Annotated in this window: 46 protein-coding genes, 1 tRNA gene and 1 pseudogene; 18 read left to right on the top strand and 30 right to left on the bottom strand. The window is 70.3% G+C overall.

Annotated features, from left to right (window positions below; all coding sequences use genetic code 11):
• Positions 1–177 precede the first annotated feature (177 nt).
• Entirely contained in the window at positions 178–513 is a 336-nt protein-coding gene (locus ACZ63H_RS18725; RefSeq protein ID WP_467943787.1) for a hypothetical protein, read from the bottom strand.
• A 406-nt stretch (positions 514–919) separates the two neighbouring features.
• Between ACZ63H_RS18725 and ACZ63H_RS18720 the strand changes: the two genes are divergently transcribed.
• The gene (locus ACZ63H_RS18720; RefSeq protein ID WP_467943789.1) at positions 920–1,864 is read left to right on the top strand and encodes a helix-turn-helix transcriptional regulator; all 945 of its coding nucleotides are present in this window, start codon (positions 920–922) and stop codon (positions 1,862–1,864) included.
• A gap of 14 nt (positions 1,865–1,878) precedes the next feature.
• Here the strand turns inward: ACZ63H_RS18720 and ACZ63H_RS18715 are convergent, their stop codons facing one another.
• Positions 1,879–2,922: a helix-turn-helix transcriptional regulator gene (locus tag ACZ63H_RS18715; RefSeq protein ID WP_469866318.1), complete on the bottom strand. Its 1,044-nt coding sequence runs from the start codon at positions 2,920–2,922 to the stop codon at positions 1,879–1,881.
• A 220-nt stretch (positions 2,923–3,142) separates the two neighbouring features.
• Positions 3,143–4,249 carry a sugar ABC transporter substrate-binding protein gene (locus ACZ63H_RS18710; protein ID WP_469866316.1) on the bottom strand — a complete coding sequence of 369 codons (1,107 nt, stop codon included), beginning with the start codon at positions 4,247–4,249 and terminating at the stop codon, positions 3,143–3,145.
• A 292-nt stretch (positions 4,250–4,541) separates the two neighbouring features.
• On the opposite strand from ACZ63H_RS18710, the gene ACZ63H_RS18705 reads away from it, so the two are divergent.
• Positions 4,542–5,987 carry a PA14 domain-containing protein gene (locus ACZ63H_RS18705; protein ID WP_469866314.1) on the top strand — a complete coding sequence of 482 codons (1,446 nt, stop codon included), beginning with the start codon at positions 4,542–4,544 and terminating at the stop codon, positions 5,985–5,987.
• 49 nt (positions 5,988–6,036) lie between these two features.
• On the opposite strand, the gene ACZ63H_RS18700 is transcribed toward ACZ63H_RS18705, so the two are convergent.
• From ACZ63H_RS18700 to ACZ63H_RS18680, 5 genes are all read right to left on the bottom strand, one after another.
• Positions 6,037–6,504: a heat shock protein transcriptional repressor HspR gene (locus ACZ63H_RS18700; RefSeq protein WP_030790825.1), complete on the bottom strand. Its 468-nt coding sequence runs from the start codon at positions 6,502–6,504 to the stop codon at positions 6,037–6,039.
• A 5-nt stretch (positions 6,505–6,509) separates the two neighbouring features.
• A complete protein-coding gene (dnaJ, locus tag ACZ63H_RS18695; RefSeq protein ID WP_469866312.1) occupies positions 6,510–7,676 on the bottom strand; it encodes a molecular chaperone DnaJ in 1,167 nt (388 codons plus the stop codon).
• Positions 7,677–7,706: 30 nt separating this feature from the next.
• Positions 7,707–8,375, bottom strand: a complete 669-nt coding sequence (gene grpE, locus ACZ63H_RS18690; RefSeq protein ID WP_469866310.1) for a nucleotide exchange factor GrpE — start codon at positions 8,373–8,375, stop codon at positions 7,707–7,709.
• Entirely contained in the window at positions 8,372–10,207 is a 1,836-nt protein-coding gene (dnaK, locus tag ACZ63H_RS18685) for a molecular chaperone DnaK (protein WP_318202241.1), read from the bottom strand. The genes grpE and dnaK overlap by 4 nt, the downstream gene beginning before the upstream one ends.
• Before the next feature lie 94 nt (positions 10,208–10,301).
• Positions 10,302–11,327, bottom strand: a complete 1,026-nt coding sequence (locus tag ACZ63H_RS18680) for an MraY family glycosyltransferase (RefSeq protein ID WP_469866308.1) — start codon at positions 11,325–11,327, stop codon at positions 10,302–10,304.
• A gap of 200 nt (positions 11,328–11,527) precedes the next feature.
• Here ACZ63H_RS18680 and ACZ63H_RS18675 point away from each other — a divergent pair, with 200 nt between their 5' ends.
• Positions 11,528–13,795, top strand: coding sequence for a (Fe-S)-binding protein (locus tag ACZ63H_RS18675; protein ID WP_469866306.1), 2,268 nt, complete (start codon positions 11,528–11,530; stop codon positions 13,793–13,795).
• 78 nt (positions 13,796–13,873) lie between these two features.
• On the opposite strand, the gene ACZ63H_RS18670 is transcribed toward ACZ63H_RS18675, so the two are convergent.
• Positions 13,874–14,212 (bottom strand): antibiotic biosynthesis monooxygenase family protein, encoded by a 339-nt coding sequence (locus ACZ63H_RS18670; protein ID WP_469866304.1) that lies wholly within the window; start codon positions 14,210–14,212, stop codon positions 13,874–13,876.
• Between the two features lie 86 nt (positions 14,213–14,298).
• Between ACZ63H_RS18670 and ACZ63H_RS18665 the strand changes: the two genes are divergently transcribed.
• Positions 14,299–15,384, top strand: coding sequence for a Yip1 family protein (locus tag ACZ63H_RS18665; protein ID WP_469866302.1), 1,086 nt, complete (start codon positions 14,299–14,301; stop codon positions 15,382–15,384).
• A gap of 70 nt (positions 15,385–15,454) precedes the next feature.
• Here the strand turns inward: ACZ63H_RS18665 and ACZ63H_RS18660 are convergent, their stop codons facing one another.
• The 3 genes from ACZ63H_RS18660 to ACZ63H_RS18650 form a co-directional block, all read right to left on the bottom strand.
• Positions 15,455–15,958: a phosphoribosyltransferase gene (locus ACZ63H_RS18660; RefSeq protein ID WP_358690812.1), complete on the bottom strand. Its 504-nt coding sequence runs from the start codon at positions 15,956–15,958 to the stop codon at positions 15,455–15,457.
• Positions 15,959–15,971: 13 nt separating this feature from the next.
• Complete coding sequence (gene dcd, locus ACZ63H_RS18655; protein ID WP_318202246.1) at positions 15,972–16,547, bottom strand: dCTP deaminase; 576 nt, start codon at positions 16,545–16,547, stop codon at positions 15,972–15,974.
• A gap of 97 nt (positions 16,548–16,644) precedes the next feature.
• Positions 16,645–16,803 carry a hypothetical protein gene (locus ACZ63H_RS18650; protein ID WP_181797373.1) on the bottom strand — a complete coding sequence of 53 codons (159 nt, stop codon included), beginning with the start codon at positions 16,801–16,803 and terminating at the stop codon, positions 16,645–16,647.
• A gap of 247 nt (positions 16,804–17,050) precedes the next feature.
• On the opposite strand from ACZ63H_RS18650, the gene ACZ63H_RS18645 reads away from it, so the two are divergent.
• Positions 17,051–17,124 (top strand) — tRNA-Gly (locus tag ACZ63H_RS18645).
• 126 nt (positions 17,125–17,250) lie between these two features.
• Here the strand turns inward: ACZ63H_RS18645 and ACZ63H_RS18640 are convergent.
• Positions 17,251–17,817, bottom strand: coding sequence for a flavoprotein (locus ACZ63H_RS18640; protein WP_469866300.1), 567 nt, complete (start codon positions 17,815–17,817; stop codon positions 17,251–17,253).
• The gene (locus tag ACZ63H_RS18635; protein ID WP_469866298.1) at positions 17,814–19,127 is read right to left on the bottom strand and encodes a helix-turn-helix domain-containing protein; all 1,314 of its coding nucleotides are present in this window, start codon (positions 19,125–19,127) and stop codon (positions 17,814–17,816) included. Before ACZ63H_RS18635 ends, ACZ63H_RS18640 begins: the two co-directional genes overlap by 4 nt.
• A gap of 175 nt (positions 19,128–19,302) precedes the next feature.
• Here ACZ63H_RS18635 and ACZ63H_RS18630 point away from each other — a divergent pair, with 175 nt between their 5' ends.
• Together ACZ63H_RS18630 and ACZ63H_RS18625 are read left to right on the top strand one after the other, a co-directional pair.
• Positions 19,303–19,890, top strand: a complete 588-nt coding sequence (locus ACZ63H_RS18630) for an ATP-binding protein (protein WP_469866296.1) — start codon at positions 19,303–19,305, stop codon at positions 19,888–19,890.
• Positions 19,884–20,267, top strand: a complete 384-nt coding sequence (locus tag ACZ63H_RS18625; protein ID WP_469866294.1) for a hypothetical protein — start codon at positions 19,884–19,886, stop codon at positions 20,265–20,267. Before ACZ63H_RS18630 ends, ACZ63H_RS18625 begins: the two co-directional genes overlap by 7 nt.
• Positions 20,268–20,569: 302 nt before the next feature.
• Here ACZ63H_RS18625 and ACZ63H_RS18620 read toward each other — a convergent pair whose 3' ends face one another.
• The 5 genes and pseudogenes from ACZ63H_RS18620 to ACZ63H_RS18600 all read right to left on the bottom strand — a co-directional run bounded on the left by ACZ63H_RS18620 (position 20,570) and on the right by ACZ63H_RS18600 (position 26,333).
• Complete coding sequence (locus ACZ63H_RS18620; RefSeq protein ID WP_469866292.1) at positions 20,570–21,592, bottom strand: hypothetical protein; 1,023 nt, start codon at positions 21,590–21,592, stop codon at positions 20,570–20,572.
• A 258-nt stretch (positions 21,593–21,850) separates the two neighbouring features.
• Positions 21,851–22,039, bottom strand: a pseudogene (locus tag ACZ63H_RS18615) (site-specific integrase); the annotation flags it as partial.
• Between the two features lie 308 nt (positions 22,040–22,347).
• Entirely contained in the window at positions 22,348–22,878 is a 531-nt protein-coding gene (locus tag ACZ63H_RS18610; protein WP_469866417.1) for a hypothetical protein, read from the bottom strand.
• A gap of 311 nt (positions 22,879–23,189) precedes the next feature.
• The gene (locus ACZ63H_RS18605) at positions 23,190–24,737 is read right to left on the bottom strand and encodes an AAA family ATPase (protein ID WP_469866290.1); all 1,548 of its coding nucleotides are present in this window, start codon (positions 24,735–24,737) and stop codon (positions 23,190–23,192) included.
• Positions 24,738–26,036: 1,299 nt separating this feature from the next.
• Positions 26,037–26,333, bottom strand: a complete 297-nt coding sequence (locus ACZ63H_RS18600; RefSeq protein ID WP_469866288.1) for a hypothetical protein — start codon at positions 26,331–26,333, stop codon at positions 26,037–26,039.
• 860 nt (positions 26,334–27,193) lie between these two features.
• On the opposite strand from ACZ63H_RS18600, the gene ACZ63H_RS18595 reads away from it, so the two are divergent.
• Complete coding sequence (locus tag ACZ63H_RS18595) at positions 27,194–28,333, top strand: metallopeptidase domain-containing protein (RefSeq protein ID WP_469866286.1); 1,140 nt, start codon at positions 27,194–27,196, stop codon at positions 28,331–28,333.
• 80 nt (positions 28,334–28,413) lie between these two features.
• On the opposite strand, the gene ACZ63H_RS18590 is transcribed toward ACZ63H_RS18595, so the two are convergent.
• The 6 genes from ACZ63H_RS18590 to ACZ63H_RS18565 form a co-directional block, all read right to left on the bottom strand.
• Entirely contained in the window at positions 28,414–29,073 is a 660-nt protein-coding gene (locus tag ACZ63H_RS18590) for a hypothetical protein (RefSeq protein WP_469866284.1), read from the bottom strand.
• A 136-nt stretch (positions 29,074–29,209) separates the two neighbouring features.
• The gene (locus ACZ63H_RS18585) at positions 29,210–29,680 is read right to left on the bottom strand and encodes a hypothetical protein (RefSeq protein ID WP_469866282.1); all 471 of its coding nucleotides are present in this window, start codon (positions 29,678–29,680) and stop codon (positions 29,210–29,212) included.
• Positions 29,681–29,789: 109 nt separating this feature from the next.
• Positions 29,790–30,467 carry a hypothetical protein gene (locus tag ACZ63H_RS18580; protein WP_469866280.1) on the bottom strand — a complete coding sequence of 226 codons (678 nt, stop codon included), beginning with the start codon at positions 30,465–30,467 and terminating at the stop codon, positions 29,790–29,792.
• Positions 30,464–32,116 (bottom strand): polyprenyl synthetase family protein, encoded by a 1,653-nt coding sequence (locus tag ACZ63H_RS18575; RefSeq protein ID WP_469866278.1) that lies wholly within the window; start codon positions 32,114–32,116, stop codon positions 30,464–30,466. Before ACZ63H_RS18575 ends, ACZ63H_RS18580 begins: the two co-directional genes overlap by 4 nt.
• On the bottom strand, positions 32,109–33,194 hold the full coding sequence (locus ACZ63H_RS18570; RefSeq protein WP_469866276.1) for a hypothetical protein: 1,086 nt from the start codon (positions 33,192–33,194) through the stop codon (positions 32,109–32,111). The genes ACZ63H_RS18575 and ACZ63H_RS18570 overlap by 8 nt, the downstream gene beginning before the upstream one ends.
• Before the next feature lie 171 nt (positions 33,195–33,365).
• A complete protein-coding gene (locus ACZ63H_RS18565; protein WP_469866274.1) occupies positions 33,366–35,123 on the bottom strand; it encodes an NHL domain-containing protein in 1,758 nt (585 codons plus the stop codon).
• A 623-nt stretch (positions 35,124–35,746) separates the two neighbouring features.
• On the opposite strand from ACZ63H_RS18565, the gene ACZ63H_RS18560 reads away from it, so the two are divergent.
• The 3 genes from ACZ63H_RS18560 to ACZ63H_RS18550 all read left to right on the top strand — a co-directional run bounded on the left by ACZ63H_RS18560 (position 35,747) and on the right by ACZ63H_RS18550 (position 40,558).
• Entirely contained in the window at positions 35,747–36,400 is a 654-nt protein-coding gene (locus tag ACZ63H_RS18560) for a hypothetical protein (protein ID WP_469866272.1), read from the top strand.
• 20 nt (positions 36,401–36,420) lie between these two features.
• On the top strand, positions 36,421–37,287 hold the full coding sequence (locus ACZ63H_RS18555) for a choice-of-anchor K domain-containing protein (protein WP_469866270.1): 867 nt from the start codon (positions 36,421–36,423) through the stop codon (positions 37,285–37,287).
• A gap of 208 nt (positions 37,288–37,495) precedes the next feature.
• On the top strand, positions 37,496–40,558 hold the full coding sequence (locus tag ACZ63H_RS18550; RefSeq protein ID WP_469866268.1) for an FG-GAP-like repeat-containing protein: 3,063 nt from the start codon (positions 37,496–37,498) through the stop codon (positions 40,556–40,558).
• Between the two features lie 40 nt (positions 40,559–40,598).
• On the opposite strand, the gene ACZ63H_RS18545 is transcribed toward ACZ63H_RS18550, so the two are convergent.
• The 4 genes from ACZ63H_RS18545 to ACZ63H_RS18530 all read right to left on the bottom strand — a co-directional run bounded on the left by ACZ63H_RS18545 (position 40,599) and on the right by ACZ63H_RS18530 (position 49,080).
• Positions 40,599–41,042: a DUF7144 family membrane protein gene (locus ACZ63H_RS18545; RefSeq protein ID WP_469866266.1), complete on the bottom strand. Its 444-nt coding sequence runs from the start codon at positions 41,040–41,042 to the stop codon at positions 40,599–40,601.
• Positions 41,043–41,253: 211 nt separating this feature from the next.
• Positions 41,254–41,742, bottom strand: coding sequence for a hypothetical protein (locus ACZ63H_RS18540; protein ID WP_469866264.1), 489 nt, complete (start codon positions 41,740–41,742; stop codon positions 41,254–41,256).
• Between the two features lie 321 nt (positions 41,743–42,063).
• Positions 42,064–46,959 carry a DNA repair ATPase gene (locus ACZ63H_RS18535; protein WP_469866262.1) on the bottom strand — a complete coding sequence of 1,632 codons (4,896 nt, stop codon included), beginning with the start codon at positions 46,957–46,959 and terminating at the stop codon, positions 42,064–42,066.
• Positions 46,960–47,046: 87 nt separating this feature from the next.
• Entirely contained in the window at positions 47,047–49,080 is a 2,034-nt protein-coding gene (locus ACZ63H_RS18530) for a flotillin family protein (protein ID WP_469866257.1), read from the bottom strand.
• Positions 49,081–49,340: 260 nt separating this feature from the next.
• Here ACZ63H_RS18530 and ACZ63H_RS18525 point away from each other — a divergent pair, with 260 nt between their 5' ends.
• Positions 49,341–50,399 carry a PucR family transcriptional regulator gene (locus ACZ63H_RS18525; RefSeq protein ID WP_469866255.1) on the top strand — a complete coding sequence of 353 codons (1,059 nt, stop codon included), beginning with the start codon at positions 49,341–49,343 and terminating at the stop codon, positions 50,397–50,399.
• A gap of 61 nt (positions 50,400–50,460) precedes the next feature.
• Here the strand turns inward: ACZ63H_RS18525 and ACZ63H_RS18520 are convergent, their stop codons facing one another.
• The gene (locus tag ACZ63H_RS18520; RefSeq protein ID WP_469866253.1) at positions 50,461–50,745 is read right to left on the bottom strand and encodes an STAS domain-containing protein; all 285 of its coding nucleotides are present in this window, start codon (positions 50,743–50,745) and stop codon (positions 50,461–50,463) included.
• 234 nt (positions 50,746–50,979) lie between these two features.
• Between ACZ63H_RS18520 and ACZ63H_RS18515 the strand changes: the two genes are divergently transcribed.
• From ACZ63H_RS18515 to ACZ63H_RS18490, 6 genes are all read left to right on the top strand, one after another.
• Entirely contained in the window at positions 50,980–51,327 is a 348-nt protein-coding gene (locus ACZ63H_RS18515; RefSeq protein WP_469866251.1) for a helix-turn-helix transcriptional regulator, read from the top strand.
• A 319-nt stretch (positions 51,328–51,646) separates the two neighbouring features.
• Positions 51,647–52,000: a hypothetical protein gene (locus tag ACZ63H_RS18510; RefSeq protein WP_469866249.1), complete on the top strand. Its 354-nt coding sequence runs from the start codon at positions 51,647–51,649 to the stop codon at positions 51,998–52,000.
• Between the two features lie 411 nt (positions 52,001–52,411).
• On the top strand, positions 52,412–52,615 hold the full coding sequence (locus ACZ63H_RS18505; RefSeq protein WP_020113641.1) for a cold-shock protein: 204 nt from the start codon (positions 52,412–52,414) through the stop codon (positions 52,613–52,615).
• Between the two features lie 179 nt (positions 52,616–52,794).
• Positions 52,795–54,324: a DEAD/DEAH box helicase gene (locus tag ACZ63H_RS18500; RefSeq protein WP_469866247.1), complete on the top strand. Its 1,530-nt coding sequence runs from the start codon at positions 52,795–52,797 to the stop codon at positions 54,322–54,324.
• A 105-nt stretch (positions 54,325–54,429) separates the two neighbouring features.
• Positions 54,430–54,777 carry a CBS domain-containing protein gene (locus tag ACZ63H_RS18495; protein ID WP_469866245.1) on the top strand — a complete coding sequence of 116 codons (348 nt, stop codon included), beginning with the start codon at positions 54,430–54,432 and terminating at the stop codon, positions 54,775–54,777.
• 59 nt (positions 54,778–54,836) lie between these two features.
• A complete protein-coding gene (locus tag ACZ63H_RS18490; protein WP_469866243.1) occupies positions 54,837–55,121 on the top strand; it encodes an SCO5918 family protein in 285 nt (94 codons plus the stop codon).
• The last annotated feature ends 136 nt before the right edge of the window (positions 55,122–55,257 follow it).

Raw genomic sequence — 55,257 nt, 5'->3', positions numbered from 1 at the left:
CCCGCTCCCCCCCCCCGCTCGCACTCCCCCCCCCTCCCTCTTCCCCCCCCCCCCCCCCCCCCCCCCCCCCCCCCCCCCCCCCCCCCCCCCCCCCCCCCCCCCCCCCCCCCCCCCCCCCCCCCCCCCCCCGCTGCGGGGGGAAGCACCTGAGCGATCTTTTACGACGGGGGAATCGCGTCAGGCACTGCGGGGGGTGGCCGAGATGGTCCTCAGGTCGGACTCCACCGGCTCCGGCAGCCGATGGTCCCGCTGGTCCAGGTTCACAAAGATCATTCCGTACCGGATGGCACACCGCACGGGCTGGGGGGCGCCGCGCGGCCTGCGCAGGCACCGGTACGCCCGCACGTCGCCGTCCTCGTCCCGGGTGACGACGACCGGTTCGCCGAACACGGTCACCATCAGCGAGTCACCGCTGTGGGGGATGGCGGTGACCAGGTCGATGAAGTGCCAGCCGGACCGGTAGGCGGTGGCCATTTCGCGACGGAAGGAGCGGTCGTCGGGTGGAGTGGTCATGACCGCACGACCCAGCTGCTGTCCGCCGGCGGGACCCACGAGCTGTCGCCCGGGACATCGGACGCCACGATCACCCAGCTGCTGTCACCGGCACCGACGCCGGCAGCGGCCTGTACGCGCCAACTGCTGTCCTGTGCGACAGCACCCTCCGCCCCCGCGTGACCGGCCAGCGCACCGAAGGCCAAGGCGGCGGAGAAGGCGGCGACAAGCGCCGAGCGAAGCATTGTCTTATGCATAGTCGGCTTCGTCCTCATGTGAAGGTCACCTCTCCCCCGTCCGGATACGACGATGGCCCATTCCGGCACGTCATGGCCACACAAACGATGCATCATGTTCCTGCACGTTCAGGACCCTGGGGGGTGGAGATTTGGCGATAAACGAGATTAAGCGGACACATCCCCACGGTCTGACCGACCTGTGCGAGGAGGGGAGCCGGCTCTACGGGAACGCTCTCCGGACGGGCCGCATAGCCCGCGCGGACGTGGAACCCGCGCCCTGCCTGATGGAGTTCGCCCTCCTCCACCCCGACCCCGACGACCCGAACTGGCTGCGCCCGGTGCCGCCGACGATCGCCCTGGCACAGCGGCTGAACCCGATCGAGCAGGAGATCACCCAGCGCCGCCGGGAGTCCATCGAACTCGCCGACGCTTTCGAGCCTTTCATGAGCATCAGTGCCCAGCCCACGGCGACCACCCACTCGATCACCGTGCTGGAGGGCCTGGACCGGATCAACGCGGCACTGGATCTGGCCACCTCCCAGTGCCAGACCGAGATGCTCACGGTCCAGCCGAGCCGTAAACGTCTCGAACACACCCTCGCCAAGGCCCTGGAGCGCGACCGCCCGCTGATCGAGCGGGGCTGCCGCATCCGCACCCTCTACCAGCACCCCGCCCGCTACAGCCCCGAGACGCTCGCCTACGTCGCCCAGTTCGCCGACGGCAAGGTCGAATACCGGACGATCGACGAACTGGCCGAGCGGCTGATCATCTGCGACGAGACGGTGGCCTTCATCCCCACCCGGGACGACGGCGAGGTCGCGCTCGAACTGAGGCACCCCGGACTCGTCCGCTATCTGATCAAGGTCTTCGAGTTCATGTGGGCCCGCGCGGTCCCGCTGAGCGCCGGCGCCCCCTACGAGACCGCCTCCGACGGCATCACCGAGGTCCAGCACTCCATAGCCAAGCTGCTCGTCGAGGGGCACGTGGACGAGGCCATCGCCCGCCGCCTCGGCATGAACGTACGCACCTGCCGGGCGCACATAGCGAAGCTGGCCCACGCCCTCGGCAGCGGCAGCCGCGCCCAGCTCGGCTATCTCATCGCCCAGTCCGGCATCCTGGACCGGGACCACTGAGGCCGTCCGCCCGCTCAGCGCGCGGCCGGGGGCTCGGGGTCGGCCCCGGCGAGCGCCCCGGCCGGCCGGGGCGGGCGGTGGCCGTCCAGTCCCACCTGGGCGATGCGCACACCGAGCTGGGTCCGGCTGGCCGCGCCCAGGGTCTCCGACAGCCGGGCGATGTGCGCCCGGCAGGTGCGCACGCTGATGCCCAGCCGCTCGGCGATCACCGCGTCCTGGTGGCCCTCCGCCAGCAGCTCGGCGATGGACTGCTCCCGGTGCGAGATCCCCTCGATGCCGGTGTCGGGCAGCGGCGCGGTCAGCGGGATGGCGAGCCGCCACAGCCGCTCGAAGACCGTCACCAGGTACTCCACCAGCGCCGGATGGCGCAGTTCCAGCGCCATCGTGCGGTCGGTGTTGGCGGGGATGAAGGCCACCGTGCGGTCGAAGAGGATGAGCCGGTCGATGACCTCGTCCAGGGTGCGGGCCTCCACCGTGTCGCCCATCAGCTCCAGGTAGTTCAGCAACCCCTGCCCGTGCCGCGCCACATGCGTGTAGAGGTCGCGCATGCGCACGCCCCGGCCGCGCAGCGCCAGCGCCCGGTGCAGGCCCTCGGTGAGCTCCGCCTCCCGCCGGATGCCGCCGGGCTGCACGGTGAGCACCTCGGTGGTGCACGCCTCGGTCGCCTCGTCCATCGCCGCCTGGATGCGGGCGAGTCCGTCCAGGACCCGGATGGCGCTGCCCTCCGCCGGTGCCGACAGGGCGTCGCGCTGCCGGCCCAGGCCCGCGTACCACTCGAACGCGGCCACGGCCGAGCCCACCCGCCGCTGGCTCGCGCTGACCTCGTCGTAGACGCCGCGCAGCAGCCGGGTCATGACCTCCTGCGGGGAGGTGGGAACCAGCCAGTCCATGTCGTCGGGATCGGGGTGCAGCAGGGCCAGTTCCAGCAGACAGGGCACGGGCTCGGCGTCCGTGCGCGGCACCCGTCCCCGGCGCACGGCACGGGAGTACACCCGATCGCCGGCCTCACACAGCCGGTCGGCACCGTGAGGGTGCTCCTCCGTCCCGCGCCCGGCCATCGCCCATTTCACCCCCGGTGTGCTGCCACTTCCGCAGCGCAACTATGCGCGGCGCCGACCGGGTCCGCAACACGGCTGCCCGGGCGGCGGCGCCCAGGTGCTCCCGCTTCGCCCGAGTTCGGGTGCCGTCCGGCCCTTCACATCGCACCGGGTCGCCGGCGGTGGCGCGGGCCCGGCTCCGCCGCGGCGGGACCGGGCGCCGGACCGGGGCCCGCGGCGGCTACTTCAGCCCGATGGCCGCGCAGTCCGCCTTGTACTTGGCGGTGCAGATGTCGTCGGCCGTGTAGATGCCGTCCGCGAGGACGGTGTCCTTGATGCTGCCCTTGGTCAGCGCGCTGACCTGCACCAGCCTGGCCGGGATGTCCTTGGCGGTGGGGCTGTCCACGCGGTCCCGGGTGAGGGCGTCGAACTGGATGTCCTTGCCCTGGAGCTTGGTGACGGCGATCTGCGCGGCGGCCTCGGCCTCGTCCGGGTAGGACTTGTAGACGCTCATGTACTGCTCGCCGGCCACGATCCGCTGCACCGCGTCCAGGTCGGCGTCCTGACCGGTGACCGGGGGCAGGTCGGTGACGCCCGCCGCCTTCAGGGCCTTGATGACACCGCCCGCCATGCCGTCGTTCGCGGAGTAGACACCGGCGATGTTGCCCTTGCCCAGCGCGGCGATCGCCTTGGCCATGTTCGCCTCGGCGTTCTCCGGCTTCCAGTCCGTGGTGTCGTAGCTCGCGGCGATCGTCACCTTGCCGTTCAGCTCGGAGAGCGCGCCCTCCTTGAACTGCTTGGCGTTGGGGTCGGTGGGCGAGCCGTTCATCATGACGATCTTGTCGGAGGTGTCCGCGGCCGACCCGAGGGCCTCCATCAGGGTCCGGCCCTGCACCTCGCCGACGAGTTCGTTGTCGAAGGAGACGTAGGCGTCGATCGGGCCCTCGGCGAGCCGGTCGTAGGCGATGACCGGGATGCCCGCGTCCTTGGCCTTCTTCACCTGGCCGGCGATGGCGTGCGCGTCCACCGCGTCCAGCAGGATGACGTCGGCCCGGGCGTCGATCAGGTTCTGCATCTGCTCGGCCTGCCGGGCGGCGCTCGCGTCGGCGTTGGCGTACTCGACCTTGCCCTTGTTCCGGGTGAGTTCGGCGACCTTGCGCTTGATGATGGGGTAGTCGAACTTGTCGTAGCGGGTGTTCGCCTTCTCCGGCAGCAGCAGGCCCACGGTGATGTCGTCACCCTTGGTCGGGCTCGCGCTCGCGCCGTCCCCCGTCGCGTTCAGCACGCCGCAGCCGGCAAGCGAGAGAGTCATCGTGGAGGCGGCCACGGACATGGCGATACGACGCATTCGGGGGCTCACTTCAGGTGTGGTACGGAGGGGTGGTGCGCTACGACCCGGGTGTCTGAAAAGACAACGCGGCACGCCCGCCCGGCGTCAAGAAAAATCACTTAACGAGTGCGCAACACCACGCTCAGCAGCAATTGTGAAGGTTGCGCGAAACCCCCTGCAAAGCACTGTTACCTCCCCTGCACACCAAGGAAGTTCACAGGTGATGGAGATCTGTACAACCAACCCGGTTCACCGCGAGTCGTGACCATCGGCGGCCCCGGGCCGCCCTCCGACTCGATCAGAGGAACGAATGAACCCAGCCAGACGCGCGACCGCCACGGCCGTCGTGCTCGCCGCAGCCGGCGCCCTGCTGAGCGCCGTCGCCCCGTCCGCGTCCGCCGCCGTGAGCTGCGCCTCCCCCGTGTACCAGCGGCAGTTCTTCGCGAACACCACCTTCAAGGGCACCCCGAAGAAGACCGACTGCGACAGCGCCGTCGCCGAGAAGTGGGGCACCGGCGCCCCGGCCGCGGGCCTGCCCAAGGACAACTTCGGCGTCCGCTGGACCGTGACCCGCGACTTCGGCTCCGGCGGGCCCTTCGCCCTGCCGGTCACCGCCCAGGACGGCATCCGGGTGTACCTGGACGGCAGCCGCAAGGTCGACCTGTGGAAGAACGTCTCCACGACCCAGAAGAAGACCGTCAACGTCACGATCCCCTCCGGCAAGCACACGCTCCGCGTGGACTTCGTCAACTGGACCGGCGCCGCGGACGTCTCCTTCGCCTACACCCCCCGCACCACGGCCGACGTGGACAAGGTCAAGCCCCTGGTGCCGTCCGGGGCCTCGGTGTCGTACGACCCCGCGACCGGCCGGGCCAAGGTGAGCTGGTCGAAGAACAAGGAGATGGACCTCGCCGGTTACCGCCTCTACCGGCGGCTGCAGGGCCGCCCGTTCGAGGCCGCGCCGCTGGCGACGACCACCGCCACCAGCTACACCGACACCACCCTCCCGGTGACCGGCGAGACCTTCTACTACGAGGTCCGCGCCTACGACAAGGCCCGCAACGAGTCCGCGGGCACGGCCGACAAGCCCGTCACCACCGCCGACCGCACCGCGCCCGGCGCGCCGGCCGGCCTGGAGATCACCGACGCCTCCGAGCAAGGCGGCCTGCGCGTCGGCTGGAGCCAGGTGACCGGCGCGGCCTCCTACCGGGTCTACCGGGCGACGAGCGCGACCGGCACCTACACCCGCGTCGGTGACACCGCGGAACGGTCCTACCGGGACGCCACGGCCGCGGTGGGCACCACCTACTACTACCGGGTGTCCGCGATGGACGCGGCGGGCAACGAGTCCGCCCGGTCCGCCGCCGTCACCGGCGAGCGCCGGGACGACACCCCGCCGCCGCCGGTCACCGGGCTGAAGGCCACCCCGACCGACTACGGCTTCGAGCTCACCTGGGACAAGAACCCGGCGCCCGACCTGCTGCGGTACTCCGTCTACGTGGGCGAGGTCCTCAGCGACGGCGAGGAGAGCGTCTGCTCCGCCTCCGAGACCGCCTGGCTGATGCCCGACGTCACCTCCTACCGGCACACCACGGTCCCCGACGGCGATCAGCGCTGCTTCTTCGTCGATGCCGTCGACTCGTCCGGGAACTCCCGCTACAGGCAGACCGGCGAGGCCGACGTGGTGGTCGCCACCGAGCTGGGCACGCCGGAGGACGAGGGCGCCGAGCCCCCGGCCGGCGGCGCCGGAGCGTAGAAGAAGGGGCCCGGGTGAACCCGGGCCCCTCCACGTGCGGTACGCGCCGTCAGTCCTGCTGCTGCCGCTTGGGCCGCCACACCACCAGCGCGCTGGTCTGCTGGACCTCCTGGTACGGCACCAGGTCGCGCCGGTAGGAGGCGTGCACCGCGGCCTCGCGCTGCCGCATCGCCGCCGCCGCGCCGTCCAGGGCCGCCTCCAGCTCCGCGACCCGGGACTGGAGCGCGGCGACCTGGTTCTCCAGCTCGATGATCCGCTTGATGCCGGCCAGGTTGATGCCCTCGTCCTGCGACAACTGCTGCACCTGGCGGAGCAGTTCGATGTCCCGCGCCGAGTAGCGCCGGCCCCGGCCCGCGGTGCGGTCCGGGGAGACCAGGCCCAGCCGGTCGTACTGGCGCAGCGTCTGCGGGTGGAGTCCGGAGAGCTGGGCCGCCACCGAGATGACGTAGACCGGGGTCTCATCGGTCAGTTCGTACGGTGAGAAACCACCGCGCTGGCGGGGACGACGGCCATCCATCACTCTCAAGCTCCCTTCGCGGCCTCGAACAGCTCCGCCCGCGGGTCCTCGCCCGCGGTCGCCTCGCGATACGCCTCCAGTGCGTCACGAGCCTTCCCCGACAGGTCCGTGGGGACACGCACCTCCACGGTGACCAGCAGATCGCCGCGGGTGCCGTCCTTGCGGACCGCGCCCTTGCCCCGGGCCCGCATCGTACGGCCGTTCGGGGTGCCGGGGGGCAGTTTCAGGGTGACGGGCGGACCGCCGAGGGTCGGCACCCGCACCTCTCCGCCGAGGGCCGCCTCGGGATACGTCACCGGCACGGTGACGGTGAGGTTGTCGCCCTTGCGCCCGAACACCGGGTGCTCCCCGACGTGGACGACCACGTACAGGTCGCCGGCCGGGCCGCCCCGCTCGCCGGGCGCGCCCTTGCCGCGCAGCCGGATGCGCTGGCCGTCGGTCACCCCCGCGGGGATGCGGACCTGCATGGTCCGCGACGACTTGGCGCGTCCGCTGCCCTTGCACTCCTCGCAGGGCTGCTCGGCGATCAGGCCACGGCCCTTGCAGTCGGGGCAGGGGTCGGTGAGCGAGAAGCCGCCGCCGGAGCCCCGCGCGACCTGTCCGGTGCCGACGCAGGTCGGGCACACGCGCGGCGTGCCGTTCTTGTCGCCGGTGCCCGAGCATGCCTTGCAGGGCGCCTGGGAGGACATCCGCAGGGGCACCGTGGCGCCCTCGATGGCCTCCGTGAAGCTCAGCGTCACCTCGGACTCGACGTCCTGGCCGCGCCGGGGCTGGGTCCGCGGGCCCGCGGTGCCGCCGCGGTTGAACAGGCCCCCGAAGACGTCACCGATGCCGCCGCCGAAGCCTCCGCCCTGGGCGGCGCCCCCGAAGAGGTCGCCCAGGTCGAAGTTGAAGGAGCCGCCGGCCGCGCCCGGCCCGGGGCGGAAGCCGCCGCTGCCGAAGAGCGCGCGCGCCTCGTCGTACTCCTTGCGCTTCTTGGGGTCGCCGAGGACGTCGTTCGCCTCGGAGATCTCCTTGAAGCGCTCCTCGGCCTTGGCGTTGCCCTTGTTGGCGTCCGGGTGGAACTCGCGGGCGAGCTTGCGGTACGCCTTCTTGATCTCGGCGTCGGTGGCGTCCTTGGGGACGCCGAGGACCTTGTAGTAGTCCTTCTCGATGAAGTCCTTGGTGCTCATCCCCGACGTCCCTCCTTCCCCTCTGTCACGTCAGCCCTCGTCCGGGCCACCGTTCTCCTTGTCGCCGTCCGCCGCCGTGTCCTCCTCGGCACCCTCGGCCTGGTCCGCCTTGACGGTCTGCGCGCCCGGCTGCGGCTCGGCCACGGCCACCCGCGCGGGGCGGATGGTGCGCTCGCCGATGCGATACCCGGGCTGCAGGATCGCCACGCAGGTCGTCTCGGTGACGTCCGGCGCGTAGGAGTGCATCAGGGCCTCGTGGATCGTCGGGTCGAAGGGCTCGCCCTCCTTGCCGAACTGCTGCAGGCCCATCTTGGCCGCGACGGTCTCCAGCGACTCGGCCACCGACTTGAAGCCGCCGACCAGTTCGCCGTGTTCCCGTGCCCGGCCGATGTCGTCGAGCACCGGGAGCAGCTCGGTCAGGAGGTTCGCCACGGCGATCTCCTTGACCGCGGCCCGGTCGCGCTCGACGCGGCGGCGGTAGTTCTGGTACTCGGCCTGGAGGCGCTGGAGGTCCGCCGTGCGCTCGCTGAGCGCCGTGCGCACCTGGTCCAGCTGGGCGACCAGACCGGCGTTCTCTGCGGGTCCGTCCCCGGCCGGGGCCGCCCCCTCCTCGGGGGCGGCCTTCGGCTCGGCGTCGTCGGAGGTGGCGCCGGAGGGGACGTCGGGCTTCTCCTCGAAGCCCGGGGTCTCCTCCGTCACGCGGCACCGTCCTTGCGCTCGTCGTCCACGATCTCGGCGTCCACGACGTCGTCGTCCTTGGCGTCACCGGCGGGGGCACCGCCGGCGGCCTGGGCGCCCTGGGCGTCGGCGTACAGGGCCTGGCCCAGCTTCTGCGAGACGGCCGCGACCTTCTCGGTGGCGGTGCGGATCTCGGCGGTGTCCTCGCCCTTGAGCTTCTCCTTCAGCTCGGCGACGGCGGACTCCACCTCGGTCTTGACCTCGCCGGGGACCTTGTCCTCGTTGTCCTTGAGGAACTTCTCGGTCTGGTAGACGAGCTGCTCGCCCTGGTTGCGGGTCTCGGCGGCCTCGCGGCGCTTGTGGTCCTCCTCCGCGTAGCGCTCGGCCTCCTCGCGCATGCGGTCGACCTCGTCCTTCGGGAGCGAGGAGCCGCCGGTGACGGTCATCTTCTGCTCCTTGCCGGTGCCGAGGTCCTTCGCCGTGACGTGCATGATGCCGTTGGCGTCGATGTCGAAGGAGACCTCGATCTGCGGGACGCCGCGGGGCGCCGGCGGCAGACCGGTCAGCTCGAACATGCCGAGCTTCTTGTTGTACGCGGCGATCTCGCGCTCGCCCTGGTAGACCTGGATCTGCACCGACGGCTGGTTGTCCTCGGCCGTGGTGAAGATCTCCGAGCGCTTGGTCGGGATCGTGGTGTTGCGCTCGATCAGCTTGGTCATGATGCCGCCCTTGGTCTCGATGCCGAGGGACAGCGGGGTGACGTCGAGCAGCAGGACGTCCTTGACCTCGCCCTTGAGGACACCGGCCTGGAGCGAGGCGCCGATGGCGACGACCTCGTCCGGGTTCACACCCTTGTTGGCCTCCTTGCCGCCGGTCAGCTCCTTGACCAGTTCGGCGACGGCGGGCATACGGGTGGAGCCACCGACGAGCACGACGTGGTCGATCTCGTTGATGGAGATGCCGGCGTCCTTGATGACGTTGTGGAACGGCGTCTTGCAGCGCTCCAGCAGGTCGGCCGTCAGCTGCTGGAACTGGGCGCGGGTGAGCTTCTCGTCCAGGTGCAGCGGGCCCTCGGCGGACGCCGTGATGTACGGCAGGTTGATCGAGGTCTCGGTGGAGGAGGACAGCTCGATCTTGGCCTTCTCGGCGGCCTCGCGGAGGCGCTGGAGGGCCATCTTGTCCTTGGACAGGTCCACGCCGTGACCGGACTGGAACTGCTTGACCAGGTAGTCGACGACGCGCTGGTCCCAGTCGTCACCACCGAGGTGGTTGTCACCGTTGGTGGCCTTCACCTCGACGACGCCGTCGCCGATCTCCAGCAGGGACACGTCGAAGGTGCCGCCGCCGAGGTCGAAGACGAGGATCGTCTGGTCGTCCTTGTCGAGGCCGTAGGCGAGGGCCGCGGCGGTCGGCTCGTTGACGATGCGCAGGACGTTCAGACCGGCGATCTCGCCGGCCTCCTTCGTCGCCTGGCGCTCGGAGTCGTTGAAGTAGGCCGGGACGGTGATGACCGCGTCCGTGACCTTCTCGCCCAGGTAGGCCTCGGCGTCCCGCTTCAGCTTCTGCAGGATGAACGCGGAGATCTGCTGCGGGTTGAAGTCCTTCCCGTCGAGCGCGATCTTCCAGTCGGTGCCCATGTGGCGCTTGACGGACCGGATGGTCCGGTCGACGTTGGTGACCGCCTGGCGCTTGGCCACCTCGCCGACGAGCACCTCGCCGTTCTTCGCGAAGGCGACGACGGACGGCGTGGTCCTGGCACCCTCGGCGTTGGTGATGACGGTGGGCTCGCCGCCCTCCAGAACGCTGACGACGGAGTTAGTCGTGCCCAGGTCGATGCCGACCGCACGTGCCATGGTTGATTCCTCCAGCTGACTTGAGTGGAACAGGCTCAAGTGTGCACGAGGAGGAGCGCGGGGTCAACAGACCTGAGTCAGTCGGACTCAACTCTTATCCGCTCCTTACGCGCAAGTGCCCGCTGACCCGCGTCGATGCCGGCCGCCTCGGCTGCGGGACAGGCACCCGAAGGAGTACGAGGGGGATCACGACGACGACGACCGCGCCGGCCACCCAGAGCGCGGCCCCCTTCCCGGTCCACCCCGCGTGCACCAGTACCCCGACGAGCACCGAGGAGAACGAGGCGGCCCCGAGCAGCACGACCGACCCCTGCGGGGTGAGCCCGAGCCGGCGCAGCCGGTGCGCGAGGTGGTCCGGGCCGCGCCGCAGCAGCGGGCGCCGGGCGGTGGTCCGGGCGAGGACGACCAGCAGGGCGTCGGCGACGGCGACGGCGGCCAGGCAGAACACCACGGCCGCGCTCGGCCCGAGCGCGTACCCCGCGCGCGTGAAGACGACGGCGGAGGACAGCACGAACCCGGTGAACAGCGAGCCGCAGGCGCCGAGACCGACCCGCGCCGGGTGCCAGTTGTGCATCAGGAAGCCGGTGAGGGCGGCGGCGACCACGCTCAGCAGCACCGCGAGACCGTCCATCACCTCGGCGGCGGCGCAGGCGCCCACCCCGAAGGCGGTGATCACCCCGACCGTCCCGGCCAGCCCGTCGGCGTGGTCCAGCCCGCGGAAGGCGAGGGTGGTGCACACGATCCAGCCGACGGCCAGCACCCCGCCCGGCAGGCCCGTGTCGTCGTAGGGCACCACCCAGACCGCCGCCACGGCCGTGCCGGCGACGAGCACCCGGGCGCGCAGCCGCCACACGTCGGCCACCAGGCCCAGGGCGGCGATCGCGGCGGCCGCCGTCAGCAGCTGCCCGACGCCCTCCCCGAGCGGGGCCACCCGGCTCCACTGCCCCACCCCGGCGACCAGGCAGGTGACGGCCACGACGGCGAGCCCGCCGAGCAGCGGGAGGGGACGCTGGCGGCGCCGGTCGCAGATCCCGGCCCGCAGGGCGGGCGCCCGCAGCGCCGCGGCGAGCACGGCGGTCAGCAGGAGGGCGGCAGTGGCGGCGGTGATCCCGTAGAGCACGGCTCTAAGGTAGGGGCGAAAGTATCAATTCGGTACGAATAACACGATCCGATTGCCTGGCGGCGATCCATATCACCCCGCGCTCTGCTGCATCCCGAAGGAAGATGGGGGTAGTCTCAGACGGACTACATAAGTTACCGCTTAGTAATGTTCGTCAGCCCAGACAGCTCGTTCCGACCGAGGCCGCTTCAGGAGCCCCAATGCAACTCGCCGCGATCATCGTGTCGCTGGTCCTGATCGTGGTCGGCGTGGCACTGTTCGGCCGCGCCCTCCTCCAGATCTACAACCACATGCGGCTGGGCCAGCCGGTACCGGCCGGCACGCGGACCGACGATCCCGCACAGCGCACCATGACCGTGGTCCGGGAGTTCCTCGGCCACACCCGCATGAACCGCTGGGGCATCGTCGGCGTGGCGCACTGGTTCGTCGCCGTCGGCTTCTTCACGCTGCTGCTGACGATCGTCAACGCGTTCGGGCAGCTGTTCGAGGCGGACTGGATCCTGCCGGTCCTCGGCGACTGGGCACCGTACAACGTCTACGTCGAGTTCATCGGCACGATGACCGTCGTCGGCATCCTCGTGCTGATCGTGATCCGCCAGCTGAGCCACCCGCGCGACCCGGGCCGCAAGTCCCGCTTCGCCGGCTCGAACTTCGGCCAGGCGTACTTCGTCGAGACCGTCATCCTCATCGTCGGCGTCTGCATCTTCATGCTGCACGCCCTCGAAGGCGCCCAGCACCACGTCGACGGCTACGAGGCCTCGTTCTTCATCTCGTACCCGGTCGTCGCCTGGCTGCGGGACATGGACCTCTCCACGCTCCAGAACCTCACCTACTTCTTCGCCGGACTGAAGATCGCGACCAGCTTCATCTGGATGATCACGGTCTCCCTGAAGACCGACATGGGCGTGGCCTGGCACCGCTTCCTGGCGTTCCCGAACATCTGGTTCAAGCGCAACGCCGACGGCTCCACCGCGCTCGGCGCGCTCCAGCCGATGACCTCCGGCGGCAAGCCGATCGACTTCGAGGACCCGGGCGAGGACGACGTCTTCGGCGTCTCCCAGGTCGAGCAGTTCTCCTGGAAGGGCCTGCTGGACTTCTCCACCTGCACCGAGTGCGGCCGCTGCCAGTCGCAGTGCCCCGCCTGGAACACCGGCAAGCCGCTCTCCCCCAAGCTGCTGATCATGTCGCTGCGGGACCACGCGCACGCCAAGGCGCCGTACCTGCTCGCGGGCGGCGGCAAGACCATGGAGGGCGAGGAGAAGGCGTCCGAGGAGCAGCTGAAGGACGTCCCCGCCGCCGCCCTGGCCGAGGCCGAGCGCCCGCTGATCGGCACCGCCGAGGAGAACGGCGTCATCGACCCGGACGTGCTGTGGTCCTGCACCACCTGCGGCGCCTGCGTCGAGCAGTGCCCGGTGGACATCGAGCACGTCGACCACATCGTGGACATGCGCCGCTACCAGGTGATGATCGAGAGCGCCTTCCCCTCCGAGGCGGGCACGATGCTCAAGAACCTGGAGAAGAAGGGCAACCCCTGGGGCCTGGCGAAGAAGCAGCGCCTGGAGTGGACCAAGGAGGTCGACTTCGAGGTCCCCGTCGTCGGCAAGGACATCGAGGACCTCACCGAGGTCGAGTACCTGTACTGGGTCGGCTGCGCCGGCGCCCTGGAGGACCGCGCGAAGAAGACCACCAAGGCCTTCGCCGAGCTGCTGCACATCGCGGGCGTGAAGTTCGCGATCATGGGCGGCGACGAGAAGTGCACCGGTGACTCCGCCCGCCGCCTCGGCAACGAGCCCCTGTTCCAGCAGCTCGGCATGGAGAACGTCGCCGCGCTGAACATGGCGTTCGGCGAGGACGACGAGGACCCGGCGACGAAGAAGCCGAAGTCCGCGAAGAAGATCGTCGCGACCTGCCCGCACTGCCTGAACACCATCGGCAACGAGTACCCGCAGCTCGGCGGCGACTACGAGGTCATCCACCACACCCAGCTGCTCCAGCACCTGGTGGACGAGGGCAAGCTGATCCCCGTCACCCCGGTCGAGGGCATCATCACCTACCACGACCCCTGCTACCTGGGCCGCCACAACAAGATCTACACGCCCCCGCGCGAGATCATCGGCAAGGTCCCGGGCCTCAGGAACGAGGAGATGCACCGCCACAAGGAGCGCGGCTTCTGCTGCGGCGCCGGCGGCGCGCGGATGTGGATGGAGGAGCGGATCGGCAAGCGCATCAACAACGAGCGCGTCGACGAGGCCCTCTCCCTCAACCCCGACATCGTCTCCACCGCCTGCCCGTTCTGCCTGGTCATGCTCACCGACTCGGTGAACGGCAAGAAGAACGACGGCAAGGCCAAGGAGTCCATCCAGGTCGTGGACGTCGCGCAGCTGCTGCTCGACTCCGTCAAGACGCCGGCCGACCCGGCGGGCGAGGCGGAGACCGAGACCGCCCCGGAGCCGGAGCCGGTGAAGTAACCCGCTCCCCGCACACGACGGCGCCCCCTGCTTCGCACAGGCAGGGGGCGCCGTCGTGTCTGCGCGGGACCGTCCGGCTCAGGCGCCCTTGGGGGCGGCCTGCTGGACCACGTCGAAGGACCACAGGGTCGAACCGGAGGCCGCGGGCTTCGGGCGCTCGCCGCCTTCCCCGCCGCCCTCGCCGCCGCCGTGGTGCGCGGCCTTCATCGGCCCCTCCATCCAGGCCTGGAAGGACTCCTCGTCCCGCCAGCGGGTGTAGACGAGGTACTGGTCGGTGCCCTCCACGGGCCGCAGCAGCTCGAACCACTCGAAGCCGTCGGAGTTCTCCACCGCGTGGGCCCGCGAGGCGAACCGCTTCTCCAGCACCTCCCGCTGCTCGGCGGGAACGGTCAGCACGTTGATCTTCACTACGCTCATGGACCCATCCTGGACCATGGAGCCCCGCCGAACGCCGCGGAACCCCGAGGGAATTCGGGGTGCGGTGCCGGACGGCCCCCTAGGGGATGTCACAGGTCGGCCGCAAAGCCGCGCGAGGACCACAGGCCCCGTCACGCGGCCCGCCCGGACCAGGTACGTTCGATGACGTGGCTGGATTCAGGATCGGACGCGGGGGCCGGGACGACCGTACCCCCCAAGGACAGCAGGCGCCCCAAGGACCGTCGTACGGGCGCGGGCACGGCCCCGCGCAGCCCGGGGGACCGTCGTACGGGCAGCCGCCGTACGGCCGCCCGGGCCCGTCGGGACCGGCGGGTCCCTCGCACGGCTACCCGTCGGCGCCGCAGCCGCCGTACCCACACCAGGGGCAGCAGCCGCCGTACCCGCACCAGGGGCAGTCCTACGGCTACCCGGGCCCCGCGGACGACGGCCCCGAGTACTTCGGCGACGGCGGCCACCCGGGCGGCGGCCACGGCGGACACGGCGGGCACGACCCCTACGCCGCCGACCAGCCGGGCCACACCCAGGCGTTCTCCGTCGACGAGGCCGCGAGCTACACCCAGGGGGCGACCTACCAGGCCGGCTCGGCCCCCGCACCGGCCGCCCCGATCGGCCCGCCGCTGCACTGGAAGGAACTGCTGAAGGGGATCGTCCTCGCCCCGAACGACACCTTCCTGCGCATGCGGGACTACACGATGTGGATCCCCGCCCTCATCGTGACCTTCCTCTACGGCCTGCTCGCCGTCTTCGGCTTCGACGGCGCCCGCCATGACGCGATCAGCGCGACGCTGTCCAACGCGGTGCCGATCGTGCTGGTGACGGCGGTCGTGATGGTGCTGGGCCTGTTCGTCCTGGGCGCGGTCACCCACACCCTGGCCCGCCAACTCGGCGGCGACGGCGCCTGGCAGCCCACGGTGGGCCTGTCCATGCTGATCACGGCCCTCACCGACGCGCCCCGGCTGATCGTCGCCATGTTCTTCGGCGGCGACGCCGGCTTCGTCCAGATCCTCGGCTGGGCCACCTGGATCGGCGCCGGCGCCCTGCTGACCCTGATGGTCTCCCGCTCCCACGACCTGCCCTGGCCGAGGGCGCTGGGGGCGTCGGCGATCCAGCTCATCGCACTGCTGTCGATCGTGAAGCTCGGCACGTTCTGAGCGTCCGCGCACGCGCACGCGAAAGGGCCCCCGGCGACGGGGGCCCTTTCGCATGCGTACGCAACCGGGCTCAGGCGTCGAGGACCTGCCCGGCCCGCTTCACGACGGGCGGCTCGACGCTCCAGGGGAAGTTGATCCAGTCGTCGGTCCGCTTCCACACGTACTCGCACTTCACGAGGGAGTGGGACTTCTCGTAGATCACCGCGGAGCGCACCTCGGCGACGGTGTCCAGGCAGAAGTCGCGGACCAGCTTCAGCGTCTTGCCGGTGTCGGCGACGTCGTCGGTGATCAGCACCTTCTTGTCGGAGAAGTCGATCACGTTCGGGACGGGGGCGAGCATCACCGGCATCTCGAGCGTGGTCCCCACACCCGTGTAGAACTCCACGTTCACCAGGTGGATGTTCTTGCAGTCGAGGGCGTAGGCGAGTCCGCCGGCGACGAAGACACCGCCGCGGGCGATGCTCAGCACGATGTCGGGCTCGTACCCGTCGTCGGCGATAGTCTGCGCCAGCTCCCGGATCGCGGATCCGAAGAGGTCGTAGGTCAGGTTCTCCCGCACTTCTGCGCTGCTCATGCTGTACTGGCCCTCACACCTGGGTCCGATGGAAATTGAGGAAGGACCGCGAGGCGGTCGGCCCGCGCTGCCCCTGGTACCGGGAGCCGTAGCGCTCACTGCCGTACGGGGACTCGGCGGGCGAGGTCAGCCGGAACATGCACAGCTGCCCGATCTTCATGCCCGGCCACAGCTTGATGGGGAGCGTGGCGAGGTTGGACAGCTCAAGGGTGACGTGTCCGCTGAAGCCGGGGTCGATGAACCCGGCGGTGGAGTGCGTGACCAGCCCGAGCCGGCCGAGCGAACTCTTGCCCTCCAGACGGGAGGCGAGGTCGTCGGGCAGCGTGATGACCTCGTAGGTGGAGGCGAGCACGAACTCCCCGGGGTGCAGGATGAACGGCTCGTCCCCCTCGGGCTCGACCAGCCGCGTCAGGTCCGCCTGCTCGACGGAGGGGTCGATGTGCGGGTAGCGGTGGTTCTCGAACACCCGGAAGTAGCGGTCCAGTCGCACGTCGATGCTCGACGGCTGGACCATGGATTCGTCGTAGGGATCGATCCGTACCCGCCCGGCGTCGATCTCGGCCCGGATGTCCTTGTCTGAGAGAAGCACGTAGCGAGGATACGCAAGGCGCGCGGAACCATCGCAATCACGACGGCGCCGCGCGCTCCCTGTCACGCTCCGGCTACGGCCGGTACCACTTCGCCGCCTACCGCTTCTCCAGGACGACGGGCACCGCGCTCCGCAGCCGGGCGCACCGCGGACACCGCACGAGCCGGCCGGGGCCGAGCCGCTCGGCCTGCTGCATCGGGAACGAAGCGGTGCTGAAGACGTGCCCGTCCGCACAGCGGACGACGGTGCGTTGCATCAAGTCCCTCAAGTCCCTTCCCCAAGAGCCGCGTCCGGCGTTCTGCCCGGACGCCAAAAGCCACATTACGGGATCAAAGAGACGACGCTCCAGGCGGCACTCCGGCCCCCACGGTACGCCCCAACTCACCGCCCCCCGCAGCCGGATCCCACCCGGACCCGCGACCCCGGCCCACCACGCTTCCGCGATGATGTAGAGTGAGCGAGCGTCGGACAAGGGATTCCCCGAACTCCATGTCCGTACATACGCGGGTGTAGTTTAATGGTAGAACATCAGCTTCCCAAGCTGAGAGCGCGAGTTCGATTCTCGTCACCCGCTCCATGCTGAAGGCCCAGGTCAGAGACCTGGGCCTTGTTGTTGTGCGGCGTGATAGGCGGGCTCGTGCCACAGGCGTGCCAGTTCCGCACCACAAGGGGCCCGCAGGGTGGCCTCCGCCCGTGGCGAAGGTCACCGACCGACCGACGACCGGGTACGAAGCCGCGGTTCCAGGAGGTCGAGGGCCTCCTCCCAGCGGAAGCTGTCGGCGCCGCCGCCTGCCTTGGGCTGGTGGGGCTTGTAGGAGCCGATCAGGATGCCCATCTCCCGGAGCTGGTCCAGGCTTCGCTGATAGGCGGGGTGAGCCGCTTGGGCGGCGTTCAGGTAGGGAAGGACAGCCGTGGGAACGCCCATCCCGTACGCCTCGCAGAGGATCGCGAGGGCGAGGGTGTCGGATATGCCTGCCGCCCATTTGTTGACCGTGTTGAAGCTGGCCGGGGCGACGGCGATGGCGTCCGCCGGAGGGAGTGGGCGGGGATCGCCGGGTGCGCGCCAAGCGGAGCGGATCGGATAGCCCGTCTGTTCCTCGATCGCTGCGGTGTCGAGGAATCCCAGGCCCTGGGGGGTGGCGACAACGCCCACGTCCCAGTGGCGCTCCTGCGCGGCTGTGATCAGCCTGTCGACATCGGCGGCGACACCGCACGCGCAGACCACGACGTACAGGAAGGGCCTCTTGTCCGAAGCGCTCGGTTCGTTCACGCGGTGACTCCCAGGCGGCGGCTGAATCGGTGCAGTTCCGGCAGGGTACGGCGGCGATCGCGGGCGGCCATGCCGGCGACCAGCTCACGCACGGCAGGACGGCGGACGTCCTGGGCGGCGCAGGTCTCGGCGATGCGCAGGGCCTGGTAGCCGTCGGCGAGCCGCCCCTGCTGGCTGTAGGCGCGGGCCGTGTCGATCCACAGGGAGGCCCGGCGTTCGGGGACAGGTAGGGGGCGGCGCATGAGCGGGCGGGCCGTCCGCAGGGCGCGGTCGGCGTCGCCGAAGGCCACCAGGGCGCTGACCTCGTGCAGGGCGACGTTGGTGGGGCTGAAGCTGGCCCAGGCATCCGGCCGGTCGAGCGCGACGTAGCGCGCCACTTCCTTCGCCTCCGTGAGCAGTTCCCGTGCCGCGCCACGGTCTCCACCGCTGCCGGCCGAGGTGACACCACGCAGTAACAGCAGTCCGAGGGCCGCGAGGTACTGCGGAGACCGGCGGTCGTAGGACCCTGTGAGCCGCTCGGCGGTGTGCCGGACCAGGCTGACAGCCTGAGTCGGGTGCTTCGCGCGCGCCAGGACGTGGGCCTGCACGCGGACGCTCGATGCCAGGACCACCGGGTCGCCGCAACGCTCGGCCTCGGTCATGGCCCGACCGACGGCGAGCCAGGCGTTGCCCTGGTCGTTCTGCTTGAGCAGCAGACTGGTCAGGGTCTGATACGCGGTGGCCAGCAACCCCGAGAGGTCGGTGCTGTCCGCCGTATCGCCGGACGCCTGCCGCAGGTCCGCGATCAGGCCCGGCAGCGCTTGCTCCAGCCCCGCGTAGTCACAGAGGTGGAAGAGCCGGCGCGCTGCGCCGACGCGCAGACGGAGGCGGTTCGTGTCCAGCGGGGCACCGGTGCCCTCCGGACCGGTTCCCGGCAACAGCGCTCGCACGAGCCCGGTACGCGCGTCAGAGGAGTCGCAGGCGGAAGAGTCACTGTCGAGAGGGCCGGGGGAAGCAGTAAGCCCGGCGGTACTCACGGCCATGCTCGCGGCGATGAAGGTACGGCGCTGCATATCTTCTGCTCCCGGGTCGGCGATGGAGGCTTCCTGAGCGACGGCGAGACCCACCTCCCGCGCGGGGATGCGGAGTTCGGCCGCGACCGCACGCAGCACTCCCATGTTGTCCGTGCCACGCCCGCTCTCCAGTCGGCTCACCTTGGACTGGTGGTATCCCAACGAGGCGGCGACGTCCTTTTGCGAGCGGCCCTGTAGCACCCGGGCACGGCGAATCACCTCGCCGATCCGTCTCGACTCACTGTGCGCTGCGGCCATCTGTCACGGATCCTTCCGCCGTTGACCCCGCCTGCTCAACGAGCGTAGGTCAGCCGTGCCTCGCCGAGATGCGGAACCTGCATACCTGATGCAGCGCCCGCGCCAGGGCAGGCCGCTGATCGCGCCGGACTGCTTGCCTGAAACGGCCGCACACGTTCCAGAAGGGCCGCCGTTGATGGACACGCACAAGTTCGCCCTGCCGGTACCCGCCAGCCCGATCGCCGTCACCGATGCGCGGCACCGAGCGGTGCGCGCGATAGGGCGTTGGAGCGGAGAGTGGGACGCCGAGGTACCGCAGAGGGCCGAACTCGTACTCAGCGAACTGCTCACCAACGCCGTACGGCACGCCGGCTCCAGTCACATCCTCCTGACCCTCCACTCCCGGGCGGACGTGTTGAGGATCGAGGTCCACGACACCAGTGCGTCCCTGCCGAAGGTCGTTCTCCCGGACACGTACAGCGAGAACGGCAGGGGCATGCTCCTCGTCTCCGCACTCGCCGACCGCTACGGGACCGAGCGCAACCACAGGGGCAAATGCTGCTGGGCCGAGATCGACCTGCCCTCCACATCCGGTCGGCGGCTCAGCACCGCCTTCTCCCACGACCCGTCGGGCGACCAACCCCTGCCACAACCCCACCACGGACACCACTCACCTCACGGCCGCGACCACTCCGCACCCAGCCATACGTCCGAAGCACCTCACCACCAAGCGGCGCCTTCACAAGTGCCGGCCGACATCCACCCGGGAGACTTCCGATGCTGAAGACGGCACCGAGACGGGGCTTCTGGTGTGAGTGCTGGACGCAGAGCCTGACCGATCAGGGCGCACCGGTACTGGTGGCATCCTTCGACGCCTACTCCGCCCCGCAGGCAGACCGCTGGGTAGCGGTCGCCCTCCAGACGATCTCCCCGGCCCTGGACGCGGACGCCTACACGGAAGCGTGGGAGTGGATGTACGACGGCCGCATCGACACGAGACGAGCCCTGCTGCGGGCCGAACCGTGCACGGTGTCACTGACCCACGCCAGCACCCGCATCACATGGACGATCCGCCCCGTGCTCTTCCTACCCTTCGCACACCGCCAGACCACCGACCTCCCGTCATGCACACACGACTTCATGCCCCGCGCGGGAGGGTGAGTTACAACTTTCTCTACGAGTCCCAAGGCCCGCACACGGCGCGGGCGCGCGCCGCCTCTGCGGCGCGGCCTGCCTCCTGTCTCCGCCCCGGCTGGCCGCGCCCGGCGGCTGCGGGCATGAAGTGGGAGACACACCCTCTGTGGCTGGGGCGGTCGGCTCTGCGGCTTTAGGCAGCCACTTTGGGGCGAGCCTCTAAGATCATGGCCCCAACGTCGTGCTTTACCGGGCAGGTCCACAGACTGCCCGACTCGCCGGAAGCTTACGGGGCCATGATCACTCGCCCCAAAGCCGCTCCGCCGACCTCACAGTTCGAAGCGCCGGCTTTCTTCGCGGAACTTCCGAGCGAGTTCGTCCCCCGCCAGGCCCCAGTCCCTGCTTTCGTGAATCACGTGAGGTATATCCTGCAAATCAACACCCCATCGCTCTTCCGCCACCTCGATGGTGCTTACCAGACGACCAGTAACCATTTCGGGCACCTCTGTCAGGGCTGGCCCGGCAAGATGGAGGCTATCTCTAGCATATTGCAAAGCAGATGGCGCGTAACGCATATCGAGCAACCGCATCAATTCAGCCGACAAGCTCCCCAGGCTGATTTCGCGGCGAAGCACGCCGCAGAAGTCCAGAAAAACTCGCCCTTTCAGGGTAGCGCCCGCCAAAGTCGCCCCGCCGCCAAATTGCCTCAGCAGGCCGCACCCCGCGAGCCTAATCAGGCGTTCCCTCACCGCCCCCTGCGAGACCTCAAGTTTCTCAGCCAAGTCACGAGTGCTGGAGAACTCTTCAGAGGCCGTTGAGATGACATACAAGAGAGCGAGGTGCAAGCCTGCCAGGCCACTAGTGCGCCCGAAGAATCTGACGTCTTCGGCGGTCAGATTTCCGAAGACAACGTTCATCAGGATGTCTCTACTTACCTGCTCTTCAAGTAGCTCGGCGATGAGATTGCGCTGACTCTCATCATCGGCATCGAAACCTTCAGGAATCCAAAAAACACGCAGTCGATGCGACCGCGCAAGATCGCGGCCCGACCTGAAGTCTTTTACTGCTTCCGAGAGCAGTCGCCGAGCCTTGATTGTATCCCTCGCCACGTACGCGCAGATATCAGCTTCCGCATCTAGCAGCATAGTGCGGACATCTTTGTCTACCCCGGCCGTGTGATTCCACAGAGTTTGCCCTACAAGGGGCCGTGACCAGTCGCGCCGAAGTTCGCAAGCGAAGTCAAACTTTCGACGTTCAGCTTCCACGTATGCGTAGAGGGTAGTGCGCGACAATCTCTCTAAAACTTCTGCCGTGCACTCAGATAGGAATTGATGCTCCGCCGATTCTGCCACCCCAGTATGGTAACTAAAGCGACCCGGCCATGGGAGCGTAACGCGGCAACTCCACGTGTTATGACCGTGGGAGCTAGCTCGTCGACCAGCAGAACAATCGATCAGCAGGCCGACACGAGGGAGCGCCCTCCCGGGCCGTCCTCGGGCCGTGGAAGGGCGCTCAATGGTGACCGACGTCGACAGGTGCCGACAGCTCGGCAGCAGGTCAGGGCGTTGATCGGTTAGGCGGCCGCAGGTCACGGCCGCCGGTGATCAGTTGTGCTCCTGCAGTGCTTCTGCCGCTGGATCGCGCAGCGGCACGTCACGGAGCTTGCCACCCTTCGGGGGCGCGAACACGGCCTTGCTCAGGCTCAGCTTGAGCTGCTGCACAACGTGCAGGGTGCCGCTGTCAAAGTCGAAGCCATCGACGGACAGGCCGAGGATCTGACCTTGCCGCAGGCCGCATCCGGGTGCGTTCAGAGGGAAGCTTCTCTCCAGGGCCGCCGTAGAACCATCAGTGAGCCGCTGCCGTAGCGTCTCGTAGACCTTGGTTGTCTTCGGTCCCATCCGCGGAGCGCTCCCCTTCAGAAGTGATGCGCACCGGGGTAGCGGGACGGACGCGTCGCGTCTTTGTGTGCTCAGTCCCCGCCTATCTGCAGATACGGACCAAATTCCGGCGGACACCACTGCTTCGAGGGAGAGAAGCAGCGCCTGCTTGGCCGAGCGCCTGTATGGCGGACGTGACGCAACGCGAGGGTGCTGCTCCCTTTTTAAGATTACGCCGCGAAACCGCCCTCGCAAAACCATTTGTCCTTAGCCAAGGCTGTATACATTGCCGTTTGCCAACTATTCACATGTGCTCGCCGCCGACTAGTTGCCTCTTGTGCTAGGTGCTCTCTTACGCCGTCTGCTCCACTCCTCTCGAAAATGCACTCCAAAGAGTATCGAATGTTGCCGAGTTCCTGCGCGGCTTGGGAAGCGTACAACGACGCTAGCTGGAACAGCGAGAAATGCTTCCGGGCTCGAACCTTAGTCACCTCCTCCCAACTAGTTGGTGGGTTGACACGGAAAACGAGTGCGGGAGGGCTAGTGTGCACGACACTGGCGCAGAGCCATGGATCGTTTTCGACGTCATCGAAGTATGGGTGAATAGGTTCGTCACCCTCAGTTGTTGGTGCGACATCTCCCTTGATTTTGTTGCAATCTGAGCAGGCTGGAACCAAATTAAGGGGCGTGACAGCCAAGGCCGGATACAGAGTCTTAGGAAGATGATGATCAATAGTGGATACGGTTCGTTGGCCGCACATAGGGCAGCGACCTTGCGGCGCTGACAGCATCAGGTCGTCATATATGAATCGCCCAACGGACTTCTTCTGGGCCATTCGATAGTTGTACAGGGCTGCCATTTCGGCCGTAGTGATATTTGCTGGCAAAAAATCTTCCTTGCTCAACGCATATAGCTTTTTGTCCTCCGCTGAGCGCGCGTATGAGTCGGCTGCCGCTGTGACTTCTTCTAGTGCGCTCTCGAATCGTTCTTTTAGTTCCTGGCTCCTAATTCTCTTGATGCACGTAGAGTAGCTGGATCGGGCCGTATGCTTAGGGCGCTCAATCTTCCACATCACGCACCCGCCTCTGCGTCGCGCGCTGCAATAAGACCGCGCATAATGCCCCGGGCTTCGCTGCCGAGTTGCCCACCGAAGCGCTCGATGATCTCCTGGTAGGTGCCGCCTTCTTTCAGGGCTTCACCCAGAAGGCGGTGGAAACCTGAGTGGGTAACCTCCAAGCCGAACACTTCCCGGGTTAGAACGCCTACGTTCTCGCCAAATGTCTCGATATCAGGCCGCTCTGCGACCAGCTCAAACCCTGACCTGCGCAGCTTGTACGCGCAACTCCGCGGAATTTCTTGAAGAATTACTGGAGAGTGTGTGGCGATAATCGCCACGCCATTTCGATTCCTGAGCAGGTCGGACAGGGCCCGAGTAAAGGCGCTGAGTAGAGGCGGGTGTAGGTGAGCTTCCGGTTCATCGAGCAATACGAGAGATCGCTCTTCGACGCTTTCGACAAGGCGTGTGATGGTAAGCAGGACGATCTTGTGGCCTGAACTGAGGTTTCGAAAAAGCATAAGAGCTCGTCCTGAGAGCTCATCCTCGTTAGATGCTGAGTCGGCCAACTCCGCTACGCCAGCATCATTGAAGATTGGGTCAGCCTCAAGCATTTGCAGAGCACGGCGCCACCGAGCAAGACGTGCTCCTTGCACGCATACTCTTACGCTCATGCTGAATTCGCGGGCGATCGCGCGATGATCTTTAGGGGGAAGTGGCTTATCAGTATTGCTTGGGCGAATTTTCTTCAAGCCGATGTACGTGTATTGCAGTCCGGCCGCCTTGTTCTGTGGTGAACTTATTGGCTCGAAGGGGTCAAATGCACTGAACGTAACGGATACGAGGTTTGCAAAGCGACCGACTGGCGAGCCGAGTGTCCCAAACTGGAAGGTTCCTACTTCCTCCTCGGTGGCGTTGTCGTCTGCCAATGCGCGGCTCATATTGTAGAGGAAGTGCGTTTTACCGACTCCGTTGCGGCCAATCAGCACATGGACATTGGTGGGTGGATTCGAGTTCGGTTTTACCTCGAACTCCAGAGAAGCCGGCGTGCTGTCTGATCGTGGACTCGGGGGCAGCGTGTAAGTAAACGTGTATCGAGTAAGTCGAGGGCCATTGGTGGCAAGTCGGCGAAACTGCCCCTCGACTGTGGCGCGCGCGACTGAGCGGAGCAGGGATGTACCGGTCACATCCTCGCTTAGAGCCCGCGTGAAAAGCGCCTGATCTAGCGCTATGTCGTGCAGTGCGCTAAGAATTTCATCCCGAATGTCAGTGTTGAGCTTTCGGAGATTCTGATAGTAGCTGTCGTCCTGACCCAGGGAGAAGACGTTGCTGGGCGCCTCTTCGAATTCATTGGGTAGGTCTGGGCTGCGCTGCCCTTCAAGCATGCCGAACTGGCCGATTTTCACATGGCCGATTTCGTGAAGGCTGCCTCTGTTGTCGCGAACGAAGAGGTGATGCAGAGTGCTGTACTTAAACCAGTCATCCCAATTATCTTTGACTAGGTAAGCGTGCGGTCCTTCCCCTTCCGGCGGCTGAAACCCGGCTGGCAATACGGTAAAGAGCACAGGTCTTCCTATTGGCTAGTTCGGCGGTTAGTCCACCGCGGGTGGTCTACTCATCGCTTCCGCACCCCCCTTGTGCGGTGTGCCTCGTAGTGCAGCAAAAGATGGCGTTGCTGATGATGACAGGTATTGGAGACTCCGAAAAGGGGGCCGTTTTGCCGCCTCATGCGAGCTGACTAGCCTCGTAGATCTTGCGCAGGGGGAGACCTGCGCCGGCTCGTTGTATTGCGCTCGGTCCAGCCGGCTCACTGGGCCCCACCGCAGTCGTGTGCCCGCCGCGTGCTGCGGGGCAGGTGTGGGGCAACCCAGTGCAATGAGGGCATCGACGCTGGTCAGTGACCTCCCTTGCGGGGTCTGTAGCACTGCCGACTCGGGCGGCTGTGGTCTCCGTATCCAAGCGGTGTGGTGGCCTCGTGAGGTCAGTGCCACCGCGTGCTGAAGCCTTGCGGCTGCACCACAACCGCACCAGATATAGCGGGGAACAACGGGGAATCATGGTGAGAGCAAGCGGCGCCGATGCGGCCGCCGCTCAGCGATCAGGGGCTCCGTCGTTACGGGGCCGGCCGTCGTAGGTTGCTCTGGTCGACGGTGCAAGCTAGTAGCGTGGCTGAAGCCGGTGAGGGTGCAGCGAGGCGTACGCGTACGCGGTCGGCCGACGCACCCGCCGTGGTGGCTGGCTGTCCTCGGCTGAGGTTCGTGCCATAACCGTGCCAGATACAAGGGTCAGCCACGGTCAACACCGGTGTCCCGCGGTCGAGTAGCCGCCCGCTTCCTCGGCCAGCGAAGTCGCAGCTCAGTCCGCAGATCACCCAGCCTCTCTCCTAAAGCGGGTGTTGCAGGATCGAATCCTGCCGGGGCACCAGTTCAGAAGGGGCCCACCTCCGAAATGGCGATGGCGAGCATGAAGGCCCCGTAGAGCGGGTCCTTGCGGGAAGCCGCGAGGAAGTCAAGGCCGCGAGGTACTGGGACAGCTACCGGTTCGGTGAGCAGATGGCAACGGACTACGCGAAGCGCTTCCTCGACACCAACTTCACGTACTGCACGACCGGTGGGGAGGTGGCCGCACGGCAGGACATGTGCACCCGCCGCCGGCTCCGACACCGGGTACCCGACTCCGTGGGGCAGTGGGAGTGCGCAGACACATCCCCTAGCGGCCTGGATGGCCACGAGCCCGACGCATGGAACAAGGGTTGCATCACTGGCATGGCTCTCGGCGTGCCGGACGTCGCGACATACGGGGCCGATCCTCAGAAGTGAGCCTCAGAACAATCTTGTTGGCTGGCCAGGTCGGGCATCGGACGGCTACGGCAGGGCGTCCCCTGTCGGCTCTTCTTGGCAGGCGTTCCGGAGACGCTCGTCCATTTCAGCCGTCAGTTCAGTCAGCCGCGCGTACAGCGCCTGTTCTTGCTTGGACAGGTTTCCGGACTTCATCCTCGCCAACAACTCCTCCGTGGCATCGGACAGGACACCCAGGCAGATGTGAGCCGCCTCGTTGAAGCCGCGATCGTACATACTGAAGTAATAAGCGCGTACACTGTCCTCGGCCCCCTCCCGTACCGCATGGCTGAGCTTGCGCAACGTCTGCTTGCCCCTCGACATGCTGCCCCTCCCCTTCCCCGTGCTCGACACCGAGTTACTGAAGGTACCGCCCGGCTGGCCCAGTTGGCGATCACAACCGCTTACGCCCGGTTAGCGGTTGCCTACCTCCGCTGCGGGGCCTTCGCCGGGCGACGCTGATGCGCCGTGACCACCATCGGGCTCTGGGCCGCCAGCGCGAACGTTGCGGACCATCAGCGCAGGTGAGAGGCGTCACAGACCAAGGCGGCACCCTCACCCAGGTTGCTTCGGGACGAAGAGGTCATCACGCTCGCTAGGTGCGACCCATCGCATCCGCCGTCGAGACTTACTCTGATTGACGGCGGACAGCGTGGCTTAGGTCGGTAGGGGTACAACGAGGCACACGCGCGCCGGCGCGGTCGGCTGACCCACCGCCGCGGCGGACTGTCGTCGGCTGAGGCTCAGACGCTCCTGGGCCCAACTCCGCCAAGGGACGTTCGAAGGGAAGGCACCGTGCCATTCGCGTGCCAGATCCTGCGGGGAATCACGGGGAACAGCGGCAACTCGCCCCGGGTGCGACCAGGACTCCAGCACCACTCCGCCGCAGATCAGCGCAGCAACCACCGGCAAGAAACTCAAGCTTCCCAAGCCGAGAGCGCGAATCCGCGCCGGAGCGCCTCCCGTTCCACTCCATGGGATGAGTTTGGCCCTGTTGCCCCGGCCTGTCCCGCTGTGGTCGGGATGGTCGTTCCATGAGTGAGACGCGAGTACTGCGTGAGGGGTCTCCGGCGGGGGTCGGGACGGGCGGCAGGGGGCGGTTGCCGGGGAAGGGTCGTGGGATCCCGTGCCTCCGGGTCGCCCGGACGCGACGCCCGCTCCCCTTACCGGTCCTGTGGGTTCTCGTGGTGCTGCTCGCGCTGACCGCGGCCGCCGTCCCCGCCCAGCGTGCCCGCGCCGCCAACGGGAGCACCTCGCCGTGTGCGCTTCAGGGGCAGGGGACCACGGTCAACGAGGGGCAGAACACCGACTACACCCAGTTCCTGGATCCCCTGGGGGTCAAGAACGTCGGTGTGGTCTACGTGGACTTCCCCGACGTGTCCGGCGCCGGCGGCGTCGCGGACTACTACAACCTCCTGGCCCCGGCCGCCGACTGGATGTGGAACGCCTCGTACGGCAGGACCGGGCTGAGCATGCGGCCGGTCGTGAACCGCTGGATCCGGATGCCGTCGGCCTCCGACGCCTACGGCACCTCCAGTCCCACCTACCAGCAGCACACCCGGTACGTGACCGACGCACTGCGCGCGGCGGCCGGCGCCGGCGCCGATCTGGCCGGGTACGACCTGTTCTACATCGTCTCCACCGCCCACTCCCGGGTCACCGGCTCCCACACGTGGTACTGGACACCCACCCAGCCGATCGTCATCAAGGGCACGACGATCCGTTGGGCGGTGACGTTCGGCACCGACATGTGGCACTGGGGTCACAAGGTGGCCGCCCACGAGACCGCTCATGTCTTCGGAGCGCCGGACCTGTACGCCTTCAGCGGTGATCTGCACCGGTACGTCGGCGGCTGGGACGTGATGGGCCACATCGCCGGAGCCGCACCGCAGTACTTCGGCTGGCACTCCTGGAAGTTCGGCTGGACGCGGGACGACCAGACCGTGTGCGTGTGGCAGAACCGGACCCAGAACACCGCCACGTTGAACGGTGTGGAGTACGTCGGCGGCACCAAGCTGCTGGTGGTCAGGACCGGCGCCACCACCGCCTACGTCGCCGAGGCCCGCAGGAAGGCCCACAACGACTCCGCGGCCTGCTCCTCGGGCGTCGTCATCTACAAGGTCGACAGCTCCGTCGTGAACGGCCAGGGGCCGATCCGGGTGGTGCCCAATCCCGACGCCGCGGCGCCACCGGCAGGCTGCGGCACGCTGGACATGGCCACCTGGCAGCCCGGCCAGACCTTCTACGACCGGGGCGCCAACGTCCAGTTCACCGTCCGGTCCGCCGACGCCCACAACAGCGTGGTGAACGCCATCAAGTGGTGACCATCAGGAGTCTCCCGCGTCGGCCGGCGAGCCGCACGGCGTGTGCGGTACGCCGGCCGGCGCGTCACCTCGTCGATCCGTCACCCGAGGATCGAGGACGAGTCGCAGCCGAGGCCGGCGCGGCTGGCGACGGTGAAGGAGATGCTTCCGGTGTTCTCCCAGATGTTGTTGATGTCGGCGAACAGCCACCGCGTGGTCAGGCTGTGGTCGGCCGACGAGAGGGTGGCCGTCCGGCCCTCCGTCCCGGGCCTGATCCGGAACGTCACCACGGTGTCCCCCAGCTTCTGGGGCGGGGTCTCCTGGGCACTCAGTGTCGTCCCGGAGAAGCTGCCCGGCCCCGTCACCGACACCACGTCGGCCACCGCCATGACCGAGGCCAGGTTGACCCGGTGGATGTGGTACTGCGCTCCCACGGGATTGCGTGTGGTGTCCGGGCGCCACCTGAACGTGAACGTCGACCCCGGTGCGATCCGGCCGCCGAACGGGTTCGGCGACGACGACTCGTTGATCACGCCCTCGCCCAACCGGGTGCCGAAGACGTTGCGCCAGTAGAAGCGGGGGTTGAGCCACGCGTTCCCCGGCTGAACGCACTGCGGGTCCCGTGCGGCCGTGGCCCGTTCCGCCGCGGGCCGGGCCTGCGCCGTGGCGGCGTTCGCGGGCAGTGACGACGCCAGCAGCATCGCCGCGGCCAGCGCGCCGAGGGCCCATGGGCGGCGCTTCCCCCGTCGCGGCCGCGACACCGAAGGGGCAGCGCGCCGGACGCGGCCCGGCAGAGGGTCTTCTGCTCCGTACATCTCCAGCCTTTCTCTTGCGCGTGACCCGTCGGTGGCTCCGGGTCAAGTCGGCGGGGCCACCGACGGGCCGGTTCGCCGGGGGTCAGTCCTCGTCGGGGTCGAGGACGCGGCCCTTGAGCTTGATCGGATTGGCGGCGCCCACCTTGAGCTGGCCGTCGGTGTAGCGGCCCGGGGTCGCGCCGTCGACGGCGGTGACCTGGGCGCCGTAGCCGATGCACTCCTGGTTGGTGGACAGGTACGGGTTGTGGGTGAAGGTCAGGGTGCGGCCCCGGTCGCCGAGGGTGCCCTGGGTGGTTTCCAGGTTGCCCTTCGCCTGGAGCGTGTTGACGTCGTGGTACGCCCAGGACAGCCACCCGGTGAACACGAAGCCGGTGGGCGCCTTCAGGGTGAAGGTGATGTCTCCGGGGTTGACCGGGTCGGGGACGGTGCTGAGGATGCCGAAGCTGAGGTGGGCGGGGACTCCGCCCGGGGCGTCCTCGACGATGCCCTGCTGGAGGATGTACAGCTTGTTCTCGGAACCCGGCTGGACGGGGGCCTGCGTCTGCGTGGCCATGCGTATCCCTTCTGTGGATGGGTGCGTCCGCGTGAGCGGATCCGCCGGTGGCGGGCTTGGGGACCGGGCCCGCTCATGGACCGTCGGGAGGGGGGACGGGCGTCATGAGTCAGGCGGATGGCGCGGGGTCGGTCGGTGCGTGGTCGGCCAGGAGCGGGCCGAGGACGGACAGGGCGCCGAGGGCGATGTCCTCGTAGAGGTAGAAGCCCGCCTCCAGCGGCGGCAGCTCGGTGACGGTGTCGTCCGCGACGGGGTCCGGATCGGCGGCGTACCCCGCGCCGTCGTCGGGGGCGGCGCGCGGCCCGAGCAGATCGGTGATGTCCTGCGCGGCACCCAGGAGGGTGCTGCGGGCGGTGCCGGCCAGCAGGCGCAGGGGCAGGTCGAGGGCGGCGGTCGTGCGCTGGCCGGGAACCGCCTTCGTCGCCTGCGGCGCCTCCTCGGTGGCCGCGGCGGCGATCAGCTGAACGGGGAGCGTGCAGGCGGCGACGATCCGCTCGGTGGGCATCGGGGGCGGGGGGTCGCCGTCGACCATGAGGTCCTCCCACTCCATCAGGTCGAACAGGAACTGGCCGCCCTTGTACAGGGGCCAGGGCCGCACGGTGTCGAGCAGGAGGCGGGCGCGTTCGGGGGTGTCGCGGCGCACCGCCACGCCGTGCCGGGCCAGGGTGCACAAGCACTGGCGCAGGCTGCCGTTGACGTGGCCGAGGAAGGCGAAGGCCCGGTGGTCGGTGGGGGTCAGCGGGCCGGCGGCGGTGGGGTCGGCCGGCGGGGGCGGGGTGGTGGTCACAGGGGCCTCGAGGTGACGTAGTGGGCGATCTGCCGCAGCACGGCTTTGCCTTCGTTCTCGGGGATGAACCGGAGGTCTTCCTCGAAGCGGGCGATGCCTTCGGCGGCGAGCCGGTCGGCGAGGTCGGTGGCGTACTCGATGGAGCCGTGCCGGCGCATGGCGGCGAGGAGTTCCTCGGCGTGCTGCTGGGTCTTGTCGGTACGGCGCTGCCGCAGGATGTCGAAGAGGCGGGGGCGCTCGTGGGCGTACGCGGTGCGGAAGAGGTGGATCAGCATCACCGTGCGCTTGCCTTCGAGCAGGTCGCCGAGAGGCTCCTTGCCGTAGAGGGCCTCCTCGCCGACCAGGTTCAGGATGTCGTCCTGGATCTGGAAGGCGATGCCGATCAGGCGGAACGCCTCGTCGAACCGGCTCAGCACGGCGGGGTCCGTGACGCCCGCGCAGACGGCGCCGATGCGGCACGGGCTGATGCAGGTGTACCAGCCGGTCTTCTTGGTGCTCATGGTGAAGTAGGCGTCGTCGGTCCCGGGGACGATCTCGTGGCGGATCCAGCCCAGCTCCATGGCCTGCCCCTCGATGGACTCCCGGCACATGTGCACCGCCTCGTGGATGAGGCCGAGGGTGCGGACGAGGCCGAGGGTTTCGAGGTTGGACAGGACGGCGTCGACGGCGAGCAGGTTCATCCCGTCGCCGACGTTGACGGCCAGGCCCAGGCCGTGTTCCTCGTGCATGGTCGGCAGACCCCGCCGGTGGGTGGACTCGTCGGCGATGTCGTCGTGGACGAGGAAGCCGTTGTGGAACAGTTCCAGCGCGGCGGCGGCGCGTACGGCGTCGTCGGGGCGACCGCCGAAAGCGGCGCAGGCGGCGATGGTCAGGGTGGGCCGCAGGCCCTTGCCCTGGCGGGCGGGGTAGGAGCGCATGAGGTCGTACAGCTCGGCGCGCGGTTCGCGGTCCGGCAGCAGCCGTTCGATCTCCTCGTTGGTGCGGGCCCGGCACCGGAGCATGGTCTCCATCAGGTCCGCGTCCCGGACGGTGTCCTCCAGCGACCAGGCGGTGCTGGTGCGGCCGTCCCACAGCAGGCGCGGCGCGGTGACGGTGGTGTCGCCGATCAGCGCGGGCGGTGCGGGCGCGTTCTCGGGGGAGCGCCGGGCGAGGAAGTCCAGTGCCGTCCAGTCGACCGGGTCGGCGGACGGTTCCCGGGCGGCGGGCGGCGCGCTGCCCCACAGCTGGGGGGCCTGTTCGCGGTAGGCCCCCCACAGTTCCTGCATGCTGCGCAGGCCCGCCGCGCGCTGGGACAGCAGGGTGAACGCCCGCCACACGGCGAGGGTGTCGTCGCGGGAGCCGCGGACGTCGAGGCTGTCGGGCAGGACCTGGTCGACGGGCGGGCGCTGGAGGTCGAACAGCAGGTTCATGGCCCGGTTGTCGAAGGCGACCTCGACATCGGGGTCGGGGCAGCGGTCCCGGTCCACCACGATGCGGCTGTGCCGTGCGGTGAGGGTGGCGTGGCTGCCGTCGTTGAAGTGCAGGCCCAGCCGGATGCCGCGCAGGTGGCCGGCCGCGGCGGCGAGGATCGCCGGCGCCCGGTCGGACAGGGCGGTGACGGTCTCGTCCAGCAGCCGGGCACCGGTGAACGCGGGGACGGTCTCAGTCATGGGCACCCCCGGCGAACTCCACGATGCCCCCGGTGTGGAAGCCGATACGGCGTCCGCCGACCCGGCCCTCCACGGTGCACGGGCCGAGGGTCTCGTGCACGCTGAACGGGTGCAGGCTGGTCTCGGAGGGGTTGCAGATCCGGCCCGCCGTGTGCGAGCGGAAGTCGAGGACCAGCCGGTCGTCGCCGAGCCGTGCGGTGATCAGCAGCCGGCCGGGCACCGCGGCCATCGGCGGGGTGCCCAGCAGGCCCGCCAGCGGCGGCACCACAGCCACCCGGTCACGGTCCAGGCTGCCGCTCACCGCGACCCGGAGGTCGCGCCGCGGGAAGTGGCGGATCATGCGCCCGTCGCGCCACAGCATCACCGATCCGTTGGCCGCGTCCGCGGGGTACGCGGGCTGGATCAGGGTGAAGACGACCGCCGAGGGCGGGGCGTGGTCGACGGGGCCCGAGGGGTCGTTCACGAATCCGAACACCCAGCCGCCGAGGGTGGGCCAGGACCACCGGCCGCGTACCCGCTCGTGGTAGCCGAGCAGGTCCGTCCGGACCGCCGTGCCGTCGCCGTGCCGCAGGGTTCCGGTGCCCAGGACGCCGGGCTCCGACTGCCACCGCAGATGCTCGTCGTCACCGAAGGGCGCGCACTGCGAGGTGCACGGCCTGCTGGTCCGGGTCAGCCGCACGTCCGCCGCCGGAGCCGCCGAGCGGGCGGCCACCCGGAACGCGCCGGGCTCTCCGTGCGGGTGCGACAACCGGAAGGCCGACCAGGGCACTTCCGGCTGCTCGGCGTTGAACTGCGTCGCGCTCCAGCCGTGTCCCTCCCCGTAGAGGAGCAGGATCGCCATGTGCTGTCCCTCGGCCGCCGTGCCCGTGCCGCTGCGGCGCCCGGTGGCGGGGGCGCCCGGATCCGCGAGGACCGAGCCGGTGGAGGAGCCCAGGGCGGAGAGGTTCGCGATGAGCGCCTGCCGCCCGCACCGCGACAGGAACGCGTAGTGCAGCCACTTGCGGTCGAGTGGGTGGACGAGCGGGGCATGCGGGAAGGGGCCCTGCGGGCCGAGCCTCGGGAGGGCGGGCGTGAACACGTTTCGAACGCTAACGGAGGGTCATCGGACACCTGCAACTCGTGACCACCACGAGGGTGAATCGGGCGCACAGAAACGATCACCTCGGCATTCATGGTTTGGGAACGCAAAGAGCCGCCCATGGCGGGTGGTCCGCCACGGACGGCTCCGGATTTCGGGTTTGCGCCCCCGTCAGTCGTCGTCGTCTCCGAGAACGCTCGCCTTCAGGCGCACTTCGGGCCGGCCCGCGATCACGGCCCGCCCGTCGGTGTACCGGCCCGGCTCGGCGTCGTTCAGGGCGCGGACGCCGAGCGTGTAGACCAGGGCCGCCGCCGGATGGCCGGGGGTGTTCAGGCGGGGCTCGTCCGTGACGACCAGCGACCGGCCGCCGTCCCCGACCGATCCCGTCGGGTGCCCGCCGGGGACGACCGTGCGATCCGCGCGGTAATACGCGCAGGTCACCCGGCCGTCGAAGGCGAATCCCGTCGGAGCCGTGAAGTGGTGCTCCACCCGTCCCGGGGCCCAGGGGTCGGTGGAGGAGATCCGTACGTGGATCAACTCGCTCTGTCCGCGCCGGATCTCCAGGCCGACCTCCTGCCGGACCTCCAGCCGGGCGGACGCGGCACCGGCGTCACCGGCGTCACCGGCGTCACCGACCGGCGGGCCGTCGGCTTCCCGGTCCGGTTCCGGTTTCCGGCCTGGTTCCGGTTCTCGCTCGGGCTCGGGCTCGGGCTCCGGCTCGGGCTCCGGTTTCCGCTCGGCTTCCGGCTCCGGCTCGCGCTCGGCTTCTCGCTGCGGCTCCGGTTCCCCGTCCGACGGCGGCTCCTCGTCCCGTACCGGCTCCTCGTCCCGTGCCGGCTCCGTGTCCGCGGAGGGTGCGTTGGCGAGGGGCACGGCCGCGATCCGGTGGTGGAAGTTGTCCGCCACGAGCAGGCGCCCGGCCGGATCCACGGCGAGACCACACGGGTAAGCCAGCCCGGCGTGTACGACGGCGTCGGCCGGGGCGCCGGACGCCGTAGTCCCGCAGGGCGCCGGTTCCGGCATCCCCGCGACGATACGGGCCTCTCCGCCGGCCAACCGCCACACCCGGTGCCCGGTCTGGTCGGCGACGTAGAGCACGCCCTCGCCGTCGACCGCCACCGCGCACGGCGCGCCCCAGTCGACCACCGTGGCGCCGTCGTCCCCGCCCGGCGGTCCCGCCAGTACCCGGAGCGTCCCGTCCGAGCCGAGCAGCAGCAGCCGCCGGCCCTCCGGGTCGGCGATGTACAGCCGGCCGTCCGCGTCGACCGCCAGGCCGGCGGGCAGGAACGCCCCGCCCGCGTCGGCCGCACCGGAGCCACCGGAGCCACCGGACCACCTTGATGCCGCGACGGCCGTGCTGATGACCCCGTTGTCGATCTTGCGTACCCGGGGAGTGCCCGCTTCCCCGACGTACAGCCGGCCGGCCCCGTCGACGGCCACGGCGCACGGGGAGTCAAGCCGGGCGCTGCCGGCCGGGCCGCCGTCACCGTCCCCCTCGCCCTCGCCGCGCGAGCCGTCTCCCGCGACGGTGTCGACGACACCCGAGGGGTCGATCCGGCGGATCCGGTGGTTCATCTCGTCGGCGACGAACAGGACCCCGTCCGGGGCGACCGCCAGCGCGGACGGGAAGCCGAGGCGGGCGCGTACCGCTTCGCCGCCGTCGCCGGTGAAGCCCCGCAGCCCGTCCCCGGCGATCGTCGTCAGGGTTCCGGTGCCGTCGATCCGGCGGATCCGGTGGTTCGCGTGGTCGGCGACGAAGACCGCGCCCGCTCCCACGGCCACGTCCGCGGGGAAGGCCAGCCGTCCGTCCGGCGCGGGCCCGCCGTCCCCGGAGAACCCGGCCGTGCCGTTGCCCGCGACGGTGCTCGGCAGGCCCTCCGCGTCCGGTGGATCCGGCGGACGCCGCAGCGCCGTGGATCCGGCCGTCACGCCGCCACCACCCGGCGCGGGCGCGGCCGGGCCCCGACGGCGTCCGACACCTCACACGCCCACGGCCTCGTTTCCCGCATCCACGTCTCCCTCCGCGCTGTCGTTGGCATTTCCCCTGCATACCGGTCGGAGGGGCGTCGCAGGGGCAGCCACCGCGTCGGCCACTCGCACGAGGGAGGGCCCGGGTGGGGCGGACGGCGAGGCAATCCGCACGGGAGGAGGGCCCGGCGGGCGCCGACGGCTGTGGTGGGGAGCGGATCGGTGCGCTCCCTCCGCTTCCTGTGCGCCGTTTCGCGCCTCAACTGAACTCGAACAAGTGACGCGGAATCGATTCGGCATTCCAAACGGGGGAACGGCGGCATAGCACCGGTCTGTCCGGGCTAACGATGGACCCGGATGGAGGTCCGGTGCGTGCCGCGATGCCCGCGCGGACGTCCCGCTCGAAGCCACGGGCGGCGTCCCGCGTTCCGTCTTACGGGCGCGGCCCTCATGACGACCGCGATCGGTGCACCGTGCGGCGTGCGGCACCGCGCTCCGGCCGCGCCCCGCCGGCCGGGGCGACCGCACCAGGACGCCTCCCTTTCCCTCGCACGCTTCGATCACAGCCCCAGGAGGACTCGGAGATGAGCACCGACGTGCAGGCCAAGAAGGAAGCCTACAAACGGGGGGAGGAACAGGGGCGGGCCGATGCGCTCGCCGGGAAGCCCTACGCCGACCCGCCGCGCGACGGCTCGCGCGGAGAGCGGGACCAGTACGCGAACGGCTACGACTGGGGTTACGAGCAGGGCCGGGCCCAGAACGGGCAGGACCAGCCCCCGAACGGGCAGGGCCAGGCCCAGAAGCTCGACCTCGTGGTCTGGCAGGAGGGCGGGGTGGAGGACGCTCCCGGCGGGCTCGGCACCACCATCAACATCTGCGTCCGCACGCCGAACTGGAGCGAGACGGTCGACGCCGGCGAGCGCGAGCACGTCTTCACCGCCCCCACCGGATTCCGCTGGAACGGCACGGTGGGCGCCCAGTACAAGCGCATGAACCAGACCACGGGCGGCAACCTGCCTCCCGTCCAGGCCACCGTCGGCGACAACGGCCGCACCCTGTCCTTCACCTACCACGTGCACCTGAACACCGGCAGCGAGGACAAGGACTGCATCGTCTACACCTGCGGCCTCGAAGCCGTCGACGGTGCCAGGGCCGGCCGCCACACCGACGGCGTCGCCCGGATCGGCACCGCACCGCCGGCCAAGCTCAAGGCCGAGGTCATCGAGGACGAGGACTGAGAGGGCGGGACCCAGACACCATGACCACCGTCGTCACCTCCGGCGTCTTCTCCTCCACCAACCCCGCCATCTCACCGGTCAACGGCCTGGGCACCGACTACGTCCAGTGGGGCAGCGCCGGCAGCCAGAGCGGCTACCAGTTCCGCGGTGAGGCCGCGGACGTCCAGCTCGACGGCACCGAGTTCGTCGTCGGCACCTTCATCCACCGCAACAAGCCCACGAACGTCAGCCCCAGCCGGTTCGACGTCCAGCTCACCATCAACGTCATGTTCGAGGACGGCAGCACGACCGACCTCACCTTCGGCTTCCACCACAACGAGACGCCCAACAGCACCGGCACCAGCCCGGCGGACGACGACCTGGTCGACCTGCAGACCTTCGTCCATCCCCAGCCCGTCACGATCGACGGCAAGCAGTACCGGGCGGTGCTGAGCGGATTCGAGCGCAACGGCCAGATCGTCCGGCAGTTCCGCAGCCCGGAAGGCGGCATCAACTTCGCCGACGTGGTGTGCATGTTCACGCTCGACGAGCCCGACGTGATCATCTCCGGCCTGCGCTATCAGGGTACGAGCGCCGGTCAGGCGGACGAGTACGTCGAGATCCTCAACAAGGGCGGTGGACCGCAGGACCTGACCGGCTGGAAGGTGGAGGCCAAGCCCACCGGCCGCGCGTTCCCCTTCCCGCCGGGGACGGTCATCCAGCCCGGCCAGCGCTACCGCGTCTACACCAACGAGAACCACCCGGAGTACGGCGGCTTCTCCTTCGGCTCCGCCGACGAGGTCTGGCGGGACCAGGGCGGCATCGCCCGCCTGGTCGCGGACGACGGCTTCGTCGTCGACCAGTCCCCCTACCTGGACAAGGGGTTCAACAAGACCGGCACTCCGTGAGCCGGACCCGTCGGCCCTCCGATGACAGGTGAGGGGAAGGACACCTCACCTGTCACACGGAACCGGCTCGTACGCGCGGGTGCCGCATCGTCCGTATCCGGACCGGCCGACCGGCTCGGCTCGGCCGCCTGTTCCCAACTGATGCTAGGATCCGCCGACTTGTTCGGGGGTTCGGGGGGTGGGGCCCTCCGTCGGGGAGGGGTAGCAAGTGACTGGTCGTGCCTTCGTGCGTGGCTCCCTTGTCACGTTCATCGGGCTCGCGCTCTCGGTGTCCGCCGTGCCGCCGGCGGTGCCGGCGTACGCGGATACCGCGACGGAGATCGTCGTTCCGGCCGCCATGCGCGCGACTCCGCGCACGGCGTACGTGCAGAGCGCGGGGGCTTCCGGCTTTCTCGAGTTCCGCTCCACCGCCGAGGCTCACGGCCTCTGGTGGACCGGTTACGACGGCAGCCGCAAGCCGGTGGAAGGCGGGGAGCGACTCCAGCCGGGCACCGCGGGTGTGTACGGCACCGGTTCGGACGTCGTCGCCCTTCGTCCCTCCCAGAGCAGTGGCGGGCAGGTCCTGCTCCGGGACATGGGAACCGGTACGACACAGACCGTGGCCGTCCCGGCGGGCCAGAGCTATCTCCAGACGTACGGACACACCGTCCTGACCGGCACGTCGACAGGCGGGGAACGCACCCGGCTGTTCCTGCTGCGCGACGAGGACGGCAGCACGGTGCAAAGGCCCGTCACCGGGCTCCCGGACGGGGTGGTCTTCCCCTACCTGCCCAGGGGTTCCGCCTCCGGCATCCTCGTCAGCTACCGCGGTCCCGACCGGGTGCTCCAGTACGCGTGGGTGGACGCGGAGACCGGTGCCGCCACGACCCTGCCGCCGCCGGTGGCGAGCACGGACACCGTGGTGGGACCCGACTACCTGGCCGGCTGGTACGACACGTCCCGGGTGCGGGTGTACGCCCAGGGTGCCTACGACGCGCCCACGCACGAGGTGGCGTTCCCCCGCACCTCGTCGAACAGGATCCTCGGTGTCGTCGGTGACGCGCTCGTCGTCGCGCGGCAGGACGGCTCCTCCGTCTGGAGCGTGTCCGCGCTGCCCTTCGACGGCTCCGCGGAACTGCCCCTGCTCAAGCGGGCGGATCCCGCCGCCGCCATGGCCCCCGACGGCGGCCTGGTCCTCGCCGGCGGGGAGTCCTCCCTCGACTACGGCATCGCCAGGATCCAGGCGGGCCCCGACGGTCTGCCCCGGGTCCACCGGATCGTGGACCTTCCGCCCGTGCCCTTCGGGATCGAGTCGCTCGATCTGAGCGGCGGCGAGCTGATGACCTACGAGTCCGGCGACGGGGCGACGCACCTGTACAGCCGCTCGCTGACCGCACCGGAGGCGCTGACGGCGGGCACGCGCACGGACCGGGGGGCGACCCGGAGGTGCGGGATCACGGCCGGGGACTACGGGGACTGTCCCCGTCTGATGGGAACGGGCGACGGCCGGGCGGTCGTGACGAACACGGACGGGGGGATGTCCGTCCTGGACCGGGGACAGCCCCTTCCCGGCACCCCGGTGACCTCCGGTCTCCAGGACGGCGACGGCCTCGTGGACGTCGCGGGCCGGTACGCGGCCTGGCGTGGGCCCACGCCCGCGGGAAAGGGCCTGGCGGTGGCGGATCTGGACACGCGGAAGGTCGTGCTCACCCGTACGGGCGCGGCCGACGTCGGCCCCTCCGCCCTGTGGGGCGAGACGCTGTGGGCGACGACCCAGAACGGCACCGTCACGGCCACGGAGGTGCGTTCGGGCACCGCGATCACGTCGTTCCGGGCGGTCGGCAGCGGCTGCTCGGTCGGTGGCTTCCAGGCGGTGGGACGCTGGGTGTACTGGTCCGGCTCGTGCGAGCTCGCCCAGGGCAGCGTGGACCGGGCCGTCGTGTACGACACCCGCAAGAAGGCGCTCATCGCCGTGCCCGCCGGCCGGGAGACGCGCCTGGGCGACGGCTTCCTGGTCACGCGTGACCCCGCCTCCGCAGCGCTGACCCTCACGGACGTCACGAGCGGCTCCGCGGTGAGCCGGACCCTGGCGGCCAAGGCCGGGAAGTGGGACGTCGATCCGTACACCGGCCTGGTCGGCTACGTGGACCCGGCCTCCCAGGACGTCCACGTCCTGCGAAGCGGCGTCCCCGCCACGGACATCGCGGTCCTGGGAGCGAGGACGGAACCCTCGGTCGGCCTGGTGGACCCGTCGTCCTCGTGGGACGGCACGTGGTGGCTCTCGAAGCCGGCCGCCTCGTGGACGCTGGCGTTCAGGAACAAGGCGACCGGGGCGACCGTGCGCACCCTGTCCGGCGGCGCCGCGCAGGGTGCGGTCCGTGCGTCCTGGAACGGCAGGACGCCGGCGGGCGCGTACGTGCCGAACGGCACGTACGGCTGGACGCTGACCGTGACCCCGGCCGACGGGCACGGCGCGCCGGCGACGGCGTCCGGCACGCTGAAGCTGACCGGTGGTGCCGCGGTGAGACGCGACCACGTCGGCTCCGACGGCATCGGCGACCTGCTCACGCTCGACGCCAAGGGTGCGCTCGCCTTCCATCGGGGCGACGGCACCGGGAAGTTCTCGGCGAAGACCTCGGCTGCGGGATGGCCGGCCTCGATCACGGCGGTGCCGTTCGGGGACCTGAACGGTGACCGTTGCAACGACGTGCTCGTGCGGGTCGGCGGCGGTGCGCTGCGGGGGTACCGCCCGGGGTGCGGAAAAGCCCTGACGACGTCCACGCCGTACACCACACTGGGAACGTCGGGCTGGAACCAGTACGACGTGCTGACCTCACCGGGCGATGTCACCGGTGACGGCCGGGCGGACCTGGTCGCCCGCCAGGCGTCCACCGGGGACATCTACCTGTACAAGGCCACGGGCGGCGGAAAGCTCACGGCACGGGCGAAGATCTTCTCCAAGTGGTCCGGCTACAAGGGGATCACCGGCGTCGGCGACCTCAACGGTGACGGATACGGGGACCTGCTGGCGCAGGACACGTCGAACAGGCTGTGGCGGTACACGGGAACGGCGACCGGCGGCTTCAGGGCGCGGGTCAAGGTGGCCGACAACTGGGGGGCCTCCTACAACGTCGTGGTGGGCGTCGGCGACATCACCGGGGACGGGAGGGCGGACCTCGTCTCCCGCGACACCTCCGGCAAGCTGTGGCGCCACAACGGCGACGGCAAGGGCTCCTTCGGTCCTCGCACCGCGATCGCCACCGGGTGGAAGGGTTACAAGGCCCTGTACTGACCGCCCGTGCCGCGCTGTCCGGACCGGTGCCGCCTGCGGGTCATCGCCGGGTGGGCTCCGGCTGGTGGGAGGCGAGGGCCCAGATCACGAACACGTCGATGGCCATGACGATGATCGACCACAGCGGCTGGTACGGCAGGAACAGGAACTGCGCGATCAGGCTCAGCGACGCGAGCGCGATGCCGACGGCGCGGGCCCAGGCGGCCCGGGAGAGGATGCCGCAGCCCGTGATGGCGGCGATGACGCCGAGGATCAGCAGGATCCACCCCCATCCGGTGAGGTTGATCTTGTAGACGTAGTCGCCGATCCGGGCGTAGACGTCGTCCCGGGCGATCGCGGAGATGCCCTGGAGGATCGCCAGGATGCCGTTGACGAGCAGCAGCACGCCGGCGAAGGTGGCGCCTCCGATGGCCAAGGCGCTGCGTCCGGAGGGGGGCGCGCCGTAACCGCCGGACGGCTCTCCCGGGTGAGGTTGTGCGGTCATGGTCGCACTCCGTTCTCCCTCGGCGGGCGGCGACCGGGCTGCCCGCTCACGTGCTTCGACCTTCCGCTCCCCGGCGGCTGCCGGCCACAAGGGCTGAGCCGTTCGGGTGACGGGTACTCCCGCCGGCGGGAGCCCGGCTCGGCCAGTCGCGGTTACCGGAGATACTCATGATCGTCCCTTGCTGCGCGTACCGCGGACCGCGTGCCGCGGGTCAACCAGGCGGCCTGGCCGCGGTCCGCTCCGCCTTCGTGCTTCCGGAACCGACTTCCGGCACCCTGAGCGCGAACCAGCCGACCCGCGCCCCCAACAGCCAGACCACACCCAGATAGAGCCCCGGGCCGACTTCGCGTATCTCGTCGCGCACACCGCGAGCCACCAGTGAGATGCGGGAGTAGTCGATGACGATGCAGTCCTGTTCGTCCATCAGACTCGGCCCGGTGTAGACCTGAGCCACGAGGGCGAGCACGTCGAACGCGGTCATCCGGTTACTGAGATATCCCGCGCGGTCGAACACCTTCCCCCGCCACAGGGCCGTGCGCACCAGCCGGGCGAGCAGCTCCGCCACCCATCGGCCGCCCCACGGGAAGATTCCCGTGCCCTCCAGCGGGCCGTGCGGGATCTCGCCGGGCGGACTGGTGCGGAACAGCTCCACCAAGCCGCCGTCCCCCATCCGGAGCAGGTCCTTCTCGGTGAGTGCCACGATCGGTCCTCCGGCATTCACTCCGCACGCCACCCGGCACGTCACCCGCGCCTGGACGCGGTCCCGACCGGGCGTGTCACCGGCTTGCCCGGTTTCCGGTCGGGCGTTTCGAACATGGGTAAGGGGGATGGAGTCGGACCCACCTCCGATTGTCGACGCTCCCGGTGAGCACCGCCACCGCTGCCGGGACGGACAGCGACCGTCCGCGCTCCGGTACACCGGGTGCCGGCTTCCTTCCGCCGCAGGTCACTCGTGTGTCGCCGATCGTGGCCGGCGTCACGATGACGGAGGCCACGGCCACGGGTGGGGGGAAGTACGCCCTCACGGCTCCCTCCGCTCGGCCGCGTGCCGGGCGTCCGGGCCGGTGAGCCGTGGGTGCGGGCCGGTCGCGCGGGTGATGGCCGTCTCTACGGCGGTGATCCGGTCCGCGAGCAGCCCGAGTGCCGCGACGGCCCGGGTGAGGGGGTCGTCCCCGGGGCCGCCGAGGGTCCGCGTACGGACGTACGCCGCCTTCACCTCGGCCCAGCGGGCCGCCTGGCCGGGGGTGAGGGTGCCGCGCAGTTCCGCCAGTTTCAGCAGGTTGGCCTCGGCGTCCGTGGTCAGGGTCTGGGCCTCGGCCGTGTAGTGGTCGTCGATCACGGCGGCCAGCTCGGTATCGTCCATGACCGGCTGGATGCGCTGGGCGATCTTGTTCATGTTGCGGTAGGAGCCCTGGAGCCGGAAGGGCGGTTCGGTACGGGCCGCGTCCGACTGGGCCGCCGAGGCGATGTAGGCCGCGTTGACCGCCAGCACCGTTTCCCGGGCGGTCAGCAGGTGCCGCAGCACGGTCAGGACCCGCTCCAGTTCGGCGGGCGGGTAGGCGTGGGAGAGCCGGTCGGCACGGGCCGTCGGGTCGTCCTGGGCGAGGCGGACCAGCAGGTCGAGGTCGGTGCGGTCGCGGCCGGCGAGCGGGGCCAGGACCGGGTTGGCGGTGAGCGCGTTCTCCACGAAGCTCATCTCGAAGGCGTCCTGTCTGCCGGTCAGGACATCGCCGAGGTTCCAGACGTCGGCGCGGTTGGCGAGCATGTCCGGCACCTGGAAGCGGCTCCCGGACTCGGTGTAGGGGTTGCCGGCCATGCAGACCGCGAACCGCTTGCCGCGCAGGTCGTAGGTGCGCGGTTCGCCGTCGCGGACGCCGTCGACGCGGCGGGTGGCGTCGCACAGCGGGATGAACTTCTGGAGCAGCTCGGGCGAGGTGTGCTGGATGTCGTCCAGGTGGAGGAGGGTGTTGTTGCCCGCCTCCAGCGCGAAGTTGATCTTTTCGACCTCCTGGCGCGCGGTGGCGTTCGGGGCCTCGGCCGGGTCGAGGGAGGTGACGGCATGGCCCAGTGCCGGACCGCTGACCTTGACGAGCATCAGGCCGAGGCGCTCGGCGACGTACTCCATGAGGGTCGTCTTGCCGTATCCGGGCGGGGAGAGGAGGAGCAGCAGTCCGCCGGTGTCGGTGCGCTTGGTGTCGCCGGTGGTACCCAGTTGCCTGGCCAGGCTGTCGCCGATGAGCGGCAGGTAGACCTCGTCGACGAGCCGGTTGCGGACGAAGGCGGACATGACGCGCGGGCGGTGGTCGTCCAGGCGCAGACGGTCGCGTTCGGCGGTGACGAGGGCGGCGCGCCGCCGCTGGTAGGCGCGGTGGGCGGGGACGTCCCGCGCGGCGAACCGGGCGGTGCGGGCGAGGAACTCGTCCAGGCGCAGGGGCAGGCGGCCCGCGGTGATGCGCGGGTGGCTGCCCAGCAGACCCGCGGCCGTCGCCGTGAGGGGGGCGTCGCCGTCGTAGCGCGGCAGATCGGGGCAGAGTTCGGCCGCCACGGCCTCGGCCACGTCGCCTGCGGTGAGGTCCGTGCCGGTGGCCGTCGCGTACGAGGACAGCCACGTTTCGACGAGCTGCCGGCGTACGCCCGGGTCGTCCAGCGCGGTCAGGTCGTCGGCGTAGGCGCTCCCGCCGGCGGCGCGGTGGAACTTGTCCAGCAGGGTGCGGGCGCCCGCGCTCAGGACGAACCCGTCGGGACCGGTGGTCAGCTCCTCGACGAGGTAGGAGGCGGCGGCCTCCGCGTACTCACCGCCGATCCGCTGTGCGAGTTCCCGCTCCAGTTCGGCGATGGCGGGTGCCAGGCCGAAGGTGTCCCGGGCGCGGACCAGCGAGCGTGCGCGCCGGGCCCATGTCTGACGTTCCGCGGCGGTGGTGCCATGGGCCCAGTGGAGCTGGGCGGCGGCGCGGGCGGCGGGTTCGTGGCGGAGGGTCCCGGCCGTCTCGTACAGGGGCAGGAGCGCGGTGAGGACGAGCACCGTGTCGTGGTCGTGGACACCGGTGGTGTATCCCTCGTCGTACGCCTCTCGCGCCGCCGTGCGCACCAGGGCGGGGAGGTCCTCGGCCGCCGTGAGGGCGGCCGGGCCGTGTTCGCGCAGCAGGCGGGCGGCGAGGTGCTCGGCGCGGTAGACCTCCGGTGACTCCGAGGGCAGGGGGCGGTGCCAGTGCGCGCGGGTGGCCGCGAAGTCCGGGTCCGTGACCGGGGCGCGGTAGTCGGTGCCGGTGACCGCGAAGGCGAGGCCGTCGTCGTGCGGGACGAGGGCCAGGTCGAGGGGCTGGGTGTTGACGGCGAAGCGGTGGGCGCCGAGGCGGAGGGTGCGGCCGTCGTCGGCGTACAGGTCGGTGCGGTCCCGCAGGGCGCGTTCGGCTTCCTGGCGGGCGGCTTTCAGCCGGCCGTCGAGTTCCTCGGCCCGCACCGTGTCGCCCAGCTCGCGGAGTTCCGCGGCGGTGCGGCGGACCTTGGCCGGCATCGGGTCGGAGGCGAAGTAGGCGGCGATCGCGTCGGCGTCGGGGAGGGTGGCGCAGCGCCGGGTGACCGTCTCCAGGACCCGCGTGGCGGAGGCGGCGAGTTGTCCGGTGCGGCGGGCGCGGGCGTCGGAGAGCGACTGCTTGCGGGCGGTGAAGGCGTCGTAGACCTCGGTGCGCTTGTCCGCGAGGGCGCCGAGGAGGTCGTCGGACTCCGCGAAGCGGGCCTCCAGGTCCTCCAGCCGGGCCAGGAGCCGGGCGAGCTGGTCGTCGCACGCCTGCGGGGTGTCCGCGACCGTGAGGGCGGCGGTGACGGCCTGCGCGAGCAGCGCCGTTTCGGCGGCGAACTCGGCGCGGCCCTCACGCTCGGCCAGCGCGCGGCGGCGCGCGTCCAGGGTGGCCCGGGCCCGGTTGATCCCCGCCAGCACCCCGGCCATGCGCTCCAGGACGGACGTACGGACGGTGGTGTCGCCCATGTCGAGGGCGGCGACGACATCGGTGACCGTGCGCAGGGCGTCGCCGAGTCCGTCCAGCCGGGCGGCCACGGGGCCCGCCTCGGCGACCGTGGAGATCGCCTCCGCGTCGGCGACGAGCCCTTCGACCTCCTGTTCGTGACCGGTGAACGCGTCCTCACGGGCCAGGAAGGCGACGGCCCGCTGCCCGAACGCCGCGAGGTCGGCCTCCGCCGCGGCGGCGAGGGCGTCGACACGGGAGATGTCCGCGTACCGCGTCTCCTTGAGAGTCAGCAGATGGCCGTGGGCGTGCCGCAGCTCGGTCAGCCCGCTCACCCAGGCCGCGGCCTCCTTCGGTGCCTCCCCGCGCAGGCGGCGGACGACGGACGCGATGCGCTCGGCGGCTTCGTCCAGGGCGTCTTCGGCCTGCCGGGCCAGCGCCCGTACGGTCTCGAACTCGGCCAGCACCTGCTCGGCCGTGCCGCGGACCGCGTCCAGCGCGCCCAGCAGGTCGCCCAGATCGGCGTCGGCCAGCCAGTGGTGGGCGTCGGCGGCACGCACACAGGCGGCGACCAGCGCACGGTAGCCCTCGCTGGTCGTGTTGCCCTCCCGGGCCAGGCCGGCGACGGACAGGCAGGCGGCGATGCCGCGCACGAGATCGGCGTTGCCCACCCGGCCCAGCGCGCCGCTCCCCGCCGGAGTGGTCGCGGCGTGAGCGTCGGAGACGTAGGGCGAGCGCCACAGCTGTACCGGATGGACCTGTGCCGGCTCCTCGCCGTCGGCGCGCAGCACCCCGAAGGTGCCGTCGTCGAACAGCGCCCAGCCCCGGCAGGGCAGCGGGTTCGCCATCTCCTTGCGGATGGTGTTGTACGACAGCAGCAGACCGCGGCTCTCCCCGCGCGCCTGGAAGGCGTACAGCACGTCCTCGCCGTTGGGAGAGCGGATCTCCCGCTCGAACTCCAGGCCCTGGGCGGCGATTTCGTACGTCTTGTGGGCGCCCGTGGCCAGGCAGTAGCCGCCGGGGAACACGATGCCCTGGTCGTCGGGCAGGCGGCGGCACGCCTGCCCGATGCCGTCCAGGCGGACGACCGTCCTGGTGAGGGTGTTGAACACCAGGTGGCGGTGGGCGTCCTCCTTGTACGGCCGTACGCGCAGCAGGATCAGGGCGCCCACGCGCGCGTGCGCGATGTCCGCGTCGGCGAGCGCCTGCAGCGGCTCCACGACCGGCTCACCGTGGATCCCCTCACCCGTCTCGGTGTCGTTCTCCAGCTTCACGGTGAGCGTGCCGCCGACGGTGGAGACGTACAGCTCGTCCTGGACGCGGACGTGCGGATGGCGGCCGAGGACGTGGTCCTCGCGGGTCGTCTCGGTCCAGGCGAAGTCGTGGGAGGGCGGGAACACGTCGTCGCGCTCGCCGCGCGCGTCCAGGAACGACGGCCGGCCGGCCTCGTCCAGGGCCCAGCGCAGTACGCGGATGTCCTCGGTCTTCTCGCCCGTGCGGAAGACCGCCAGCAGCCTGCCGTCGAGCCGGCGCAGCCGGAGCAGGCGGGCCTGCCGGTAGTACCGGTGCAGGTCGGCGAATTCCCGCACGAACGCGGCGTCGTCGAGCAGACCGGGTACGGCCGTGTCGGGCAGCGGGTTCAGCTCGCGGTCGTAGAGGGCGAACACGTCGGCCACCGCCGTCCGCGGGCCGAGGCCGGGCCGGTCGGTGGCGCCGACCAGCAGGGCGTCGCCCACGGCCACGGTGTCCCGCGGCACGCACGCGTGCTCCGTGCGCAGGCGCCGGGTGCCGGCCAGCTCCAGCCGTGCCGTGCCGAATTCCTCGACGCGCCGGGTGTTGAGCAGTTCGGCACGGCGGGCGAGTTCGCCGGCCTGCGCGGCGAGCCGGTCGCGCAGCACCTCGTACGTGCCGGCGTCGGCGCTGTCGTGCACGCCGGTCTCCGGGGCGGTGGCCATGGACGGTCGATCCCTTCGAGGAGGTGGCGGCAGGGGGTGGTGCCGGACCTGCCGTCCCCGTGCGGCTCCGGCACCACGCGGTCCCGGTCAGACCCTGGCCGCGCCGTTCAGGGCGGTGAGCGGGGTGTCGGCGAGGCCGAGTTCGCCCGCCTTGTCGAGGAGCTGCTGGAGCTGTCCCGCGTTCGTGCCGCCCGCCTTCATCAGTCGCATCAGCAGGGCGGATACGGTCAGGTCGCGCACGTCGGCCGTCGAGACGGAGCCGAGGACGCGGACGAGGTCGTCGGTGAAGCCCGACGTGCCGTCCAGCCAGGGCTTCGCCAGTGTCCGCGCGGTCTGCGAATTCTCCACGAAGGCGTCGACGCCCTTGCCGAGCGCGATGGAGCCGACCAGCTTGTCGAAGAAGACCGACTCGCCACCGACGATGTTGATGTCGGCGTTCTCCAGGCCGGTGGCGAGGACGGCGGCCTGCGCCTCGGCGACCTTGCGCTGCGCGTCCAGTCCGGCCAGCCGGACGTCCTTCTCCGCCTCCAGCCGCAGCCGGTACTCCTCGTGCCCGCGCGACGCCTCGTCCAGGGCGGCCATCGCGGCGGCCTTCTCGGTGAGGCCGGCGGCCTCCGCCTTGAGCTTCTCGCCGATCGCCTCGGCCTGGGCGAGGGCCTTGGCCCGCAGGCCCTCGGCCTCCGCCCGCAGCCGGGCCCCGGTCGCCTCCGCCTCGGCGCGGCCGGTCTTCTCGACGACCTCGGCCTCCTTGTCGCGGACCTGGACGGCGGCCAGTCCCTCGGCGGCGGCCTCGGCCCGCACGCCCTCGGCGAGCCGCACCTTCGCCTGCGCGTCGAGGTCGGCGGTCTTCAGCCGCGCCTCGGCGAGGGTCAGCTCCTCGGCGGCCCGGTGGGTGGCCGCCTGCTCGGCGGCCTCCGCGGCCTTGATGTCCTTGACCAGCCTCTCCTGCGCCTCGGCCTCCGCGGCGATGACGACGGCCTGCCGCTGCCGCTCGGCCTCCTCGACCGCGCGCAGCTTCTTGATGGCCTCCTCCTGCTCGGCGACCGTGCGGTCCACCGCGACCCGCTCCCGGATGACCTCGGCGATGTCCCGCCGCTCCGCCTCGACCTCCTTCTCGGCGGCGATCCGCGTCAGCTGGGTCTCCCGCTCCCGCGCGATGACCTCCAGCAGCCGGTCCTTCTCGACGCGCTCGTTCTCCACGGCGATGACCCGCTCGCGGTTCTTCGCCGCGACGGCGACCTCCCGGGCCTGGTTCTCCCGCTGCACGCCGAGCTGCTCCTCGGTGCGCAGGAAGGCGGACTGGGCGCGCAGCCGCTCCTCCTCCACCACCCGGGCGGTCTCGGCCTCCTCGCGCGCCCGGGAGGTCTCGATCTCCCGCCGCTGCTTGATCTCGGCGTCGGCCTGCCGGCGCTCCAGCTCCAGGATGGCCTCGCGGGCGTCGACGTTCTGCCGGGTGATCTCCTTCTCCTCGGTGCGCTGGTACTCGTTGGTGCGCACGTGCTCGATCGTCGTCAGCTCGGTGATCTTCCGGATGCCCTGGGCGTCGAGGACGTTGGCCGGGTCCAGCTGGGTCAGCGGCGTCTGCTCCAGGTAGTCGATCGCCGCGTCCTCCAGGTGGTAGCCGTTGAGGTCGACGCCGATCAACTCGATGATCTTGTACCGGAGTTCCTCGCGCTGGGTGTACAGGTCGGTGAAGTCCATCTGCTTGCCGACCGTCTTCAGCGCCTCGGAGAACTTCGCGTGGAACAGCTCCTGGAGCGTACGCTGGTCGCTGGCCCGCTGGGTACCGACGGCCTGGGCGACCTTGATGACGTCCTCCACGGTCTTGTTGACCTTGACGAAGAACGAGATCCGTATGTCCGCGCGGATGTTGTCCCGGCAGATCAGCCCTTCCTTGCCGGCCCGGGTGATCTCGATCGTCTTCACCGAGATGTCCATCACCTCGGCCTTGTGCAGCACCGGCAGCACGACCTGCCCGGTGAAGGTCACGTCGACCTTGCGCATCCTGGAGACGATCAGCGCCTTGCCCTGCTCCACCTTGCGGAACAGCCGGGAGAGGACCAGCAGGCCCACCGCCACGAGCAGGAGGAGGGCGACGGCGAGCACGCCGATGACAGACATGGCATACGTCCTTGAGGCAGTGGGCGGTCGAAGGGACAGCCGCGCGTCGGTGAACGGTGCACCGCTTCGGCATGCGTCCCGGTGCCGGACCACCTGCCGGTGTCCGGCATCGGAGCCCCCCGCAGTGCTCCCCGCGGCCCATGATGAGGGACCGGCGCACGCCCGCGCATTGCCGGTGTCCGGCAGTCTTCACTAGGGTCTGCATGCCGGTGACCCACCAAGAAGGCGTCATCGGCGCGTCAGGATCCGGGGGGGGCGGCGTGACAGGGCGGGACATTCCCGAGCAGTATCTGGACGGCTATGCCGCCATCCTGGCCGAGGTCTCGGCCACGGGCCGCCGTCTCACCCGGGAGGAGATCGCCTCCCGGCGGGCCCTGGGCGAGCAGGCGGCGGAGGCGGGCTACGGGCTGCGGTCCCTGGTCAGCGCCCACCTGACCGCCGCGCGCGCCGTGCGGCCGCCTGCCCGCGGCTCGGCCGACGGCACCCTGGCAGCCGTGCACCAGGTGATAGACGCCTTCGCCGAGGGCTACGAACGCGCCCAGCGCATCGCCGTGCGCCAGGAGGAGGCGGCGCGCCGGGAGTTCATCGACGACCTGCTCTACGGCCGCAGCGACCTCGGCCGTCTCGCCGAACGCGCCGAACGCTTCGGCCTGCGCCTCTCCCGCGCCCACGCCGTCGCCGTCGCCGAGGGCCCGGTGGCCTACGCGGAGGGCGCACCGGTGGCCCGACGGGTGGAGCAGGCGCTGCTGGCCCGCTTCGGCAACCGGGACGTGCTGCTCACCACGAAGGACGGCCGGCTGCTGTGCGTCGCCCCCGGCCACGAGGACGAGGTCCTGCCCTGCTTCGCCGGACAGGCCCGTGCCGCCATCGGCGGCGGCACGGTGGCGATCGGCCGCCCGCAACCGGGCCCGGGCGGAGTCGTCCAGTCCTACGAGGAAGCCCTCAACACCCTGGAGCTGGCGCGGCGGCTGGGCCTGGACGACCCGGTCCTGCGCGCCGCCGACCTCCTCGTCTATCCCGTCCTGACCCGCGACCGGCAGGCCATGGCCGACCTCGTCCTCGGCGCCCTCGGCCCGCTCACCACGGCACGCGGCGGCGCCGAGCCGCTCCTCGACACGCTCACCGCCTACTTCGAGTCCGGCTGCGTCGCCGCCGAGGCCGCCCGCCGCCTGTCGCTCAGCGTCCGGGCCCTGACCTACCGCCTGGCACGCATCCACCAACTCACCGGCGCCGACCCGGCCGACCCCGCCCACCGCTACATGCTGCAGACCGCGGTCATCGGCGCCCGGCTGCTGGACTGGCCGGCCAAGGAACTCTGAGAGGGACCGCGGGCGGCCCCGAAGAGGGCGCCGGGTTGTCCGAGTGGATGCCTTATCGGGCCTATGCCCCCTTCGGCATGGCCCGTGGAAGCAGGAACAGTTCACCGGCGCCGAGGAGGGTGAGCAGTCTGGCGACCGGGGGGCTGGCCGCGTCGACGGTGACGGTCTTGTTCTGGCTCATCGCCCGTCGGCGCAGGTCCAGGAGGAGGTTGAGGCCGGCGCAGTCGCAGAAGCCGACGCCGCCGAGATCGAGGTCCAGGCCGGTGGCCGAGTCGGCCAGCGACTGGAAGAGGTCGGGCCACAGGGAGCGGGCGGAGTCGAGGTCGAGTTCGCCCAGGACCGTCACCCGGATCCGGCTCCCGCGCGGAGCGTACGCGGCGGTCGCCGCACCTCCAGGACCTCTGGAACCGGAGACCGCCGTGGGTGTGGCGCTGTGGACAAGGCCGTACATGGTCACTCCCGCCTCTGCTCGCCGACGTCTACGGCGGCGCCGCCCGCCCGACTGGCACACGTCCATCGTTACATGAACAGTAATACGTGTTTCTGGATGCGTGAAAGTGGGGTTGGGTAAACTCGGGGCATGGACGGAGTGCCCGAGTCACACACTGGTTGGACCTTCCTGACGAACCACGCCCGCGTACTCGCCGCCATCGCGGACAATCAGAACGCGCGCATCCGCGACATCGCGGCGCACTGCCGGCTCACCGAGCGTGCCGTGCAGAAGATCATCGCCGACCTCGAACGGGACGGTTACCTCTCGCACCGGCGGGAGGGGCGCGGGAACACCTACCGGATCGATCCCACGCAGATCCTCCGTCATCCCACCGAGGCGAACCAGGGCCTGACGGTGGCCGCGCTCCTCTCCCTGCTCGTCCAGGACGAGGCCGACCGCAGCGACCAGCCCGGCCGGCAGCACGCGACGGCCTGACCCTCCGGCGCGGCGGCCGGCGCGCCCTCGCGGTGACGCTCGGGTTCGGCGTCCGCGTTCGCCCCGCGGCCCGACGGCCGCGATCCGCGCCGCCCGCGTCCACCGGAGACGTCCGCGGCGCCCTGCCGCCCCCTGATGCGGGTTCGCGGGTTCCGGCAGTGCTCTTCGACATCCAGCGGGTCCGGGTCCGGCACGTGTCGCCTTCGGCGCGCTCCACGAGTGATCGCCGACCCCCGTTCGGGGGACAGCGCGTCTATCCCGGCGGCGCCGGGGCATCGCTGGCACTGACCGTACCGGTACCCGACAGAAGGAAACCCCTGTGTCTCTTCGTTCCGTCACGGCGGCCGTCGGCGCCGCCTGCAGTGCCTTCGTCCTGCTGCTGGCCGTTCCGGGCGCGGCCACCGCGGCGACCGGCCAGTTCCGCTACACCTACACCACCGCGGAGGGGTACGACGCCGTCGGCTTCCTGAACAACCCGGCCGGCCGCGCGTGCGTCAACCTCCCCACGCCCGCCGCCGCACCCGGAACGGTGTCCAGGGCGCCGAAGAACCTCACGAACGCCACCGCCACCGTCTTCCTCGACGCCGACTGCGAGGGCGACGCCTACTACACCCTGCGGCCGGGCGCGGGAGCGTCCGAGCGCCTGCTGCTGCGCTCCGTCGTCTTCTCCTGAACGGCCGGCCCCGGGTGCGGTGACCGGCCCGGGGCGGTGATGTGGGCTTCGTCTCCCGCCCGGGGTTCGGTGGGTTTTCAGGGGGTCTGTCCGATGGCCGCGACAGCGGGTGCGAACGGTGCGTCGTACGAGGTCAGGGGGCTGCCGGTGGACCGGCCGGCGGTAAGGCCGCGGGCCTGGGAGGCAATATCTGTGGTGGCGACATGAGAAATCGACTCGGCACGCGATACGTATTCCCGCGACCACGGGCGGGGGCGAAATTCCGGACCGCGCAGGGGCCGCCTCGGCGTGCTAGTGTCGTCATCAGTTGCAGGTGTGGTTGCCAGAAGGTTTTTCCGACGGCTGATCATCACGGCGACATGGAATGCGCACAAGGCGTGTTCCTGGCACCGTCTCCGAAGGAGAAACAAAATGGCTACCGGTACCGTGAAGTGGTTCAACGCGGAAAAGGGCTTCGGCTTCATCGAGCAGGACGGCGGCGGCCCCGACGTCTTCGCCCACTACTCGAACATCGCCGCCCAGGGCTTCCGTGAGCTGCAGGAAGGCCAGAAGGTGTCGTTCGACATCGCGCAGGGCCAGAAGGGCCCGACGGCCGAGAACATCGTCACCGCCTGATCCGCGGAAGCGACGCATTCTTCACAGCTGGGGCCCGCACCTTGGGGTGCGGGCCCCGGCTCGCTTTATTTCCAGGGCAATTCTGCCCTGTCATTTTCGGCCCGTTCTCGCGATTCTCTGCGCCGCTCGTTCTGCCGCGGAAACTCCTTGATACGCGCCCGCATCGAGGAAGGTTCCGCATGAACCGCACAGCCAACAACTCGCGCACGAGTTCCCCGCGCACTCGTACCACCCGCTCGTACGACCGCTCCGGCGGAAACGGCGGCGGCCGCTCCGGTGCCCCGCGCCGCTCCGGCGGCTCGGGAAACCGACAGCCCGTGCGGGGCGAGTTCGCGCTGCCGAAGACGGTGACGCCCGCGTTGCCCGCCGTCGAGACGTTCGCCGATCTCGACATGCCGGCGCCGCTGCTGGCCACCCTGCGCGAGGAAGGCGTGACCGCGCCGTTCCCGATCCAGGCGGCGACCCTGCCGAACTCCCTGGCCGGCCGTGACGTACTGGGCCGCGGCCGTACCGGGTCCGGCAAGACCCTCGCCTTCGGGCTCGCGGCACTGGCCCGTACGGCGGGCCGGCGCGCCGAACCGCGCCGGCCGCTGGCCCTGGTCCTCGTCCCCACCCGCGAGCTGGCCCAGCAGGTCACCGACGCGCTGACGCCCTACGCCCGGTCCGTGCGCCTGCGGCTCGCCACCGTCGTCGGCGGGATGTCCATCGGCAGGCAGGCCGGCGCGCTGCGCACCGGCGCCGAGGTCGTCGTCGCGACGCCCGGCCGGCTCAAGGACCTCATCGAGCGGGGGGACTGCCACCTCGCCGACGTCGGCATCACGGTGCTCGACGAGGCCGACCAGATGACCGACATGGGCTTCATGCCCCAGGTCACCGCCCTGCTCGACCAGGTCCGCCCGGACGGCCAGCGGATGCTGTTCTCGGCCACCCTGGACCGCAACGTCGACCTGCTGGTGCGCCGCTACCTGACCGACCCGGTGGTGCACTCCGTCGACCCGTCGGCCGGTGCCGTCAGCACGATGGAGCACCACGTGCTGCACGTGCACGAGGCCGACAAGCACCGCACGACCACCGAGATCGCGGCCCGGGACGGCCGGGTCATCATGTTCCTGGACACCAAGCACGCGGTGGACCGGCTGACCAAGCACCTGCTGAACAGCGGTGTCCGCGCCGCGGCCCTGCACGGTGGCCGCTCGCAGCCGCAGCGCACCCGGACCCTGGCGCAGTTCAAGGACGGTCACGTCACCGTCCTGGTGGCCACGAACGTCGCGGCGCGCGGCATCCACGTCGACAGCCTCGACCTGGTCGTCAACGTGGATCCGCCCAGCGACCACAAGGACTACCTGCACCGGGGCGGCCGTACGGCCCGCGCCGGGGAGTCCGGCAGCGTCGTCACCCTCGTGACCCCCGCCCAGCGCCGCGGCATGACCCGGCTGATGGCCTCGGCCGGCATCACCCCGCACGTCACCCCGGTCCGCTCGGGCGAGGCGGAGCTGAGCCGCATCACCGGCGCCCAGGCGCCCTCCGGGGTCCCGGTGGTCATCACCGCGCCCGCCGTGGAACGCCCCCGCCGCGCGTCCGGGTCCGCGCCGTCCCGCAACCGCCGCGGCCGTGCCGGGCAGGGGGGCCGGCCCGCGCAGGGCCGTCCCGCCGGCGCGGGGACGCGGCGCGGGGCCCAGCGGCGGCCCGGCACCGAGTCGGCCGCGTAGCCCGGAGCAGTCTCCCGCCCCCGCCCGGAGCCCTCGTGGTCTCCCCCGCGGCCTCCCGCTCCCGGAAGGCGCGAGGGGCCCCGTCCCCCACCGAAGGAGTCACCCTTGACGCCTGCACGGACACAGCACCGCGTTCCGGACCCCGCTCCCGTGGGCGGGGGCGGGGACGGCGAAGGGCACGGTCCCCGGGTCTGGGACGACATGACCGTCGAGGTGGCCCTGGCCGTCATGGCGGGTGCCCGGGTCGAGTACCTGACCGTGTGCGACGCGGACGACCGGAGCACGGGCCTGATCACCCGGGTCCGGCTCGCCGGCCTCCGCGACAGCCCGGCGTACACGGACCGGATCCGGCTGCGGGACGTCCTCGACGGATCGCCGTGCCCGTCCGGCGCCCGCCCCGGTGACGCCGGTGCGCACGGCCGGGCTCCCGGCGCGCTCGCCCTCACGGGCTGATCCGGCCGGTCCCGGGCGGCCCGTTCCCCCCTCCCCCGTCTTCTCCCCTGTGAGGCATCATGCGCTGTGTCATCGCCCGGTACCCGTTCGACCTGACCCGGACCGGGGTGCTGGACTCGATGAAGGACGTCAAGCCCGAGCCGGTCACGGGCGCGTCGGTGACCATCGGCCGCCGTCGCTACCCCGTCAAGCAGGTGGGCCGGATCCTCACCCGGCGGGCCATGACGCGCCTCGGGTTCACCTGCCACGACGGCCCCCGGGCCGCGGCCGAGGGCGCTCCCGCTGGGCTCCGGGCCGCGTCGGCGCTGCTCGGCGGCGCCGGCACCGCCACCGCGGCCGTGTGAGGAAGGGCGGGAAACCGCCCCCGGGAAAGTGACGGGGGCCCTCCTCCCCACTTCCGGCAGGGCCCCCCCTCCCCTCTCCCCCCCCCCCCGGAAAACCCGCCCAGTAGAGGGACCCAGGGGGGGGCCCAGGGAGGGG

The organism is Streptomyces sp. NPDC104831, assembly GCF_055583025.1.
This window is presented reverse-complemented; position numbering and strand designations above follow the sequence as displayed.

Coding starts and splice junctions, on each gene's coding strand:
- dnaK (WP_318202241.1), bottom strand. CDS start 10,207: ATGGCACGTGCGGTCGGCATCGACCTGGGCACGACTAACTCCGTCGTC.
- ACZ63H_RS18630 (WP_469866296.1), top strand. CDS start 19,303: ATGGACACGCACAAGTTCGCCCTGCCGGTACCCGCCAGCCCGATCGCC.
- ACZ63H_RS18660 (WP_358690812.1), bottom strand. CDS start 15,958: ATGAGCAGCGCAGAAGTGCGGGAGAACCTGACCTACGACCTCTTCGGA.
- ACZ63H_RS18665 (WP_469866302.1), top strand. CDS start 14,299: ATGTCACAGGTCGGCCGCAAAGCCGCGCGAGGACCACAGGCCCCGTCA.
- ACZ63H_RS18560 (WP_469866272.1), top strand. CDS start 35,747: ATGAGCACCGACGTGCAGGCCAAGAAGGAAGCCTACAAACGGGGGGAG.
- ACZ63H_RS18705 (WP_469866314.1), top strand. CDS start 4,542: ATGAACCCAGCCAGACGCGCGACCGCCACGGCCGTCGTGCTCGCCGCA.
- ACZ63H_RS18505 (WP_020113641.1), top strand. CDS start 52,412: ATGGCTACCGGTACCGTGAAGTGGTTCAACGCGGAAAAGGGCTTCGGC.
- ACZ63H_RS18490 (WP_469866243.1), top strand. CDS start 54,837: ATGCGCTGTGTCATCGCCCGGTACCCGTTCGACCTGACCCGGACCGGG.
- ACZ63H_RS18610 (WP_469866417.1), bottom strand. CDS start 22,878: ATGTGCGGCCAACGAACCGTATCCACTATTGATCATCATCTTCCTAAG.
- ACZ63H_RS18575 (WP_469866278.1), bottom strand. CDS start 32,116: ATGACTGAGACCGTCCCCGCGTTCACCGGTGCCCGGCTGCTGGACGAG.
- ACZ63H_RS18555 (WP_469866270.1), top strand. CDS start 36,421: ATGACCACCGTCGTCACCTCCGGCGTCTTCTCCTCCACCAACCCCGCC.
- ACZ63H_RS18500 (WP_469866247.1), top strand. CDS start 52,795: ATGAACCGCACAGCCAACAACTCGCGCACGAGTTCCCCGCGCACTCGT.
- ACZ63H_RS18535 (WP_469866262.1), bottom strand. CDS start 46,959: ATGGCCACCGCCCCGGAGACCGGCGTGCACGACAGCGCCGACGCCGGC.
- ACZ63H_RS18625 (WP_469866294.1), top strand. CDS start 19,884: ATGCTGAAGACGGCACCGAGACGGGGCTTCTGGTGTGAGTGCTGGACG.
- dnaJ (WP_469866312.1), bottom strand. CDS start 7,676: ATGAGCACCAAGGACTTCATCGAGAAGGACTACTACAAGGTCCTCGGC.
- ACZ63H_RS18585 (WP_469866282.1), bottom strand. CDS start 29,680: ATGGCCACGCAGACGCAGGCCCCCGTCCAGCCGGGTTCCGAGAACAAG.
- ACZ63H_RS18675 (WP_469866306.1), top strand. CDS start 11,528: ATGCAACTCGCCGCGATCATCGTGTCGCTGGTCCTGATCGTGGTCGGC.
- ACZ63H_RS18650 (WP_181797373.1), bottom strand. CDS start 16,803: ATGCAACGCACCGTCGTCCGCTGTGCGGACGGGCACGTCTTCAGCACC.
- ACZ63H_RS18700 (WP_030790825.1), bottom strand. CDS start 6,504: ATGGATGGCCGTCGTCCCCGCCAGCGCGGTGGTTTCTCACCGTACGAA.
- ACZ63H_RS18725 (WP_467943787.1), bottom strand. CDS start 513: ATGACCACTCCACCCGACGACCGCTCCTTCCGTCGCGAAATGGCCACC.
- ACZ63H_RS18515 (WP_469866251.1), top strand. CDS start 50,980: ATGGACGGAGTGCCCGAGTCACACACTGGTTGGACCTTCCTGACGAAC.
- ACZ63H_RS18545 (WP_469866266.1), bottom strand. CDS start 41,042: ATGACCGCACAACCTCACCCGGGAGAGCCGTCCGGCGGTTACGGCGCG.
- ACZ63H_RS18635 (WP_469866298.1), bottom strand. CDS start 19,127: ATGGCCGCAGCGCACAGTGAGTCGAGACGGATCGGCGAGGTGATTCGC.
- ACZ63H_RS18530 (WP_469866257.1), bottom strand. CDS start 49,080: ATGTCTGTCATCGGCGTGCTCGCCGTCGCCCTCCTCCTGCTCGTGGCG.
- ACZ63H_RS18600 (WP_469866288.1), bottom strand. CDS start 26,333: ATGTCGAGGGGCAAGCAGACGTTGCGCAAGCTCAGCCATGCGGTACGG.
- ACZ63H_RS18710 (WP_469866316.1), bottom strand. CDS start 4,249: ATGCGTCGTATCGCCATGTCCGTGGCCGCCTCCACGATGACTCTCTCG.
- ACZ63H_RS18670 (WP_469866304.1), bottom strand. CDS start 14,212: ATGAGCGTAGTGAAGATCAACGTGCTGACCGTTCCCGCCGAGCAGCGG.
- ACZ63H_RS18715 (WP_469866318.1), bottom strand. CDS start 2,922: ATGGCCGGGCGCGGGACGGAGGAGCACCCTCACGGTGCCGACCGGCTG.